The organism is Nautilia abyssi (assembly GCF_055388085.1).
Map to the genome: position 1 here is coordinate 1,672,501 of NZ_AP042376.1, position 57,671 is coordinate 1,730,171.

A 57,671-nucleotide genomic window follows, 5' to 3' on the forward strand; every position below is an offset into this window, starting at 1 on the left:
CGCAGCGCTCTTGCCGACTGTTTACCAAAAACACAGCACTCTGCTAACTCGCAAGAGGAAGTATAGGGTGTGACGCCTGCCCGGTGCCGGAAGGTTAAGGGGATCCGTTAGCCGTAAGGCGAAGCGGTGAACCGAAGCCCCGGTAAACGGCGGCCGTAACTATAACGGTCCTAAGGTAGCGAAATTCCTTGTCGGTTAAATACCGACCTGCATGAATGGCGTAACGAGTGAGGGGCTGTCTCAGGGAGGGATCCAGTGAAATTGTAGTGGAGGTGAAAATTCCTCCTACCCGCGGCAAGACGGAAAGACCCCGTGGACCTTTACTACAGCTTGGCATTGTAGGTGGGATATCCATGTGCAGGATAGGTGGGAGGCTATGAAGCCCGGGCGCCAGCTCGGGTGGAGCCGCCCTTGAGATACCACCCTTGGATATCCTGCCTACTAACCCGCAGCAGTAATCCTGCTGGGGGACAGTGCCTGGCGGGTAGTTTGACTGGGGCGGTCGCCTCCTAAAGAGTAACGGAGGCTCACAAAGGTTGGCTCATGACGGTTGGAAATCGTCAGAAGAGTGTAAAGGCACAAGCCAGCCTGACTGCGAGACAAACAGGTCGAGCAGAGACGAAAGTCGGTCTTAGTGATCCGGTGGTTCTGAGTGGAAGGGCCATCGCTCAAAGGATAAAAGGTACCCCGGGGATAACAGGCTGATCTCCCCCGAGAGCTCACATCGACGGGGAGGTTTGGCACCTCGATGTCGGCTCATCGCATCCTGGGGCTGGAGCAGGTCCCAAGGGTATGGCTGTTCGCCATTTAAAGCGGTACGCGAGCTGGGTTCAGAACGTCGTGAGACAGTTCGGTCCCTATCTGCCGTGGGCGTAGGAAGGTTGAGGAGAGCTGACCCTAGTACGAGAGGACCGGGTTGGACGAGCCACTGGTGTACCAGTTGTCCTGCCAAGGGCAGTGCTGGGTAGCCAAGCTCGGAAGGGATAACCGCTGAAAGCATCTAAGCGGGAAGCCCACTCCAAGATGAGCCTTCCCATGAGGGTGCAGGAAGACTACCTGCTTGATAGGCTGGGGGTGTAAGCCCTGCAAGGGGTTGAGCTGACCAGTACTAATAACCCGATTGGCTTTACTTGCGGTGATGGACAAGACTTTTAACAGCTAACTATCAATGGTTAATAGTTGATAGTATATAGTATCAATCCTAGTGGGAAAAGCGTAGGGGAAACACCCAGTTCCATTCCGAACCTGGCAGTTAAGCCCTACAGCGCTGATGATACTGCACCTTTCAGGTGTGGGAAAGTAGGTCCCCGCTAGGATTTATAGTATATACTGTAAGTCCAAAAGCTGCCTATTCATCAACTCTTTTTAATAACCTATATATGGGTCTGGCACCTTACTGATACCATCAAAAATACTTCATCTTTAATCGTTAATGCTTGATAATGAATATTTGAGAGAAAAAGAGTAAAAATAATTGTTAAATAATGTTAAATGTTGATTTTAAATTTTAAATACATAACTGAAAAATATAATATATATACTTAAAACTATTAGATGTCCTATGCTGATCTCTTACTTTTTAAAATCTTAAAACATTTTGTCTCTAATAACTAATACACAAATATTCCAATAACTAGTAATCATTTATGTTATAACATTTACAGTTTTACATTTTTAATATGCTTTTAATATTTCTGGCTGATTTTTCTGACTACATATACATTTAAATATTAACTTTTCAAACTTTTTAACTCAAAAATTAATAATTTTACTAACTTTATAACCTATAACCATTAATCATTAACTATCTCGCTTCTCTTACGTTTTCCTATATTAAATTTTAAGTTTCAATATATTAAATTTAAATTTTTTTTCAAAAAAGTATAAACTATTTTTTATATAAGCCGATTATATCTTTGAAGTAGCAAGGATGCTACTAGAAAAACTAAAAGGAGTTAGTTATGGGATTTAGAATTAACACAAACATTGCTGCATTAAATGCACATGCGGCAGGTGTAGAAAATAACAGAAAACTTAATGATTCATTAGAAAAATTAAGTACAGGTTTAAGAATTAACAAAGCTGCAGATGATGCTTCAGGGCTTCAAATTGCGGACTCATTAAGAGATCAGGCTGATTCATTAGGTCAGGCTATCAGAAACGCTAACGATGCTATTGGTGTTATGCAGATTGCAGATAAAGCAATGGATGAGCAGACAAAAATTCTTAATACAATTAAAGTAAAAGCTACTCAGGCAGCACAGGACGGACAAAGTGCTGATTCTAGAAAAGCTCTTCAAGAAGATATTACAAGACTTATGGAAGAACTTGATAATATTGCTGGTACTACCAGTTATAATGGTAAAAATCTACTAAGTGGTAACTTTACAAATCAAAAATTCCAAATCGGTGCGTATGCTAATGAAACTGTAACTGCATCAATTGGTGCTACAAGTTCAGATAAAATTGGTAATACAAGATTTGAAACAGGTACTGTAATTACAAGTTCAGGTGATGTACAGTTAACATTTAAAGATGTTGACGGTGTACATGATGTTAAACTTGAAAGTGTAAAAGTTTCTACAAGTGCAGGAACAGGTATCGGTGTTTTAGCTGAAACAATCAATAAAAATTCTGATAAAACTGGTATTAAAGCTTCTTGGCAGGTTCTTGAAACTGCATCTGCAGCTGTTGGATCAGGTGATGTTAAAGGTTTAACAATCAACGGTGTGTCAATTGGTGATATTACTGACGTACAGGCAAACGACAGCGACGGTAAATTAGTGGCTGCGATTAATGCAGTAAAAGACCAGACAGGTGTAGAAGCATATATTGACGAAAGAGGAAATCTAAACTTAAGAAGTTTAGACGGTAGAGGAATTAGTGTAGATGTAGTTAGCGGTGCTTCAGTAATGGGATTAGCATCATCACATGTTGAGACATACGGAAGACTAACATTAACAAGACTAGATGCAAGAGATATTATTGTAAGCGGTAGTGGATTAAGTGCATCAGGATTTGAAAGTGACAGCTTAGTAGCACAACAGACAATTAACCTAAGATCAATTAAAGGTAACTTTAGTGCAGATCAGGCAAGTGCGATAGGTGCATTTGCTAATGCTAATGTTGCAAATTACGGTGAAGAAATCGGTGCCGGTGTAACAACACTTAAAGGTGCTATGGCTGTTATGGATATTTCTGACAGTGCAGCTAAAATGTTGGATAGAATTAGAGGTGACATCGGTTCAGTACAGAATCAGTTGACAAGTACAATTAACAACATTTCAGTAACACAGGTAAATGTAAAAGCAGCAGAATCACAAATCAGAGATGTAGACTTTGCATCAGAGACAGCAAAATTCCAAAAATACAATCTTCTTGCACAATCAGGAAGTTATGCATTATCTCAGGCAAATGCAGTTCAGCAGAATGTAATGAGATTGCTTCAATAATCTCTTCTCCCTTTTGGGAGAACATAAAGAAAAAATATTTGCTTATTAGTGACAGACACTATTATTTGATAATTGCTTATAAAACTGCCTTTATATTTTAATTTAGTTTAATTATTTATTAATTTTTGGAACATTAATTGCTATTCTTTAAAAAAATAAAGGAGAATAGCAATGGGATTCAGAATTAACACAAACATTGCTGCATTAAATGCACATGCGGCAGGTGTAGAAAATAACAGAAAACTTAATGATTCATTAGAAAAATTAAGTACAGGTTTAAGAATTAACAAAGCTGCAGATGATGCTTCAGGGCTTCAAATTGCAGACTCATTAAGAGATCAGGCTGATTCATTAGGTCAGGCTATCAGAAACGCTAATGATGCAATTGGACTTTTTCAGATTGCAGATAAAGCAATGGATGAGCAGACAAAAATTCTTGATACAATTAAAGTAAAAGCTACTCAGGCAGCACAGGACGGACAAAGTGCTGATTCTAGAAAAGCTCTTCAACAAGATATTACAAGACTTATGGAAGAACTTGATAATATCGCTGGTACTACCAGTTATAATGGAATGAGTTTGCTGAGCGGACAGTTTACTAATAAAGAATTTCAAATTGGAGCTTATTCAAATGAGACTGTCAAGGCAAGCATCGGTCCAACTTCTTCAGATAAAATAGGACTTACAAGATTTGAAACAGGTACTGTAATTACAAGTTCAGGTGATGTACAGTTAACATTTAAAGATGTTGACGGTGTACATGATGTTAAACTTGAAAGTGTAAAAGTTTCTACAAGTGCAGGAACAGGTATCGGTGTTTTAGCTGAAACAATCAATAAAAACTCTGATAAAACTGGTATTAAAGCTTCTTGGCAGGTTCTTGAAACTGCGTCTGGTACAGTTACTAGTGGGACAATTAAAGGTTTAACAATCAACGGTGTGTCAATTGGTGATATTACCGATGTTAAAGCAAACGACAGCGACGGTAAATTAGTGGCTGCGATTAATGCAGTAAAAGACCAGACAGGTGTAGAAGCATATATTGACGAAAGAGGAAATCTAAACTTAAGAAGTTTAGACGGTAGAGGAATTAGTGTAGATGTAGCTAGCGGTGCTTCAGTAATGGGATTAGCATCATCACATGTTGAGACATACGGAAGACTAACATTAACAAGACTAGATGCAAGAGATATTATTGTAAGCGGTAGTGGATTAAGTGCGACAGGATTTGAAAGTGACAGTTTAGTAGCACAACAGACAATTAACTTAAGATCAATTAAAGGTAACTTTAGTGCAGATCAGGCAAGTGCGATAGGTGCATTTGCTAATGCTAATGTTGCAAATTACGGTGAAGAAATCGGTGCCGGTGTAACAACACTTAAAGGTGCTATGGCTGTTATGGATATAGCAGATGCAGGTGCGCATTATTTAGATAAAATTAGAGCAGACATCGGTTCAGTACAGAATCAGTTGACAAGTACAATTAACAACATTTCAGTAACACAGGTAAATGTAAAAGCAGCAGAATCACAAATCAGAGATGTAGACTTTGCATCAGAGACAGCAAAATTCCAAAAATACAATCTTCTTGCACAATCAGGAAGTTATGCATTATCTCAGGCAAATGCAGTTCAGCAGAATGTTTTAAAACTGTTACAATAACAGTTTGGCCTTTTTGGGCCTTTTATTTACATAAAATGAGTCTGACACTAATTATAGGAAATGTTTTATAAATTAGGAATAAAAAAGAGAAAAAAACTGTTTATTTTATTTTTTCGAAAGGAATGTTTCTTTTTTTCAGTTCTTTTTCTAAATTTTTAGAAGACCTTTTTACTACAATTATCTGAGCATTTATACTGCCTGCTAACATAAAGAGCCATTCTTTATGTTGCATTATCCAATCAATTAATTTTGCTTTTTTTTCTATTTCTGTATTTGAGGGTCTTACCATGATTTTTGCTAGATCTAATTCTTTATTAACTAAATAACTTTGGATAGTTTCTCCAAACATTAAAGAAAATTTTTTACTTTCTAATATGTCTTTTATTTTATCAATTTGAGAAGAAAGTTTTACTAATTTGTTGTAATTTATTTTTTCAAGCTGATTTGTTTCTTTTAATTTTTCTAAGTTTTCACATTCTTTAGCAACTGCTAAAAATACTTTTTCAATTAATTTTTGTGTTTTTTCACCATATTTAATCATTTTGATAAGTTTGGTATGTGAATTTTGTAAATTTTTATTTATTGTTTTTTCACTTAAAAGTCTTAATTTGATTTCTTTTTTTCGTTTAGAAGTATTAACATATTTTTCAATTACTTCGTGAAAAGGCATTTCAATTGAACCGTGAATTCTGGCTCCTCCTTCAGTTGCATTAATAGTTGTAATTCCTTCTGCTTTTGTTTCTTCTATGTCTTTTTCAAAAAAGTTTTTAAACATATTCCATACTCTTGTAGTTCTAATTGTACCGTTCCCTCCATATTTTGTAACAAATACGTCAGTGTCTTTATATTTCACTTCTTTTTCACCTAAAACATGTCCGTTAGCATGAGATTGTCCTTCTTCGCTGTAAGCTAAATCTTGACCGATTAATACTATAGTTTTATATCCCATGTTATATGCAAGTTCATATGCCATGTTAGCAGCACTCATGCCTATTCCTAAATATCCGTATTTATGTAAATTAAAATATCTTGTATATTTGAAAGGTCTCATAGGTAATATTTTTTTACCGTGAGAATATTTTAAAACATCTTTATGCTGTAGTGAAGCGTGGAGCATTATTATGTCTTTTTGAAATTTTTTTGGTGTATTTTTAAAAAATTCGCTTGTTAACTGTACTCTTTCTAATGATGTTACAAAATCAGGTTTTATATTATGTTTTGCTAAAATAGGCAAGGATGCGTCTACACTTATTATAGTTACATAAGGAGCTATTTTTTTTAGTAATGGTATTTGTTTAGCCAAAGAAGGGCCTGTAGATACAATAATCGCTATATCTGAAATTTTTTTATTTTTTAATTGTGCGTAATGAGGTGATGTAAGCATTTGAGGTAAATTATTAATATGATGTTCTATACCTATTAATGTGTCTATAGTATCATTTCCAAAGTTAATTACAGTTTGTTTAATTGCTCTTATTAATGTTTTATTAGTCTCAATTATAGACTTTGAGAAAAATTTCTCGTAATATTCAGAGTAAATATGAAGTTCAAATGTTTTTGCAAAAAGCTGAACATCTTTGTGAGAAAAAATATTTATAGCTTTTCCATAAGTTAAATCCTGAGGCATAATTATTTCAAGTTTTTCATTTTCTATTTCTTCACTGAAATCAACTATGTGCATTGCTATATATATTATTTCTAAATTAGGTTCAAATACATAAATTTTTTTATATGTAGGATTTGCAAATAATAGTTTTATAAAAATACCGTTACCGAGTCCATAAAAAAACAATACAGGGTATCTTACATATTTTTCATTAAATAATTTTTGTTTTTCTTGAATTTCTTCTAAAGGTTGAGTTTTATAAATAGGAAACTTATTTGTTTTATCAATGATGTTTAAATTAATCGGGTCTTTGCCCTGTTGGACTACTTCAAAATTTTTATGAGTCGGAATTGAAAAAAGTTTTGATGCAAGCTGTGGATTTTTTTTAAGTAAAGCCTGTATGTTTTTATCAAAAATTTGGGACATAATATTCCTTTTTGTTTTTATATCGGTTATTTTGTTAAAATTATAACAGTTTGTAAAGGAGAGATGATGTTTAACGGGAAAAATATATTAATTACGGGCGGAACAGGAAGTTTTGGAAAAAAATATACGGAAATTTTACTTCAAAATTATAAACCGAACAAAATTATAATTTATAGCAGAGATGAGCTTAAACAATTTGAAATGGCACAAAAATATAATGATAAGTGTATGCGGTATTTTATCGGGGATGTTAGGGATAAAGAAAGACTTAAAAAAGCCATGGAAGATGTGGATATTGTAATACATGCCGCAGCTCTTAAACATGTTCCCGTAGCAGAATATAATCCTATGGAGTGTATTAAAACCAATATTAACGGGGCGCAAAACGTAATAGACTGCGCTATAGAACATGAAGTGGAAAAAGTAATTGCACTTTCAACGGATAAAGCGGCTGCTCCTATTAATTTATACGGTGCTACGAAATTAGCTAGTGATAAACTGTTTATTGCTGCAAATAACTTAGTAGGAAAAAGAAAAACCAGATTTTCGGTAGTCAGATATGGAAATGTGATTGGTTCTAGGGGAAGCGTAGTGCCTTTTTTTGTGAATTTAATTAAAAAAGGCGAAAAAGAACTTCCTATTACACATAAAGATATGACAAGATTTTTAATTACTTTGGAAGAGGGTGTAAAGTTTGTGCTTAAAAACTTTGAAAGAATGCAGGGAGGGGAAATATTTGTTCCTAAAATTCCTTCAATGAAGATAGTTGATTTGGCAAAGGCGTTATGTCCGGACTGTAAATTAAAAGAAATAGGAATCCGTCCAGGGGAAAAATTACATGAAGTTATGATTACAAAAGATGATAAATGTATTGAGTTTAGTGATCATTATGTAATAAAACCTACTATTAATTTCAGTTTTGAAGCTGATTATACAAAGAATATGATTGGAGAAAAAGGAACTGAGAAAGAAATAGGTTTTGAATATTCTTCAGGTAAAAATGACTGGTGGCTTACATGTGAAGAATTTTTAGAAAAAGCAGTAGAATTTATATAAATGGAGTAGTTATGGGGGATGAAAATTTTAATTTTATTCCATATGGAAAGCAGTATATTGATGAAAATGATAGAAAAGCTGTTTTAGATATATTAGAAAGTGACTTTTTAACGACAGGACCTAAGGTTCAGGAGTTTGAAGAAGCATTGGCTGAAAAGCTCGGATTTAAATATGTAGTTGCAGTATGCAATGGAACTGCGGCTCTTCATCTTGCAAGCAGGGTACTTTTGAATGTGGGTGACAGGGTGGTTACTACTCCAAATTCTTTTTTGTCTACATCAAACTCCATTCTTTACGTAGGTGCGAAACCTGTATTTGTGGATATTAAAAAAAACGGACTGATTAATCTTGATTTAGTAGAAAACGAACTTAAAAAAAGAAAAATAAAAGCTATTTATTTAGTTACGTTTAGCGGACTTCCTTTTGATAATGAAAAGCTTAAATATTTAAAAGAAAAGTATGGGGTTAAAATACTTCTTGACAATGCGCATTATTTTGGAAAAGACAGCGGAATATGCGATATTGCCACATACTCTTTTCACCCGGTTAAACACATTACTACCTTTGAAGGCGGGGCGGTAGCTACCAATGATAAAAAAACATATCAAAAGCTGCTTCGTCTTAGAAATCACGGTATGGTAAAAAATAATTCAATGTATCCTTGGGAATATAAAATGGTGGATTTGGGATATAATTACCGTCTTAGCGACGTAGCGTGTGCAATGGGGCTTAGCCAGCTTGAAAAAATAGATATGTTTTTAGAAAAAAGACGTCAGATTGCAAAATATTACCATGATAATTTGCCTGAGAAAATCAAACCTCTTTATCCTTATAATGAAAACAGTTCGTATCATCTTTTTGTCGTCAGATATCCGTTTAAATCGTTTGATGAAAAAGCGGAGTTTTTTATAAAAATGCGTCAAAAAGATATAGGACTTCAATATCATTATATTCCGATTAATCAGCAGCCTTATTATGTAAAAAAAGGATATTTTAAAAAATTTCCGGAAATGGAAAAATACTATAAAGAAGCATTTTCTCTGCCGATATATTACAGTTTAAGCGAAAAAGAACAGGACTATGTGATTAAATCGTTGGAGGAACTGCTTTGAATTTATGCGTAATACCTGCACGTGGCGGCAGTAAAAGAATACCCGGAAAAAATATAAAACTTTTTCATGGCAAACCTTTAATTGCCCATAGTATTGAAGTTGCTAAAGAATCGAAACTTTTTAATAAAATTATCGTATCCACAGACAGTGAAAAAATAGCTGAAGTGGCTGAAAAATACGGAGCCGAAGTTCAGATGAGGCCTGCTCATTTAGCAGATGACCATACGGGGAGTATAGATGTGTTTGAGTATGTAATATCAAGAAATCCGGGTTTTGAGTATGCGTGTATGATATATGCTACGGCTCCGTTTTTGCAGGTAAAGTATTTAAAAGAAGGATATGAAAAACTTAAAAATAGTGACTCTTGCTATTCTTTTGCGGCAACTACCTATGATTTTCCTATTTGGAGAGGTTTTGAAATAAAAAACGGCAAAGCACAAATGTTATGGCCGGAATATATGGAAAAAAGAAGTCAGGATTTAAAAGAAGCGTATCATGATGCCGGACAGTTTTACTGGAAAAAAGTAAAATGCAAAGAAAAATTTAAATTTGACGGCAATATTCCAATTTTAATTCCAAGGTATCTGGTTCAGGATATTGATACGCTGGAGGATTTTATAAGAGCAGAGCTTATGTATAAGGCCTTAAATGACAGTAATAAGGGTTGATTTTAGTTCCAATATTGGTTTTGGGCATTTAAAGAGAATTGAAAATTACATAAATAAGTATCATATTGATAATGTTTTGATTATATGTAAAGAATGTGATCAAAAATTTACGGATATTCCTATAATAAAAGTAGAAAATGAAAACGAATTTTTTGAAAAAGTAAAAGAGTTAAATCCCGAAACAGTCATAATTGACAATTATAATTTTACATACGAAAACGAAAAAAATTTTAAAAAACTTTTTCCAAATATTAAACTTGTATGTTTTGACGATAATTATGAAAAACATTTCTGTGATGAAATAATAAATATTAATCTTTACGCAAAACCGGAAAAATATAAAAGTAAAATTCCTGAATTTACAAAAATCAATATTATAAAGCCTCTAATAAGAGAAGAATTTAAAAAAGCAAAAAATAAAAAATATAATAAAAAAGGGATTTTTATCAGTTTGGGTGCTACAGATGCAAAGGGTATAGGGCTTAGAATATTAAAAGAGCTTAAAAACAGAGGTGAAATAGTAAATTTTTATACTACAAGCGCTAATAAGAATATAAATAAATTAAAACGTTTTTGCAGACTTAACAAATGGTGTAAACTCCATATTGATGAAGATGTCTCTATAGGAATGGCAAAAGCGGAATTCGGGATTATTACACCTTCTACGATAACTTGGGAGGCGATTTATATGAAAATGCCTTTTGTTGCTGTTAAGGTGGCGGAAAATCAAAATCTGATAACAAAATATTTGAAACAAAAAAGAATAAAGGTTTTAAAAGAAAATGAAATATATAAAGTTTCAAGATTTATCCCTTGAAGAAAAAAAAGAAGTTTTAAAGTGGAGAAACCATCCTGAAATTAGAAAATGGATGTATAATAAAAATGAAATTTCTTTGGAAGAACATTTAAAATTTATAGATACTTTGGAAAACTCCAATAAAATTTATTTAAAAGTTGATGATTTGGGAGTTGTTAATTTTATAATTTTTAAAGATTATGTGGATTTAGGAATACATAAAAACCCGGTGAAAAAAAGTGTAGGAAATATTTTGCTTAAATTTGCAATAGATTATGCGTTTGATTATTTAAATACAAAAAAAATTATACTTTATGTATTTGAAAATAATGAAAAAGCCATTAGTTTATATAAAAAATTTGGTTTTAAAGAAACAGGGAAAAAAGACAATTTAATTAAAATGGAGCTTATCAATGCAGATTGGAAAAATTAATACAAATGAAAAAGTTTTTATAATAGCTGAACTATCCGCAAATCACGATGGTAGTCTGCAAATGGCAAAAGATACGGTTTATGCGGCAAAAGAAGCGGGGGCTGATGCTATAAAGCTTCAGACTTATACTGCCGACTGGATGACAATAGATTGTGAAAAGGAAGATTTTATTATTAAAGGTGGCACTTTATGGGACGGAACAAATCTTTATAAACTTTATAAGCAGGCTGCAATGCCGCTTGAATGGCATGAGGAATTGTTCAATTACGGTAGAAGTTTGGGACTTGAGGTGTTTAGTTCACCTTTTAGTAAAGAGGCTGTGGATTTTCTTGACGAGTTTAATCCACCCGCATATAAAATTGCATCTTTTGAAATTACGGATTATGAATTTGTGGATTATGCGGCAAGCAAGGGCAGGCCGATGATTATCTCAACAGGTGTAGCGACACTTCAAGAAATTCAGGATGTGGTTGATATCTGTAAAAAAAGAGGTGTTGATTTTGCTCTTTTAAAATGTACTTCCGCATATCCGGCACCAAGAAGTGAAGTGAATCTGAAAACGATACCCGCTATTAAAGAGATTTTTAACACAGAAGTTGGTTTTTCGGATCATACTCTTGGAATATCGGCTCCGATTGCTGCAGTTGCAATGGGAGCCAGGATAATTGAAAAACATTTTATTTTAAATAAATCTATTAACTCTCCGGATAAAGATTTCAGCTTAACACCTGATGAATTTAAAGAAATGGTAAAAGCTTTAAGAGAAACGGAAGAGATGATAGGAGAAGTGAATTTTAAGCCTAAAAGCGGGCGTCAGTTCGCAAGAAGTCTGTATATTGTAAAAGATATTAAAAAGGGTGAAAAATTTACGGAAGAAAATATAAAATCAATACGTCCTGGATACGGACTTCATCCTAAATATCTGCCTGAGATATTAGGTAAAAAAGCCTGCAGGGATTTACAAAAAGGCGACAGGCTCAGATGGGAAGATATTTATTAATATAAAATTTACAATAAAAGTATAAAATATATACGAATTGCTTTATAAAAATATGATAATATTCCAAAAAATCTAAAAAGGATGAAATTTGTTTGATTTTTTTGTAAAAGGAAGGAAACTTAAACTGGGGGAAGAAAAAAGAGAGCCCAGAGCGGATGCTTTTCCTACTTACGAACTGTTAGAGGAAATAATAATTTTAGATATAAGAGATGAGGATGAGGTTGAACAATATGGTAAAATGCCTAATTCTATAAATATACCTTTTCATCCCGGATTTACCGAATCTGCAATGAAGCTTGATAGAAATAAAAAATACGGTGTTATGGATTTAAGAGGTGTTTATATAAATGAGGCTTTGGAAATTCTTAAACAAATAGGTGTTGATGCCGTAGAACTTAGGGGAGGTTTTTTTTATTTGACGGAAGTAATGAATATTAAACCTGTTAAGGAGACTGAATGAAAGTATACGGAATAAAAACATGCGGGAGTGTAAAAAAGGCGCTTAAATTTTTTAAAGATCACGGAATTGAATATGAATTTCACGATTTTAAAAAAGAGCCTGTAGGGTGTGAAAAAATTGATGAATGGATCAATAAAGCCGGAATTGACGTTTTGTTTAACAGCAGAGGGACAAAATACAGAACATTAAAACTTAAAGAATTAAATCTTGACGATAACGGTAAAAGAGAGTGGCTTTGCAAGGAAAACCTGCTTATCAAAAGACCGGTAATTGAGCAAGATAGCGGAGATGTTGTTGTAGGGTTTGATGAAGATAAATATAAGGAAATATTCGCATGAATGCGGGATTGCTTGCAAGTAGCGTTACTATAGGAGCGATAATAGGGTATGTAACAAATTATGTTGCTATAAAGCTTCTGTTCAGACCTTATAAACCGTTAAAATTTGGCAGTATTACCGTTTTCCCTCAAGGGGTTATTCCAAGGGAAAAAAAAGCTTTGGCTAAAAAAGTCGGAAGTATGGTAAAAGAATATATTTTAAGTGAGGAAGAAATTAAAAAAATTCTTCAAAACGAAGAAGTTCAAAGTGAAATAAAACATTTTATAGATGAAAAACTTGATTTGATTTTTGCAAAAAATATAACCGAATTTATGGCAAAAGAAGAAATAATAGAAAAGCTTTCGTCTTTTATAGAAAAGTTTGTTGCTGAAAAATTTCCAATGTTTGCAAGTTTTGTAAGCGGAAATATGATTAAATCAGTTTTTGAAAGTGTTAACTTTCATGTTCAAATAGACTCTATTATAGATACTAAAAAAGCAAAAAATATAATTAGAGATGAAATTTTTGAATTTTTGGAAAAAGAAGTTCCTAAAATATTTATTAAAGCCAATATAGATAAAATTGTAGAGGAAAGAGTTGCTTCTTTTGATGAAAAAACGCTTGAAGATATGCTTTTTTCATTAATGAAAAAACATTTTAGTTTTATTAATTTTGCAGGAGCCGCATTAGGTGCCATAATAGGTTTCATTCAATATTTTGTTGTTACTAATATGTAATAATTATTAGTCATAATTCCCTTAAAAAGGGAGTTTATGAAAATAATTAAAGAATATTTTGAAATAATTTCGGCTTTTATTGTATTTGGATTTATTTTTGTATTTAAACTGGATTTTTATGATGTGCTGGCTTTAATACTTGAACTTATGGTTATTATAGAAGTTATGCAGATGCTTTTTGTGTTTTTTAAAAAACAGAGGATTAAAATACGCTTTATGGTGGATGCTTCAATTATATTTTTTATCAGAGAACTTCTTATCGCTACTACAACTCACAAGACGTTAAAAATTATATTGATATATGTAGGACTTATTGGTTTGTTTTTCTTTTTCAGGTATTTGGCGCTAAATGTTACATATTGCAATAATGAGATTAAAAATTAGTAAGAAATACACAATTCAATAAAGTTTGAAACAATTTATTTAGTGTCTGGCACTATAATGGCTTATGTGTTAAATTATATTTTATATCTGTATTGCATACATAAATAAAAAAAGGAAGAGAAATTACTGAAGCGTTAAGCTTAGCATTTTTCTTACGTAATCTTCCGGCATTTGATGGAAGTATAGGTATTTGTAAACTTTATCTTCTTTACCTGCAAGTTTTTTCTCTACGATTTCAAGGTATTCTTCTTTAGTTGGTATTCTTCCAAGCATTGCTGTTACTGCTGCAAGCTCTGCACTTCCAAGGTAAACTTTTGCACCTTTACCAAGTCTGTTGTCGAAGTTTCTTGTTGATGTTGAGAATACGTTTGCGTTGTCTGCAACTCTTGCCTGGTTACCCATACAAAGTGAACATCCAGGGATTTCGATTCTTGCGCCCGCCTGACCGAATATTGCGTAATATCCTTCTTCAGTAAGCTGTTCTTTATCCATTTTTGTCGGAGGTGCTATCCAAAGTCTTGTAGGCACCTGACCTTCACCCTGAAGTATTTCACCCGCAGCTCTGTAGTGACCGATGTTTGTCATACAGCTTCCGATAAACACTTCGTCGATTTTGTGTGGTCTGTTGCTGTCTGCAAGTACTTCAGAAATTGTCGCAACGTCATCAGGGTCGTTCGGACATGCAACGATCGGTTCTTTAATTTCATTAAGGTCGATTTCGATAACAGCCGCATATTCTGCGTCTTTATCCGCTCTTAGAAGGCTTGGGTTTTCGAGCCATTCTTTCATTTTGTCAATTCTTCTTTGGATAGTTCTTTTATCTTCATATCCTGCTTCAATCATAGCTTCAAGAAGTTTGATGTTTGATTTTAGATATTCGGCAACCTGATCTTCACTTACGTCTACAGTACATGCAGCCGCACTTCTTTCTGCACTGGCGTCGGCAAGTTCGAATGCCTGTTCGATTGTAAGGTTTCTGATAATGTCACCTTCGATTTCAAGGATTCTACCGTTAAATACGTTCTTTTTATTTTTCTTTTCAACTGTTAGAAGCCCTTGTTTGATTGCAAAGTATGGGATTGCGTTTACAAGGTCTCTTAGAGTGATTCCAGGCTGAAGCTCACCTTTGAATCTAACTAAAACACTTTCAGGTACGTTTAGAGGCATACTTCCGGTAACAGCTGCGAAAGCTACAAGCCCTGAACCTGCAGGGAATGAAATACCCATAGGGAATCTTGTATGTGAATCCCCGCCTGTTCCGAGTGTATCCGGAAGGATCATTCTGTTAAGCCATGAATGGATAACACCATCACCAGGTCTAAGCGCAACACCGCCTCTGCTTGTAATAAACGCAGGAAGAGTGTGATGCAGTTTGATATCGGCAGGTTTTGGATAAGCTGCTGTGTGACAGAAACTCTGCATTACTAGGTCTGCATTAAATCCAAGTGCCGCAAGTTCTTTGATTTCGTCCCTTGTCATTGCACCTGTAGTATCCTGGCTACCAACTGTTGCACATGTAGGCTCAACATACATACCCGGTCTAACGCCTTCCATTCCGCATGCTTTACCGATGATTTTTTGAGCAAGCGTATAACCTACACCTTTTTTGTCTTCCGGCTGTTCAGGTTTTGTGAAAATATCTGTATCAGGATTTAAGCCAAGTGATTCTCTTGCTTTTTTAGTTAGGTTTTTACCGATGATTAGCGGAACCCTACCACCTGCTTGTACTTCATCCGGAAGTGTGTTTGGTTTAAGTTTAAATTCACTAACAACTTCACCGTTTTTAAGGATTTTACCTTCATACGGTCTGATTTCAATAACATCGCCTGTTTCAAGGTTTTCAACAGGTGCTTCGATTGGAAGTGCTCCTGCGTCTTCACAAGTGTTGAAGAAAATAGGTGCAATAACACCGCCGATTACAATACCACCTCTTTTTTTGTTCGGTACGTAAGGGATTTCTTCACCGATGTGCCAGATTACAGAGTTTGCTGCAGATTTTCTTGAACTTCCGGTACCTACAACGTCACCTACGAATGCTACAGGATGGCCTGTTTTTTTAAGCTCTTCGATAGTTTCAAGAGCGTTAGGCATTTTAGCTTTTAGCATTGATGTTGCGTGAAGAGGAATATCGCTTCTAGTAAACGCTTCGCTGGCAGGTGAAAGGTCGTCTGTGTTTGTTTCGCCAGGTACTTTAAAAACTACCGCTTTAATGCTTTCAGGAAGTTTCGGTTTAGTGGTAAACCATTCAGCGTTTGCCCAGCTTTCAAGTACTTCTTTTGCGTATTTGTTTCCGGCTTTAGCCAAATCTTCAACATCGTGGAATGCGTCGTAAACAAGCAGAGTGTTTTTAAGCTGGTTTGCAGCTTCCTGTGCCACTTCTTCATCTTCGTGGCTCAGTGCATCGATTAGAGGTTTTACGTTATATCCTCCAAGCATTGTACCAAGGATTTCAACAGCTCTTTTTTTAGAAATTGCAGGAGATGAAGTTTTACCCTGAACGATATCGTTTAAAAACGCAGCTTTTACGTATGCCGCGTCGTCAACACCCGGGTTGATGTGATTTAAGAAAAGGTCCATTAAATATTCTTCTTCAACAATAGGAACCTGTTTTAAAAGTTCAACGAGTTCCGCAGTCTGCTCCGCAGTTAAAGGCAGTGGAGGAATTCCAAGTTTTGCTCTTTCTTCAGTATGTTTTTTGTATTCTTCAATGAAACTCATGAGAATCCTTTTTTGTTTGAATTATAACGCTTATTTTTACAAATAGTTACAGTTTAAAATATTTTATTTAAACATATGTGTGAAAAAGTAACACCGTTTTTTTGATATAATTTTAATTAAAAAGGAAACAGGTGGATTTTAAAAAAATAGCAAGAGAAGTGCTCGAAATAGAAGCAAACGAACTTTTAAACGCAAGTGTTGAGGGAATAGAAAAAGCCGTAGAAATCGCATACAATACCAAAGGCAAACTAATTGTAACGGGAGTTGGGAAATCCGGGCTTATAGGTTCTAAAATCGCTGCCACACTGGCAAGCACGGGGACTCCTAGTTTCTTTTTACATCCGACTGAAGCTCTGCACGGCGATCTTGGTATGATTACCAAAGACGATTCGGTACTTGCTATCAGCTATTCGGGTGAAAGCGAAGAGCTTATAAAAATTTTGCCTCATATTAAAAGATTCGAAGTGCCTTTAATAGCCATGACTGGAAGAGAGGATTCTACGCTTGCAAGGTATGCCGATGTTGTTTTAAATATTCATGTAAATAAAGAAGCCTGTCCTTTAAATATAGCTCCTACGAGCTCTACAACACTTACTCTTGCTATGGGTGACGCGCTTGCCGTATGCCTTATGAAAAAAAGAAACTTTACAAAAGAAGATTTCGCTTCGTTTCATCCGGGGGGAAGTCTTGGTAAAAAACTTTTTGTAAAAGTTAAGGATTTGATGAAAAAAGAATTCCCTGTTGCTGATGAAAATGATACGCTCCAGGAAGCTATTATTAAAATGACCGAAGGAAAACTCGGACATGTTTTGTTTGTAGACAATTATAAAGTAAAAGCTATTTTAAGCGACGGGGACTTAAGAAGAGCTATGATGAGCGAAAAGTTTGATTTAAAAGAAAAAGCTATAAATTTTGCGACCCACAATCCAAAAACAATCAATAAAGAAGTTTTGGCCGCTGATGCGTTAAAATACATGGAAGACAATAAAATACAGTTTTTACCGGTTACTGATGAAGATGGGGAAATAGCCGGGGTTATACACATCCACGATTTGGTGGAAGCGGGAATTAAGTAATAAGCGGATAAGTGGTGAAGTGGATAAGTGGTGAAGTGGAAGAGAGAAGGAAAAGAGGATAAAGGGATGGAAAAAGATTTATGAATAGAAATAAAGGAAAAAAGTGAGATTAAATAAATTTATAAGTCATCATACGACTTACAGCAGAAGAGAAGCGGATAAGCTGATTTTTGACGGACGTGTCAAAGTTAACGGGGCTATAGTTAAAGAACCTGGCTTTGAAGTTGAAGAAGGCGACAAAGTTGCCGTTAACGGCAGACCCGTTAAAAAAAGCACCAAATATACGTGTATTGTTTACAATAAACCAAGAGGCGAACTAGTAACAAAAAAAGACGACAGGGGCAGAAAAACTATTTATGATACTCTGCCGAAAAAATACAGACATTTTATACCTGTGGGAAGGCTGGACTTTAACAGTGAAGGGCTTTTAATATTAACGGATTCACCGAAAGTCGCGCATGCGCTTATGAATTCGGATCTGCCTAGGGTGTATAAACTGAAAATCAAAGGCGAAGTTACCGAAGATATGATAAAAGCCATGCAAGAAGGCGTTGAGGTCGGCGATGCCGGAGCTCATGAAGAGAGTGATATTAAAAAGATGCTTCTTAAGCCTTTTTTAAGTGCACAGATTATTAAAAACTCACCTAAATACTCTACGCTAAAAGTAGCAATTGGAGAGGGGAAAAACAGAGAACTTAGGAGATTTTTTGCCAATTTCGGAAGCGAAGTGGTAGATCTTAAGAGGCTTTCTTACGGATGGGTGAGTCTTAATGCGCTTCCGACCGGGAAAACCAGATATTTTGATAAAAAAGAATATAAACTTTTAAAAGAGTTTTTACATAAAACGGATGAAAAAAAACATTTCAAATAAAAAGGAGAAAGAATGCAGAAATTAACGTTTAAAACGAATTATAAATCCGAAGTAATCGATATTACCGAAGATATTAAAGAAGCAGTTATCAAAAGCGGGGTAAAAAACGGAATAGTAACTGTTTTTTGCCCTCATTCAACGGCAAGCGTAATTATTTTTGAAAAAAGCGACGCCACTTTAAGAAGGGATCTGCTTGGAATGCTTAAAGATGTCGTTCCATACAGAGACTATTCTCATTCAAATGCAAGAGCACATTTAAAAGCCGCTTTTTTAAGAAGTAATTTAACTCTTATAGTTGATAATGCAAAAGTGGTTTTAGGAGACTGGCAGGGGATATTTTTGGTTGAATTTGACGGGCCGAGGGAGAGAAAAGTATTAATTAAGGCGGTTAATGGTTAGTCCTGTATTGATTGTAATTGTTTTACTTTTTATTGCTTTAAGTTTTAATATTCCGTTTGCAAAATATAAAATACCTCCTATTATAGGATACATATTTACCGGAATAATTGTCAGCAATATTTTTGATATAGACAAACATACGATTGAAATAGTTGCTGAAATGGGAATTGTTTTTTTGATGTTTATGATAGGGCTCGAGTTTTCACCTGATAAACTGAAATCAATGAAAAAAGAGGTTTTTGGTTTCGGATTGGCCGAAATGACACTTGTTAGCGGGTTTTTCGGACTGTTTTTCTGGCTTGCATTAGGGCTTGATGTAAGGATAGCATTTATAGTCGGAAGCGCGATAGCGTTAAGTTCTACCGCAATAGTTTTAAAACTTTTAAATGAAAACAGGGAAATTTCAAAACCTTATGGACGTATTTCCCTTGGAATTCTTCTTTTTCAGGATATTGCGGTTATTCCAATACTTATAGCGATATCTATTATCGTAAACAAAGATGCCGATTTAACTCAGCTTATTTTAAAAACGCTTGGTGGATTTGCGGCGCTAGGGGCTTTTATATGGGTATACGGGAAATATATCGCTCCGTTTGTAATTTCGCACGCTACAAAAACGAAATCGGATGAAATATTTATAGCAACCGTTCTTTTGGTAGTATTAACGGCTGCCGAAATTGCACATTTTTTCGGGCTTAGTTATTCTTTAGGGGCGTTTTTGGCGGGTATGATTTTGAGTGAAACAAAATATAAATATCAGATTGAAGCCGATCTTGTGCCTTTTAGAGATATTCTGCTCGGGGTGTTTTTTATATCTGTAGGTTTAATGGTAAATATACATTTCGTTATAAATAACATATTTACAATTTTAATAATGACGGTAGCGTTTATGTTTGCAAAAGCCGGAGTTATTTATATAATGCTTAAATATTTTGTAAAACATAACCGTATAGCTATCAAAACCGCTTTTACGCTTTCCCAGATAGGTGAGTTTGCTTTTGTAATTTTTGCTTTAATGAGTAAACATAATCTTGTTGAAAACGATCTATTACAAAAACTTGTTGTTGCTACGGTTATTTCTATGGTGCTTACTCCGTTTATTGTCAGGTATATTTATAAAATAGCGGATATTTTTGACAAAGATCTGCAGGATTTTGAAGAGTTTGAAATAGCCCCAGCAGAAGTTAAAGGGCATATTATCTTAATCGGATATGACAAAATTGGTCAAAGAGTTGCCAAAAAACTTACAAATGCCGGAATACCTTATGTGGCTATAGACAAGCAGATTGAAGAAGTAAAAAAAGGTCTTAAAAACGGGGATAATGTTATATTCGGAAACGCCGCGAATAAAAAAGTTCTTGAAAGTTTAAATATTGAAGACGCAAGCGCGGTAATTATAACAACACAGAACGAAGATCATACGCATATGATAGTCGAAAACATACTGGATATTAACCCTAATTTGAATATAATTGTATTAACGGATTCTGATGTTGAAAAGGAATTTTATTCGAATCATAACGTTTATGTTATCGATAAAAGCAAAGAGTTGGCTCAAAAACTAATAGAGTTATCGTTAAAATGTGATTTAAAGGAGAATTGATGATAAAAAAAGCTTTATTTCCGGCTGCAGGATATGGAACGAGATTTTTACCTGCTACCAAATCCGTACCAAAAGAGATGCTGCCTGTTGTAAACAAACCTCTGATTCATTACGGAATAATGGAGTGTATGAATGCAGGTATAAATGAAATAGGATTTGTTACCGGAAGAAACAAAAGAGCAATTGAAGATTATTTGGACTTTTCTCCGGAACTGGAAGAAAAAGTAAAAGACTCAAGCAAAGCCAAGCTTTTACATGAAACAAATGAGATGATACATAAATGTACATTTACATACGTTAGACAAAAAGAGATGCTCGGACTCGGACATGCGGTGCTTACGGGAGAACCGTTAATCGGAAATAATCCGTTTGCCGTGGTGCTAGCCGATGATTTATGCGAGGGGGATGTACTTGCGCAAATGGTAAAACTTTATACTAAATTTAAATGTACTATTGTGGCTATTGAAGAAGTGCCGAAAGATGAAGTTAACAAATACGGCGTGATAGCCGGAAAAGAAATTGAAGACGGTGTTTATATGGTCGACGATATGGTAGAAAAGCCTGAAATTGACAAGGCCCCAAGTAATCTGGCGATAATAGGAAGATACATACTTACAGCTGATATTTTTGATCTTTTAAGAATTACCAAACCTGGCAGAGGAGGAGAAATACAGCTGACGGACGCTTTGCTTAAACAGGCAAAAGAAGGTATGGTTATAGCATATAAATTTAAAGGAAAAAGATTTGACTGCGGAAGCGTAAAAGGGTTTATAGAGGCCACTAATTATTTTTATAACAAGGAATTTAAATAATGTGTGGGATTGTTGGGTGTACGGGAGTCAAAAATCCTCAAAAGTATCTTATTGAAGGACTTAAAGAGCTTGAATACAGGGGATATGACAGTTCCGGGATAGCAGTTATAGACGGAAACGAGCTAAAAATTATAAAAGCCGTAGGCAAACTGAAAAACCTTGAAAGAAAACTTGATCAGATAAAATTTAAAAACCCTAAAGTAGGAATAGGCCATACCAGATGGGCGACACACGGAAAACCGACAGAAATTAACGCACATCCTCAGACAGGAGCTTTCAGTGCCGTTGTACACAACGGAATTATTGAAAACTATCAGGAAATCAAAAAATATCTGGAAAATAAAAATATCAATTTCGTTTCACAAACCGATACCGAGGTTATCGTAAAACTTTTTGAATATTACTGCAACGGAGATCCTTTTGAAGCGTTTAAAAAAATGCTTCATAAAATTGAAGGAGCTTATGCAATTCTTCTTATTACCAAAAAAGAACCCGAAAAAATATTTTTTGCAAAAAAAGGCTCTCCTTTAATAGTGGCAAAAGACGGAGAAGGTATCTATTTTGCCTCTTCGGACGCCCCCCTTATAGGGCATGCTTCCCAGGCGCATTATCTGGATGACGGTGAATACGGTTATGTAAATAAAAATGAAATACATATTTTTAATAATGATATGATTGTTTCTCCGGCATTTAAAGATTTGCCGAGCGATAAAGAGTCTGCTAAAAAGCAGGGCTTCAGATTTTATATGGAAAAAGAGATATATGAACAGCATGAGGTGTTAAAAGAGACAGTTTTAGGAAGAAATACTGATGAAGGTATAAAATTTGACGAGCTAGAAAAAGAATTTTTTAGCGGTATAAACAATATTATTATTTCTGCATGCGGCACCAGTTATCATGCCGGACTGGTGGGAAAATATCTAATAGAAAGAAACGCAAAAATTAAAGTGGATGTAGAAGTTGCAAGCGAGCTTAGATATCGTGAACCTCTTTTGACTAAAGATACTCTTTTTATAGTTATTTCACAATCGGGAGAAACAGCCGATACCCTTGAAACTCTTAAAATGGCAAAAGAGGCGGGACTTAAAACACTTGCGCTTTGCAATGTGGACAATTCTTCTATCGTAAGGGTTGCTGATAAAACAGTTCTGTTAAGGGCCGGAATAGAAAAGGGAGTTGCTTCCACCAAAGCATTTGCCACACAGGTAATGACTCTATGGATGCTTAGCAACTATTTAGGCGGAAAAAATGAGTTTGATGCCATAAACAGGGCAATTGAGGCCACAAAAGTTGACAGCGCTTTACATGAAAAAATCAAAAGACTTTCAAAAAGATACCTGCATGGGCACGGGTTTTTCTTTATAGGCAGGGATATATTTTTCCCTTTAGCGCTTGAAGGGGCTCTAAAACTTAAAGAAATAAGTTATATTCATGCAGAAGGATATCCGGCAGGAGAGATGAAACACGGTCCAATTGCACTTGCGGATCCAGAGCTTTTTGTGGTAGCATTATTAAGTAAAAACATTCTTTATGAAAAAACAAAAGCTAATATTGAAGAACTCGTTGCAAGAGATGCGACGGTTCTGACGATAGCAAGCGATTTTATTGAAATGACAGATGATTTTGTTAAAATAAACGATACGGATCATCCTATGATAGAGTTTTTTGAAATGATGGTTATTACTCAGCTTTTGGCTTTAGAAGTTGCCGTAAGGATGGGAAATGACGTGGATATGCCTAGGAATCTCGCCAAGTCCGTTACTGTTGAATGATGATTAAAGGGCGTTTTTGAAAAAAATTAGAAATGAAATGATAAAATCATTTATTTTATCAGGGGTAGGGTTATTAACTCTTCTTTTTATTTTATATAAATCTATATCGTCTTTTATTATTGAACAGGAAATACAAAAAGCAAGACTTCTTGCCCATACTTTATTATATACAAGAGAATATCTGGCAAAAGTTGCTCCGTTTGTAGAAGTTAAAAACAAAAAATTTCATCCTTTTTCTTTAACACCGGCTTACGCCGTCAGTCAAATAGCCAAAACAATACAAATGAAAGAGCATCTGTATGTCAAACAGACTTCAGATAAATATAGAGATCCTCAAAACAAACCGAACGAACATGAACTGACTGCCATTTATTATTTTAAATCTCATCCGAATGCAAAAGAATTTTTTCAAATTCACAGGGGTCACGAAAATATAAAGTCTGAACATCTGTTTTATGCATATCCTCTTAAAATCGACAGAAGCTGTTTAAAATGTCACGGGCCTAAAAAAGACATACCTAAACCGCTTCTTAATAAAATAGAAAAAATATACGGCGACAGGGCTTTTGGATATAAATTAGGACAGATAAGAGGAATTATTTCGATAAAAATACCTTTTAGTGAAATTAAGCATAAAGTAGATATACTGTTTTTAAAACTTTCACTGTTTTTGCTGTTTTTATATTTATTGGGAATTGTACTGTTTACCAGAATTAATAAACTTATATTTAAAGATATTGATAATATTAACGAATATTTACAAACAAAACTTGCAAAAAATATATACAGGCCTTTTAAGGCTAAGATGAATTTTTTTGAATTCGATATTATTAAAAAGGGTATAAATAGCGTAGTAAAATCATTAAAAAATTATCAAAAAACATTATATAAAAGTCTTTATTATAATGAGCTTACGGGTCTTCCTAACAGAAAAAAACTTATTGAAATTATAAAAAGGAAAAATTATCCTTTAATTCTTCTCGATATAGATTCATTTAAAGAAATAAATTATTTTTACGGTGAAGAGATAGCCAATAAACTTATTAAACAGGTTGCTGAAAGGTTAAGAGATTACCGTACTTTTCATATTAAAATAGATGAATTTGTAATACTGCAAAGGGAAAATATCGGTAAAGACGAAATTTACGAATTGACTAAAAACCTTATTAAAAAACTTGAAGAACCTTATGATATAGATGATTATTCAATAATAGTTAAATTTAGGGCCGGAATTGCATATACTAAGCGTAATTTTATGAGAGCGCTTTCAGCACTGGATGCAACTAGAATATTAAATAAAGACATAGCTTTTTGCAGTGAAGCTGATCAAATCAGAGATTCTTATCAAGAACATTTGATTTGGCTTAAAAAACTTAAAATTGCAATTGAACATAATAAAATAGTACCTTTTTATCAGCCTATATATGATCAAAACAGAAAAATCTGTAAATATGAGGCGTTGGTCAGACTTATTGATGAAGACGGAAATGTTATAAGCCCTTATTTCTTTTTAAATGTTGCTAAAAAATCAAGACTGTATTTTGAAATAACAAAGCAGGTTATTGATAAATCCTTCAAAAAATTCGAAAAAAACGGTACAGAGTTTTCTGTGAATTTGAGCACACTTGATATGGAAAACGATAATATAAAAAATTTTATTATTCAAAAACTTAAAGCATTTAAAAATCCTAAAAAAATAAGTTTTGAGATCGTTGAAAGCGAAGATATTAAAAATTCTAAAAACGCTTATGAATTTATTCAGCAGTTAAAAAGTTTCGGATGTAAAATTTTAATAGACGATTTCGGAAGCGGATATGCAAATTTTGATTATCTTCTTTCTTTAGGTGCCGACGGAATGAAAATTGACGGCAGTCTTATTAAAAATATTTTAGAAGATAAAAATTCTCAAATTGTCGTAAATACCATAGTTAATTTCGCAAAAGAGGTTAATATGCAGGTGATTGCCGAGTTTGTTGAAAACGAAGAAATATTTGAATATTTAAAAAATCTCGGAATAGACTGTTTTCAGGGATATTATTTCTCTGAGCCTAAGGAAGATATAGAAATTTGATATAATTCAAATAAAAAAGGATAATTTATGTTTGAAAATCTTGTAGAAAACATACAAGGATATAAAAAGCCGTTTGCATTCGGTATTGCAAGGGTTGATTTCGGTCAGGTAAACCGTGAGAAGGTTCTGCAGGCAACATATCCTGTAATAAACTGGAATGAAAATTTCGGCAGTGCAGCCGTGTTTATAAGAAGTCTTTTTGAAAACGGCGTGGAAGTGGATTTTAATTCAAGCGAATTCGTAGCGGATGTTACAAAAGAATTTGTTGATACCGCACTTGAGCTGTTTGGAAAAGACTTAGTCGAAGAAGCAGAGGGAGACAAACATAAAAATATCCAGGTATTAAAAGTTTTAAAAGAAATATTTGATGATGAGGTTATGGATAATTACAGAATCTGCTTTTTATTTGAAGACGAAGCTCCTAAAAGCGTAGAAGCCGTATATTTAAAATTATATGCTCTTTCAACAAGAAAAGCGGCGCTGAGAAGCGTTAACTTAAACGGAGCTTTCGGTATACTTACTAACTGTGCATGGGTAGGAAACGTTCCTATCGAACTTGATTATTTAAGAGAAAACGAAATAGAATTAAAACTTAAAGACGCATATCCTGAAGTTGAATATGTAGATAAATTCCCAAGATTCCTTTCACATATCATACCTGACGATAATACAAGAATTTTAGATACTTCAAAAGTTAGAATGGGTGCCCAGCTTGCCGCGGGAACTACTGTTATGCCTGGGGCGAGTTATATCAACTTTAATGCAGGGACAGAAGGCCCTGTTATGGTTGAGGGTAGAATTTCTTCATCTGCCGTCGTAAAAGAAGGTGCCGATGTCGGTGGGGGAGCTTCTATTCTTGGAGTACTCAGCGGAACAAACGGCAACCCTATTACAATCGGAAGAAACACTCTTCTCGGAGCTAACAGCGTTACAGGTATACCTGTAGGGGACGGATGTATCGTAGATGCCGGTATTGCAGTACTTGAAGGAACTAAAATATGGATAAGCGAAGATGAGTTTAATAAAATAAAAGAAGTTAATCCAGAATGGAAAGTAGGGTATAAAGAATACTTTAAAGGCTTGGAACTTGCCGGATTAAACGGGATTCATTACAGATTCGACACTACAAAAGGCAAAATGGTAGCATTCAGAAGCAGAAGAGAAGTTAAATTAAACGAGGAGCTTCACTAAGCTTTTCCTTTTTTCAAGGATAAAACAAAATTTGTTTTTTATAAAAATTTGATATAATTTCAAACTTAAAAAATAAAGCGCTTAAATTATAATAAAGGAAACACAATGGCAAGAAAATGTGAAATTTGTGGTAAAGGTCCTCAGTTCGGGAACAGAGTGAGCCACTCAAACAAAAAAACAAGACATAAATTCAATCCTAACATTCAAAGCGTTAGAATCGAAATTAACGGAGTTAGCAGAAAAGTTAAAATTTGTACAAGCTGTCTTAGAAGCTTGAAAAAATCAGTATAAAGCTCCCCTCTCGGGGTCATTATGAATAAAGACTCTTTTTTAGAGGATTTTCTCAAAAAACTAGCTACTACACTTCACTGGCAAAGAAGTCCTAAACCTGAAGTTGATCTTTCTTCTGAATTATGGGGTGAATTAAAACCTTTCAGAATACCTGTTATTTTAACTATTTTAATAATGCTGTTCGGAACTTTGGGATATATCTGGATAGATAATTTTTCACTTTTAGATGCTATTTATCAAACGGGTATTACTTTTACAACGGTTGGATTTGGTGAAATTGCTCCTATATCTCCTTTTGGAAGATTGTTTACGATATTTTTGATAGTTGCGGGATTTGCTGTATTTTCATATGCTGTAGGTATACTTGTTGACGTAATAAATAAAGGACGCTTAATCGCACTGTTTAAGGAGAATAGAATGCTTTATAAAATTGCAAGGCTTAAAAAACATATGGTTATATGCTATCACAATGACTATACGATAGAGTTAACCAGAGAACTCAGAAAAGCACATATACCTTTCGTTGTTATAGATAATAACGACAACCTGGAAGAAATTGCAAAAAAATATAAATATCCTTATTTTATTAATGCGGATCCCCATACAACACTTGCAATAAAAAAAGCTCACTTAAGCAGTGCGAGAGGAGTAATTACACTTTCTAAAAGTGTTACGGATAATATAGCGGTAGTCAGCAGCGTAAGACTTTATGAAAAAGATTTGAAAAGAAATCCGTATTATATTCTGTCAGTGGCGAATTCCGATGAAGAAATAGAAAAACTTATGAGATTAGGAGCTGACGAGGTTCTTTCTCCAACCAAGTTAATAGCTAAAAGAATGACGGCAGTCACTGTTGATCCCGATGTTAAAAATATTCTCGAAGAGTTTGTATATTCTGTAGATACGCCTTTGGATCTTGAAGAAATTACTGTCAGCAAGAAATCATGGGTTGCATATAAAAAATTAAAAGAAGTTCATTTAAGAGAGCTTTTTAATGTAACGGTTGTAGGTATTAAAGAAGAAAACGGTAAATTTATACCGATACCTAAAGGCGACGTAGTTTTAAAACCTAATGATGTGCTGCTTGTAATAGGTACGGGAAAAGATATGCGTAAAGTCAGAAAAGTAATCAGAAGTTCAGTTAAACCTAAAGAAATAGATTTTATATAAGATAAGTAGGTAAGTAGATAAGTTGTGAAGGGAGAAAAAATGGAGAAAAAATTTAGAATTACACCAATCAGCGGAGGTGTCTGTGCCGTTGAGGGGATATTTGCAAGCGGAGTAAACGCGGGATTTAAAAAAGACGGGTTTGATGTGGGTTTTATAAGAAGCGAAAAAGAAATGAAAATGTCATATCTTTTTACAACTAACAGATTTCAGGCGGCGCCTTTGAAATATGTATTAAGAAAAGGTATTAAAACCACAAACTTTTTACTTGCAAACTCAAAAAACGCTAACGCAATGACCGGAGAAGACGGAATTAAAGATATTGAAGAAATTTTGGAATATCTAGGTACAAAAATTGATGTTACAAATCCTATAATGAGTTCAACAGGAGTTATAGGCGTAAGAATAGACAAGGACAAAATAAAAAAAGCAATTGATCAATTTGATTTTAACGAAAAAGATTCTAACAAATTCGCAAAAGCAATAATGACAACAGACAGTTTTGAAAAAGAAATTGCTTTTGAAGTTGAGGGTGAATTCGGTAAGTTTAAAATAGGAGGAGTTGCCAAGGGAGCCGGGATGATAAACCCTCAAATGGCAACAATGCTCTGTTTTATAACAACTGATGCGGATATACCTGATGAAGATATGAAAAATATTCTTTTGGAAATAAACGAACAAAGTTTTAACGCTATAAGTGTGGACGGAGACACATCTACAAACGACAGTGTATTTTTAATGACGACGTCACAGGGTGATTATGATCAAGAAGCGTTTAAAGAAGCATTAAAGCAGGTTATGTTGAAACTTGCAACCGATATCGTAAGAGACGGAGAAGGGGCTACGAAACTGGTGGCATTTGAAGTTAAAGGCGCTAAAGATAAAAAAGAAGCCAAAACAGCCGCAAAAGCGCTTACTAATTCCCTGCTTATGAAAACGGCAATATTCGGAGAAGATCCGAACTGGGGAAGAATTGCGTCGACTATAGGAGCCAGCGGAGTGGAATGCAGTGAAGATACATTAAGTATAAAAATAGGCGATATTTTGGTATATGACAGAGGAAATATACTTTTTACGCCTGAAACTGAAGAAAAAGCCCATAAAGTAATGAAAAAAGATTCTTTTAAAATAAGTGTCGATTTGGGTATCGGAGAGGGTGAATTTATGGCTTACGGGTGCGATTTAAGCTATGAATACGTAAAAATAAACGCCGAATATAGAACTTAATAGGGAGTTTTATAAAAAATTCTCTATTTTTTGTATTCCTAACTTGCAATCTTAAATTTTTTTGGTATAATTCTATTCACATTCCGGCGTAGCTCAGTCGGTAGAGCAGACGGCTGTTAACCGTCGGGTCAGAGGTTCGAGTCCTCTCGCCGGAGCCATTTAAATCTATTATTAATAGTGTCTGGCACTAATTGACTGCTTACTGCTTCTCTTATAATTTATTAAAATAATTTTTTGTTTTGTTATACTTATGTCTATGAAACGGTTGATATACGGGGTAATAGTTTTTATGTTTTTTGGTTGTTCGGTCAGTGATTATCAGACGGTGGTTGAAGCTGCGGTTTCAAAAAATCCTTCAGCGTTTTTAAAATCCTATGCAAACCGTAAAAAAAATTACTATTTAACGCATCCTCAGGTATTAGCAAGAGATATAAAAAGTTTTATTTATCATTTCAATCTTGAAATCAAAAAGTTTACTAAAGCTATAAGCATATGGGAAAATCCTCAAAAACCTAAAACCACGACACTTGTAAAATATTCTGAAAATTACAAAGCAAGAGCTATAATTAATTTTGATAAAGGTTACGTAAAGGTAGAAACAATAGCCAAAAACTATAAACAGGCGCTTCAGATTGCACTTGTTAATACGATGCTTATGCCTGAAGATCCCAGAAGCGTTGATCTTTTCAGTGATAAAATAAAATTAAACGGCAAACCTTTTCTGGCTGGACAGATATACGATTTTGAGCATAAAGTCGTGCTTTACAGGTGGAGGGCCCAGAGGTATGCCAAATGGCTGATATCCCATAAATTAAAAAGCTACATATATAAAAAACAAAAAGTATATTATGTTACGTTCAGTCTGGCTAAAAATTCTCAAAACATAAGAGCGAAAAAATATCTTCCGTATGTAAAAGAGTACGGAAACAAGTTTAATATTTCAAGAACACTTATACTTGCCATTATAAAAACCGAGAGCGATTTTAATCCTTATGCGGTAAGTTACGTGCCGGCTTTCGGGCTAATGCAGATAGTGCCTACCACTGCAGGTGTCGAAGGGTATGAAAGGGCATACGGATATAAACATATTCCAAGTAAAGAGTTTTTATTCGTTCCGAAAAACAACATACATGTGGGTTCAGCTTATTTGAATATTCTTTTTTACAGATATCTGAAAAATATTAAAAATCCGGTATCAAGAGAATATTGTGCGATTTCAGCTTATAACAGCGGTATCGGTAACGTATTAAGGGTTTTCAGTACAAGAAGAGACAGGGCTTATTATATCATCAATTCACTCTCTCCCAAAGAAGTATATATGCGTTTAACCATGAGGCTGCCTAGTGATGAGGGAAGAAGATATCTTCCGAAGGTTTTGAATAATAAAAGACTTTTTATAGGATACTGATATATTTTTCAATACCGTCAGGCGCAATCGTAACAACATTTCCGCTAAGCGTTTTTGCCGCCAGTATATTGGCGGCTGTCGAAATTCCTCCGGTAATACCAAGTTTTGGAAGCTGTTTTGTGAATTCAACCGCTTCGTCGTCATGTATTAAAATGACATCGTCTATTAAATCCAAGTTTGTTATTTTAGTAATAAATCCGGCTCCTATTCCCTGGATTTTATGTGTTTTTACAGGAAGATGTTTGTTTTTCAGCTTATTGTAAATCACAGGTGAATTTATACTCTCAACCGCTATTATTTTTACTCCCAGAGGTTTTAAAATTCTTCCGATTCCTGTAATTGTACCTCCGCTTCCGACTCCCGCTACGAAATAGTCTATATTTTTAACCTGGTTCAGTATTTCAAAGGCTGTAATTTCCTGTGATTTCGCATTTAAGGGATTTGAAAACTGGTCTGTATAAAAAGCGTTTTTTTCTTTTGCATAATTAAGCGCTTCGTTTAAAGAATCTGAAATCGTGCCTTTTGTAAGTATAAGATTGGCACCGTAAAGTTTTAAAAGCTTTTGTCTTTCGACAGAAAAGCTCTCAGGCATAAAGATAGTGGCTTTAATACCGAATTTTTGTGCATAAAAAGCAAGGGCTATGCCTGTATTTCCACTTGTTACTTCAACTATTTCCCTATAGCCTTTTTTGAAAGCGTCTTCAAGCATAAACAGTGCCGGTCTGTCTTTTATGCTTCCGGCAGGATTTTTATATTCAAGCTTAACGGAAATATTATCTAATTGAAACACCGGTGTATTAAACATTTGAACTCCTTTAAAATTTAGAAAGCTTTATTCTCCAAGCCACATTTTAACGCTGAAATTTTGTATTAGCTTCAGTTTGTGAGCTTTAACGACAAAACCTCTTATAAACGTTTTATTTAGAGTTTCGAGTTTTTTCATAAGGGAAAATTCTTTAAAAAATCTTTTATTCCATTCATTTGGATAGTTTTTGTTTTTTAAAATACAATTAGCCAAAAGATCGGCGGATTTTATAGCGTAATAGATACCTTCAAAACTAAGAGGCATAACCTGTCCGGCTGCGTCACCGACAAAATATATATTTTCTTTTTGTATTATTATGTCTCTTTCCCAGGTAGGTATTTTATAACCTTTGGGTTTTAGCGACAGATTAAGATATTGGCATAAGCTATCGAAATTTTTTCTGCTGACTGTTCCGAGATGGGTTAAATTTTCGTGAGGGAATGCCCAGGCGTAGTATTCTCCGCCTATATTAAAATCAAAAAAAAATTCGCATGTTTTTACTTTGTAACCGTCTGTTCTTGCGTAATGTGTTATTGTTGACGGGATTTGAGGAATATTTACAGCTTTTCTGACTGTTGAATTCACTCCGTCTGCGGCAATCAAAATGTCATATTTCAAGAGAATATCTTTTTCTCTTGTTTTTATTACCGCTTTTTTATTTTGAAAAGTTTTAAATCTTCCGTATATTATTTTTGCTCCGGCTTGAACTGCCAGGTTTCTTAATTCTTCGTCAAATTCCTCTCTTTTGACAATCGACAGATTTTCTCCGTTTAAATCTATTTTTATTTTATCGTTTTTGTAAATCATATATACATGGTCTAAGGAATGTTTAATCAAACTTTTCGGAATGCTAAATTCATCAAATATTTTTGTTTTTACGCCTCCTCCGCACGGTTTGTCGAAGTCCGGTCTGTTTTGTACAATTGTGACGTCATGATATGGAGCCAGAGCCCTTGCGGCTGTAGAGCCTGCAGGTCCGCCTCCTATTATCACTATTTTCACAGACCTCTGTCCTTTCTGTAGTTAAAAGGAAGCTCTTTTTTAGTTTCCGGAAGGATTTTGATTGCCGCCCAGTTTGCTTTTTTGTAGTAAATTTTGAAATTAGGATATTTTTTTAAATCCGTAATTTTAACCAGCTGGGCATTTAAGTGATGTTCTTTTATATAGTTTTGAACATTAATTTTTGCCAATATAAAATAATCTGCAAGTACATAAGCAATATAAGCGGTTACGAATATTATTTGAGCTATACGTATAAACTGAAATTTTTTGTTCAGTCCGATAAAGAAAAAAACAACCACTACCGCAAAATAGATTAAATTAAACTTTCCTAGTGTATATATTGCAAATATTTTAACGCTTTCATTCGGAGAGGCGATTAAAAATTTTAAAACATAAGGGAAGAAAAATCCTATTATAGAAACGATATAAAATAAAAGTATGCTTTTTTTCATAACTGTTTCCTTAAATCGGGAATACCCTGATTTTATCCGTATCCAAATTTCTTCTTAATGTCTCTTCAATTGCAAAAAGAGTCGCTCCTCCTGCACTGCTGCATGCCGCGCATGCTCCTCCATATCTGATAAATACGTGAGTTTCACCGTTGCTTTCTCTTACATCCAAAACTTCAGCCATACCTCCGTCAAACGCAAGCATAGGAAGGATGTCTTTTTGTATTACTTTTTCTATAGCTTCAATTTTGTCTTTAAGGCTCATTTCTTCGAATTTCATTAATTTCCTTTTTTTGTTAAAATATATCGTAATTTAAAAATTATATCAAGAAAGCGGGGGCAAATTGGAAAAAATAGAAAAAATAAAACCGTTGATTTATTCTATAGAATTAAGGGATCCTTATACCAAAGGGCACAGTGAAAGAGTTGCCATTTACGCCAGTGAATTTTTAAAATATTTAGATTTTGGAAATAAACAGGTAGAAGATGTTTATTATGCCGGTCTTCTTCATGATATAGGGAAAATTGCCATTCCGGATTCCGTTTTGCTTAAACCTTCGATTTTAAATCCCGAAGAATATAATATTATTAAATATCATCCTATATTAAGCGCCAATCTTGTAGATAGAATGTATGAGTTTTCTTATCTCAGTGATATTGTAAAACATCATCATGAAAATTATGACGGAAGCGGTTATCCTGACAGGCTAAAAGGTGAAAACATACCTTTTTTAAGCAGGGTTTTAACGCTTGCAGATGTTTTTGACGCTTTAACGACAGACAGGATTTACCGTGAGGCGTTTGATTTCGATGAAGCAATCAAAATTCTTGAACATATGAAATATAAATTCGACCCTAGGCTTTTTGAAAAATTTTTAAGTTTTATAGATAAGTTTAGAATAATTAACGATAAACTGTTTCATATAGAAGAAAAAGAAGAAAAATTTCTTGAAAATTTAAGGTATAAAATATTTTTTGAGGATACGTTTACCGGACTTTTGAACAGAAATGCATTAATGCTTATTTTGAGAAGAGCTATTGAGAACAGTTTAAAAATAACGATGGTTGAGCTTAATATAAAAAATTATCAGTTGCTGCACAAAAAACACGGTATAGAAAATGTAGAAAACGTTATAAAAACTATTTCTATAAAAATAAAAAAAGAATTTAAAGACCTCACAGTAAATGATCCGTTAAATGAAAATAATATATACGTGTTTAAAGAAAGTGTGGCCAGGTTTGTTTTTTTAGGTTTTGGTGACAGTAAAACGTTTTTAAAGAAAATGGAGCCTTTTTTAGATTTGAAAATAGATCATGCGGAAATTGATTTAAACGTTATATTTAAAGAAAAAGAACTTGATTATAATTTTGAAAAACTGATAAATTACGTTATATAAAACAGATGCCGAATTTCATCGGACCGTGAGCACCGAATACCAGGAAACTTTCAACATCAGCCGTTTTGGAAGACCCTGAGATGAAAACTCCCGGGTTTTCAATCATTTCAACAGCTTCATGCATTGTAGGCACTACTTTTTTTGGCATTTTAACGGCTACTTTTTCACTTAAAAATAAGTCTTTTTGATAATCTTCCACCCAAACAGCTCCGTTTTCAGCAATACCGAACTTTGCTTCGGTTACATACCAGCCTTCAGGTATTTCGTCCAGCACTTCCCCTCCGGCTAATTTCAGGTTTTTTATAAATTCATTAGTTAATTCTCCATTCTTCATTCTCAATTCTCCATTATTTTATAAATCTTTCTTTAGGTATTGCCGGAAGAGCCTTGTATCTGCTCCATTCTTTTGCCACGCTCTCAAGCAGAGGCTTTGGAGTAAGACGTAAAATCGTGCTGAAAAGTTTAAACATTTTAGGAGAATGCATCGCTTTTTCAGCCAATTTCATACCTTCACTTTTAACTTTTAACTTTTCACTTTTAATTACATAATGTCTCATATTTACAAGCTGCTTGGTAAAAGGGATTTTAACCGGACACACCGTCTCACAGCTTCCGCAAAGAGTACATGCAAACGGCAGGTCCGAATATTCTTCTTTATTAGTTAAAGGTGCCAAGAGACTTCCGATAGGTCCCGGGATTACATATCTGTATGAGTGTCCGCCAGAGCGTCTGAATACCGGGCATGTGGTAAGACACGCCGAGCATCTTATGCATTTTAGGGTTTCTTTAAATTGGCTTTTGAGTCTTTTAAACCTTCCGTTATCGACTAAAATTATTACTCTTTTGCCGTTTTCTTTTTTGCCGAAAACGGATGTATATGTTGTGATTTTCTGCCCCGTGGCGTTTCGGGCGAGCATTCTTAAAAACACTCCCAAATCTTTCATATTGGGAACAATTTTCTCAATTCCTACGCTGATTATATGTAGTGGAGGTAAAACGGCTCCGAGGTCCGCGTTTCCTTCATTGGTGCACACCACCGCCCAGCCTTTGTCCGCCACAAGGAAATTCGCACCGCTAAGTCCTGCGTCGGCTGATAGGAACTCTTTTCGTAAAAGCGCTCTCATTTTATGTGTCAGATATGTCGGGTCTGTGTTTGTTTCGTTTAAAATTTCGGCAACGTCCTCTTTTGTAGTATGGATTGCGGGCAGGACTATGTGAGACGGTTTTTCACCCCTTAGCTGTACAATTCTTTCGCCAAGGTCGGTGTCTATTACCTTAATTCCGTTTTCTTGCAGATATTCATTGAGGTTGCACTCTTCTGTAAGCATCGATTTTGATTTGACAACTTTTTTTGCGTTTATATCTTTTAGGTATCTAAGTACCGTTTCATTGTGCTCTTTAGCGTCTTTGGCAAAAACAACCTCAATTCCTGCTTTTTTTGCGTTTTTTATAAACTCATCCACAAGAGAGTGCAGGTTTTCAATTACATAATCTTTAATCCTGGAGGCTTTGTTTCTAAGCTCTTCCCACTCTTTGACTTCCTTTATTGCTTTGTCTCTTTTTTGTCTGATAGCCCAGAGGCTTTTATCGTGGCGGGGACCCTTTTGTTTATAAAACTTTACGGCTAATTCGTAATGTTTCACTGTCTACCTTTAATTAGTTTTCTAAAGTGGATAATTTCACTTTTCACTGTTTTCTACGCTTTCCAGAAGAATCTCGCTTATATGTTTAAACTCGGCATTAATTCCCTCTTTTTCGGCTATGCCTTTTAAGTGCATAAGACAGCTCATATCCACTCCTGTAATTACAGGCGTAAAGTCGTACTTCCAGCTGCTGAGAAGGTCGTTTAGTTTTTCTTTTCCGATAATATAGCTCATCTCTCCTTCTTTTACGCTGTAAACTCCTCCGAATCCACAGCATTCATCCCTCGCAGCTTCTAAAACTTCACATCCGAGCACTTCTTTTACTTTGTTTTTGTAAGGTATGTTAAGTTCACTCGGAGTCGCCACATCCAGGTGCCTCATTGAGTGGCATGAGTTATGAAGTATTACAGATTTACGGTTTTTTGCAAGGTTTAGATGGCCTTTGGAATATAAAAAGTCGGTAACTTCATATGTTTTATCACTAATTTCGATTTTTTGGGACTTTATGGTGCTTACACAGCTGCTTGAAGGTGAAACCACATAGTCAAATTCTCCGAATATTTCGTCGTATATATTGGGAAGTGTGGTTTCAAACCCGCTGTTTATAAAAGGCTGTCCGCAGCACGTCTGGTTTTTGGGAATGGTTACACTGTAGCCGAGATTTCTTAAAAGCAGCGTAGTTGCCTTAGCCACATGCGGGAAGAGTTCGTTTATATAACACGGAACATGGAGGGCTATTTTCATAGCCTTCCTTTAATCCATGTCGTTTGGATCAAGAGGCGGGCGGTTGTCTTTTGGAGTTACAAGCCAGAAGTGTCTAACTTCGCTTCTGAAGTTGTCAAGAATGAATTTCGCTTTTTCGCTTCCTGTTGCGTTATAGTATTCGATCAGTCTTTTTTTGAGGTAAATTTTAGGTTTTTCGTTTTCGTCGATGTCGATTCTTCTGATTTCGATGAGTTCCGCATTTATTTTATCTACGAATTCATGCTCTTTGTCGTAAACAAACGCAACCCCTCCTGTCATACCTGCACCGAAGTTGATACCTGTTTTACCGAGGATTATAACTTCACCGCCTGTCATGTATTCACAAGGATGGTCACCCGTACCTTCTACGATTGCAACAGCGCCTGAGTTTCTAACGGCAAATCTCTCACCCACAGGCCCCGCAATGAACAATTTACCGGCAGTCGCACCGTACAGGCATGTGTTTCCGGCTCCCGCTCCTTTTTTAGGAGTTACAATTATTTTACCTCCGGCCATTCCTTTTCCGACATAATCGTTTGCAACGCCTTGTAATCTTAAAGTAATACCTTTGCTTAAAAACACCCCGAAGCTCTGTCCTGCAGTACCTGTCAGGTTAAATACGATACTGTCGTCTGCAAGTCCGGTATCACCGTAATATTTAGCCACAACACCGCTGATTCTTGCACCGAAACTTCTGTTTAGGTTGCAGATTTCTGCTTTTACGACCGATTTGTGGTTTGGATTTTTGATTGTATCCATTACAAGCTCGAGCATCTCTTTTTCAAATTCGTTTTTGTCAAACGGTTCGTTTTCAACTTGTTTAGTGTTTACTCCCTCTGTTTGTCTAAATATCATAGAAAAGTCGAATTTTTTGGCTAAATCTATATCTTTAACGGTAATTAAGTCGTTTCTTCCGATTACTTCGTCAAGTGAAGCGTAACCGATGCTTGCAAGCCATTCTCTTACGTCTTCGGCAAGTGCAATGATATAGTTTTTAACTTTTTCTACGTTACCTTTGAATTTGGCTCTGTAGTCTTCATCCTGAGTTGTGATTCCCACAGGACATTTGTTTGTCTGACAGCTTCTACAGAAGATACAGTCAACCGCCATTAAAAGGCTTGTACCGAATGCATAGTATTCAGCCCCTAGAAGTGCCGCAAACATTACGTCTCTTCCGACTTTAAGAGCACCGTCCGTTTCAAGGGCTACGTATTTTCTTAAGTGGTTTTCTTTTAGTGCGTTGTGTGCTTCGATAAGTCCGATTTCCCACGGGTTACCCGCATGTCTTATAGACGTAATAGGAGCGGCTCCCGTACCGCCTTCGCTACCGCTGATAACGATCTGATCCGCATACGCTTTTGCAACACCGGCAGCGATTGTTCCGACTCCCGCGGTTGAAACAAGCTTAACGCTGATAGTTGCTTCAGGGTTTATCTGTTTAAGGTCGAATATAAGCTGTGCCAGATCCTCGATTGAATATATATCGTGGTGAGGAGGTGGTGAAATAAGAGTTTTTCCTGGTGTTGTGTGTCTGAGTTTAGCGATGTAAGTCGTAACTTTAAATCCAGGAAGCTGTCCACCTTCGCCCGGTTTTGCACCCTGAGCAACTTTAATCTGGATCTCTTCCGCGTTTACAAGGTATTCAGGAGTCACACCAAATCTACCCGATGCCACCTGTCTGATTTTGCTCTGTTTGATTGTGCCGTTTCTTCTTTTGTCTTCTCCGCCTTCACCGGAGTTTGTTCTGGCACCCAGGCTGTTCATGGCTTCGGCTAATATTTCATGCGCTTCAGGACTGAGCGCACCGATACTCATAGCCGCACCTATGAATCTTTTGATAATATTTTCGCGAGGCTCTACTTTATCTATTGAAATAGGCTTTCTGTCGCTTTTGATATCAAGGAAATCTCTTATGTAAGTAGGACGTCTGTTTTCTACAAGGTTTTTAAATTCTTCATAGTCAGCTTTTTCGCCTGATTTGATAGCTTTAAGGAAAGCTCTTGTAACTTGAGGCGTTATTTCGTGGTATTCTTCGCCTTTTCTCTGTTTAATGATTCCTCCAGGAAGCAGTTTTTCTTCTTCGAACGCTTTTTGATGTCTGATGTTGAGTCTTTCTTCAATATCTTCATACGTTAGACCAGGAAGCAGTGTTTTACTTCCTATAAAGCACTCTTCCTGTACTTCGCTGCTTAGACCTATAATGTCAAAAAGAGCCGAGTTTCTGTAGCTTGCGATTGTAGAAATACCCATTTTTGACATAATTTTCAAAATACCTTTGTTAAGTGCGCTGTGAACGTTAAATAGTGCGTCGTCTCTGTTTAGGCCTTTTTCATCACACAGTTTGCAAACTGTTTTGAATAACAGATACGGATATATGGCAGTTGCACCGTATGCAATCATTACAGCCGCATCATGAGGGTTTGTAACCTCGCTTGTAAGAGCCACTATACTTGTAAGGTGTCTGAGTTTTGCATCAAGAAGTTTTTTGTGCAGTCTTCCTATTACCATTGCCATAGGCATTGTTTTATGTTCTTTATCAATGCCGCTGTCGTCAAGGAATATAATTCTTACACCGTTTTTAACATCTTCTACGATTTTATCTGTCAGCTCTTCAAGTGATTTTTTCAGGTTGTTTTTGAACGTTATAGAATAAGTTGCGTTTTTATAATCGCTTTCAAATCTCGGAGAGTTTTCATCGCCGAAGCTTTTAAGAACGCTCAGTTTTGTCTGTGTAAGAATAGGCGAAGTCGTTTTGATTCTTTTAGCGTGTTCCGGTGCTTCATCTAAAATATTGTGAATTTCACCGAATCCAGTATTTAAAGACATAACTATTTTTTCTCTAAGTGAGTCGATAGGAGGGTTTGTAACCTGAGCGAATTTTTGTCTGAAGAAGTCGTTGAAACTTCTAAAAGGATAATCGCTAAAGCACGCAAGCGGAGTATCATCACCCATACTCCCTGTCGGTTCTTTTCCGTCTTCCATCATAGGCTTAATAACTAAATTAATAACCTCTTTTGATATTCCCGCATATCTTTGTTTGTAGATCAGCTCGTTAAGTTCAATCTGTTCATCTATTGCATACGGATTTTCAATATATTCCTGAAGATATATCATGTTTTCATTCAGCCATTTTGTATAAGGATTGCTTGATTTTAGGTATTCGTCGATATCTTTATTTTTCAGAACTACGCCGAATTTCGTATCAACGCCTATCATCTGGCCTGATTGGAGTTTGCCTCTTTGAACAATGTCTTCTTCAGGGAAGTCAATTACACCGTATTCACTGGCGATAAGGATGGTGTCGTCTTTTGTAATTACGTATTTTGCAGGTCTGAGCCCGTTTCTGTCGAGTACTACTCCTATATATCTTCCATCCGTAATACTTACCGCAGCCGGACCGTCCCATGCTTCAAAACGGGTTGAGAAGTATTCATAAAACGCTTTAAGCTCACTGTCAAGATAAGGGGCGTTTTGCCAAGGCATAGGAATAAGCGCTCTTATGGTTTTAAAGAAGTCCATTCCGTTCATAATTAAAAATTCAACCATACGATCAAGCGAGCTTGAGTCACTTTCATCAAATCTTACGATTGGAAGAAGTCTTTCAAGCTCTTCTTTTGAAAATACTTCAGATTTAATTGATTCGCTTTTGATTAGAGCGTTTATTCTGTTTGCCTGGATAGAGTTAATCTCACCGTTATGGGCGATAAATCTGAAAGGCTGTGCAAGTCTCCATTCAGGAAGAGTGTTTGTAGAGAATCTCTGATGAAAAAGTGCGAAAGAAATTTTAAAATCCTTATCCGCCAAATCAGGATAGAACTCTTTAATATGATTTGGCATCAACAGCCCTTTGTAGGCTATTTTTTTGCTTGAGAAAGTAGGAATATAAAAATCTCTGTCTTCAATGAAGTTTTCTATTTCTTTTCTTGTTAAATATAAAAGTTCTTCAAATCTTTTTATAGCTATAATTGAATTAGGAACGATAAACGCATGATAAATTTTCGGAAGTGTTTTAAGTGCCAGTTCCCCGAGAGCTTCTGTATTTACAGGGACTTCTCTCCATAACGCGACTTTTAAATCGTTTTTTTCACAAAACTCTTCAATAGTGGTTTTTTGATTTTCGTTTTTTAAAAAAATAACGCCTATTCCAAATGTGTCAGGCAGGTCAACTCCCTGTGCGTGAGCTATTTTTCTGAAAAACTCTTTTGGAAGAGAAAACAAAAGACCGCTTCCGTCTCCAGATTTACCGTCAGCCGCAATAGCGCCTCTGTGCATCATTCTCTCAAGCGCTTCAAGCGCCTGATTTACCATTTTGTGTGTTGCTTTTCCTTTAATATGTGCAATAACACCAAAACCGCAGTTATCTTTAAATTCTAACATTTTTGACATATATATTCCTTTAAGAGGTTATTAATCCGATTTTATAATTTGCTAATTATAACATAATTTAGGGGGTGTTAATGATTATATGCCGGCTTTAGAAGCTCTAAAATTTGAAGGAGTCATGTTGTACCATTTTTTAAATGCCCGGAAAAAAGGGCTGTATTCGGAATAGCCTAAAAGATAAGATATTTCTTCATATGATAAATTTTTGTCCTGTAACATATAAAAAGAAAGTTTTTTTCTTATTAGTTCGGTAAGTTTTTTAAAAGTTGTGTTTTCTTTTTTTAAATGTCTTTTTAAAGTGCTTTGGCTTATATTTAAATTTTTGGCTGTAAGTTCAACGCTGTTATTTCCTTCCGGCAGATTGGTGATTATTTCATTTATGATTTTTTGCGTACATGATGATTTGGTAAATAACTCTTTTTTCATTTGTTGAATATGTTTTAGCATAAATTTGTAAGGAGGGTATTTTTCTCTGAAATTAGGTATGTAAAAAATACTTTTGTCCAAAATAATATAATTTGTGTACTGATTAAAAGATACTTTAACATTAGGAAAAGTCCGTTTGTAAAAATCAATATGTTTAGGTTTTTTTCCGTAAAAATTTATCTCTTTAATAGGCAGTACTTCTAAACCGGTATACTGTCTGATCCAGTTATAGCATATTTTCGCATAGCATTCGCATACACTGAGAGGAATAATAAATCTAGGTATTACGTCAAAATAGAATATAACCGTATCGCCGATTTCTACATATTTTGTATTAATATTGTTGATAATTAAGGATAAGTATCTTTTCATAATATCAACGGATTCTCTTAAATTGGATGTATGGATAAAAACTTTACCGATTAATCCCGCTTTTGACAAAGTAAAATAATCAGCAATAACAAGGCCGATGTCACTGCGGCCGGATAATTTTTCAATTCCTTTCCATAGTTTATAAGCTTTAATAATGGATACTCTTTCGTTGTCTGATATAGGTTCTATTTTAAAATTAGTGAATTTTTCAAGTTCTTTTTTATCTATATTAATGGTAGGCAGAAGCTCTATTAAAAAATTATAAAACAGTGCTGATAATGTGAAGTTTTTAAATAAAAAATTGGCATCTTTTTTTGCAAAATAACTAAAATTCATGGCTTTTTCTTATTGATTTAGTTTTATTAAACGAAAATGAACTCAAATGTCATTCCTTTAATTTTTCTTTTGATATACAATAATAACATAAACGTATACAAAAGGTACAGATATGCAAAGTAAAAATAATAACTTGTTGTTAAAATTATTCTTAGTATTAAATATAAGTGTAATTTTTTTATTGGCTTCATCTACTGTCTTTATTCAAAAGATCATATTAAAAGGCGATGTCAGTAAACAGGATTTAATATTGGCAAAACCTCTTTTGTCAAAATATGAAAACCGTAAACTAACATTAAAACAGATAGAAGAATTAAAAGAAAAATTGAACAAACTGTTTAAAAAAAACGGAGAAGTATTTACAAAAGTGCTTCTGCCTCCTCAAAAAATCAAAAACCATGTTTTGGTTATTGAAATAATTAAAGCAAAAATAGGCAGTATTTCAGTATACGGAAATAAATATTATTCTAAAAAATTTATAAAAAGTAATTTAAATATGAAAAAGGGTGATTATTTAGATTATAAAACTTTTATGAAGTCATTATTGCTTCTTAACGAAAATCAGGATCTGCAAGTTAAAGCTTATTTAAAAAAAGGTAAAAAATACGGAGAAACAAAAGTAAATTTGGATGTAAACGATTCAAGGCCGTTTCATGGAAGTATTACATATGACAATCTGGGTTCAAGCAGTACTTCAAAAGACAGGGTTTCAGCGGATATTTTATACGGTAATCTGTTTGCGGACGGCGATTTAGTTAATTTTCATACTACGCTTGGTATAGATAGCTGGAGTACGAAATTATATAAAACCACATATACTACAAAACCTTTTGGCAGATATCATACAAGAATAAATATGACTTATTTATACGCAAATTATGTAGTAACAGGTACTTTTGCCGTTTTAGATATTAAAGGTAATACTAAAATTGCTTCATTAGGTATTACACAGCCTATGCTTTATAATGTCGTTAATAAAATTAATATGATGCTTGATTTAAATAAAAAAGAATCAAAAAGTTATCTTTTAGGCAGTCTTTCATCAAAAGACGATATAAAAATTCTTACATTATCCGCTTCTTTAAAACACAGTAAAATTTTTAGCGAAATAAATGCGGTTTTATCCATATCCAGAGGCTGGGACGGAGATGACGCGGTCGGAAGCAGGTTTGAAGAGGACAGAAATTTCTTCAAATATAATCTTAATTCCTCTTATAACTTTTATCTTAATCTGAAAAACAGTTTTTTGTTTGTTTTGAATATGCAGTATTCTAATTACAGGCTTCCTTTATCGGAAATGTTCTCCATAGGTGGTATGAACAGCGTCAGAGGTTACAATCCGTCCGTTAAACTCGGGGATTACGGATACAGTACCTCCATCGAATGGTTCTATCATCCTGAAATTAAAAACAAATATTTTAAAAACGGTGTGCAGATAGGTTTTTTTATAGATAATGCAGGAGCATATGTAAACGACCCGATTCCTGGAGAAGAGAAATCTCTTGTTTTAACGGGAGGGGGAGGCGAAATTATTATAAGTATAAAGAAAAGATATTCCTGCAGAATCGGAGTAGGTTATCCGATACATTCTTCTTATGATGTTAACAGCGATAATAAAAGCGTTTACATGATTTTCAATGCGAAATTATGGTAAGGAATTAATATGTTACTAAATAAAAAACAGCGTCTATCAATTGTGGTCAGTATTACTTTATTGTTTATGCCTATGCAGGCTATAGCTTTGCCTACAGGTGCAAGTGTTGCTTCCGGAAGCGTTACTATTAATACAACGCAAAATGAAATGGTTATCAATGCTTCCGATAAAGCTATTATTAATTATAACAGCTTTAATATCGGTGCGAACGAACTGGTAAAATTTGTTCAGCCTAATTCAAACGCAGTTGTGTTAAACAGGGTTGTTTTAGCTAACCCTTCTTCAATTCTCGGAACTTTAAGCGCGAACGGAAATGTGTTCTTAGTTAATCCTGCAGGAATCTTTTTCGGAGCTAATTCGGTAGTTAACGCTAACAGTTTTTTGGCAACTACTCTTAATATTAGCGATGAGGATTTCTTAAAAGGAAATTATCATTTTGAACAGATTAAAAATTTGGCTCCTTCATATATAATACAAAGAGGGATGATAAATGTGTCTCCCGAAGGATTTGTGATTTTAGCAGCTCCTTTTGTCAGCAGCGAAGGGGCTATTATAGCCAAATCAGGTAAAGTGGTAATAGGAGCTACTGATAATTTTTACATTCATTTTGATGCAAACGGATTAATAAATTATACTTATGATAAAAGTACAAGCAGTGATTCTCCTATAATACTGCCCGCCGAAACGGCTGATAACATCATTAATAATATTATAAACACCGGAACCGCTTCAAACGCTATAAAAATAGTAAAAAACGGCGATCAGATAGAACTTGTAGGAGCAGATAACACTGCATTGGTAAGTTCAAATATAAATACAGATGCGGTTGACGGAAAAAGTGCGGGAAGTATTATAGTCGACGGACAAAAACAGGCTTTTGTTTTTGACGGGGCAAAACTTTCTTCAAATGCCGCTGATATAGGAAACGGCGGTAATATACTTATTTATTCTAATGATTTGACATATTCCGATCATGGTGCTTCATACAGTGCTAACGGAGGACTTTTAAACGGTGACGGCGGATTTTTGGAAATAAGTGCGGATAAAAGTGTTATTTTTAACGGAAGTAAAATTTCATTAAAAGCATTTGAGGGTAAAAACGGACTGTTTTATATGGATCCCGATGATGTAACAATATCAGAAGATATTTATACAGACGGCGCAAAGTATGAATGTACAGCTGACAGTTTTCTTTTAAAAAGTAATGTAATTATTTCAACAAGAGAATTAGGAAAAGACGGATTGTCATCAGATAAATCCGGGTCTATTACGATTAATGCTCCAATCATTACGCTTGAAAACGGTAGTGAGCTTTTAGCGTATGCAGATAACGGATATGCGTCAGGGGATATTACTCTTAATGCGGAAGCAACTAGCGGAGATGTTGGACTTGAAGCCACTTCTTCCATTAATATAAATGGTGCTACCATTAAAGGCGGAAATATTAATATATCAGCCAGCTCAAGTTCTGCAAATGAATTCACAACAGGAAACGATTTAGTTGATTACGCTCTTGATTTTTTAACTTCATCAGCTGACGATACTCCTCCGCTCGTAAATGTCGGATTGAGTATAGCCCAGTCAAAAGCTACGATAAATGTCGGAAGCGGAAGCAATATAGAGGGAAGTTCTGTAAATATACAAAGCAGCGCAAGTTCTACGGCTTCCGTTTCGGTAGCGGCAAGCGGTGTTAGTGTCGGTTACGGTAAAACAACAGCGGATGCTGAAACTGTTATACAAAACGGTGCAACAATAACAAGCAGCGGAGATATAAACATAAAAAGCAGTTCTGTTTCAGATAACAGTGTGGAAGCATATACAGAAGAAGCTGAAGACAGCGACGGTGCAAAAATCAATGTAAATTTGGCTTATGCAACTTCTTCGACTACTTCTAAAGCAATAATCGAAGACGGAGCCGATATTGATGCGGGAGGTTTACTTAATGTAAACGCATATACAGAAAAATCAATGGATGTTTCCGCCGATGACGGGGCAAATGAGGACAGTTCGTTAGGGGCAAGTGTAGCTATAGGCACTTCTGATTCTACTACTCAGGCCAGTGTAGGAGGAAATATAAATGCAGATAATTTAATTATAAATGCACAGACAGACAATGATGTTTTAAAAACAGCAGCATATGCCGGAGCTGAAAATCCATCTGCTGGAGATGTGGTTTCTAATGTTGAGGACGGACTTTCTGAAAAAATTCAAGACTGGGTGTCTGATAAAATGCCTTCATTTGAATCAGAAATACCGGCAACTGAAGAATCAAGTGACGGCACAACCACTACGTCTTCTCCTTTAGGACTGTCTGCGGCTTTTGCTTATTCTGACCATACCTCAACAACTACGGCGGATATAGCGGCAAATTCCAATGTCAATATTAATCAAGATACTGATATAGAGGCTTTAAATAATTATTTAACATCCGATAACGGTGAAAGCGGAATTAAAACCGTTGCTATGGCGGCCGTTCCAAGCAGTGAGGACAGTACAACAGTGTATTCGGCTGCGGGAGCTGTGGCCGTAACTAATTTGGATAATACGGTGAATGCATACGTAGACGACGGTGCAACTCTTAATTCTAAAGGAAATATAGCAGTTTTGGCAAAAACTGAAATGCCTTATCAGATTTCCTGGGACGATGTGACAGATGTATCAGATATTCCAGATAAAGTTAATTCAGCTTTGGATATTACAAAAACGAGTTTCTTTACTACCTGGGCTCAAAGCAGCGCGGCGGGTGAAATGGCCGGAATAGCAGGATCTGTGAATTATTTTCATATGAAAAACGATACTGAAGCTTATTTGGGGGAAAATACACAAATCAATCAGGGACAAAGCGATTACGGCACATTGTTAGTAAACGCTTTAACAAATATTGAAACTATGAACCTTGCAGGCGTAGTGGGACTAACAGACAGCAGCGGAAACGGGCTTGGAGGTTCGTATCTTGATATTCAGTATGATGATACTACAAAAGCGGAAATAAGAGATAATTCAAATATTTTGACAAAACAGCTGTCAGTCGAAGCTAATACTAATACAAAAAATATTTCAATTGCCGCATCAGGAGGAAATGCAGAACAGTATGGAATAGCTGGAAGCGTTTCATATTTGAAAATTAATAACGTTACTCAGGCTAATATAAATAATGCCAATTTAGTTGTAACAGGAGATTCTTCAACTGACGGTATTGACCTGCTTTCCAGTGATTATTCAAAACTTTTCAATGTAACCGGCGGAGTGATGCTATCTACAAGTGTAGGTATAGGAGCATCGGTTTCTATAAATGAAATTGACAGGGATACCGAGGCTAATTTAAACGGTACAGGATTTGACAATACCGGTGTTACTAATATAGGTTCTCTAAACAGCGGTGAAATAGATGCAGTGTCTTTAGCCGGAGCCGTTACTACTACTTTCGGAACTCAAAAACCTCAGGACAGTATGGCGGGGCAATTCGGTATAGGACTTTCCGGGTCTGTATCTTTAAACAGAATAAATGATACAACAACCGCAGCTATTACAGGTTCAAATAACCTGGCAAATCAGAATAATGCTAATGATATTGATATTGCGGCATCAAACACCAGTAATATAAAAAGTTTTGCAGGTGCCGTAAGCGCCGTTACAGCTATTAAAACATCGGCAGGATTGGCAGGGGCTTATTCTCAAAACGATTTGAATAATAAAACTTCTGCTTCAATTGATTCAAGTACGATATACGCCAAAGCTATTAAAATCGATTCATCTTCTAAAGGGGAAATAGATTCATATACCGCAAGCTGCAGCGGCAGCTTAAGTTTAGGTTTAAGCGTGTCTATTGCCGGGTCTGTATCAATAAATAATATTTCGAATGATATCACGGCTGATATTACAAACGGTTCAGACGTTACAGCAGGTGGAAGTGTCAGTCTCTCAGCAGAAGACAGCTCGACTATTAATACCAAAGCGGGAGGAATTGCCATAAGCGGTGCAGGTATAGGTGCTGCATTTTCAAAAAACAGTATAAGTAACGATATTTATGCTTATGTAAGCAATTCAGGAATTACAGCAGATTCTTTAGATATCTCTTCCGTTGAATCCGCAACAATAAATGCTTTATCTGCGTCTTTAGGTATCGGAGCGGAAGGGCTTGCCGTTTCTGCCGCTATTGTTATTAATGATATTGCGGATGACATTGAGGCATATATTAATAACAATTCAAAAACCGTATCGGCAAACGGGGATATAAACATATTGGCAAATGACGGTTCGTCAATAGATACTCAGGCGGGACAGGCCGCTGGTTCTGACGGTGCAGCAATTGGTCTTTCAACTCTTTATAATACAATAAGCAATGAAATTGATGCTTTTATAAGCAATGCTACAGTTAATAACGGTGGCAATATTATCATATCTTCTGTAAGTGACAAATCTATTAGCGCCAAAGCAGCCGGAGCGGCTGTTTCAGGTTCTGCTTCCGCAGCAGGCGCGGTGGTAATCAATACTATTAAAGATACAATGAATAGCTATATTTCATACAGCTCAGTGGTTGCTGAGAATTCAATCTCTATTCTTTCAGAAGAAAAAAATGTTCTAACAGCAATGTCAGGGATTTTATCAGTAGGCGTTGCTTTAGGGGCTGACGGTTCAATTGTGACTAATATAATTGAAAATACAATTAAATCATATATTTTTAGCAGCAGCGTTAAAGCTGACGGAAATGCAGCGGTAGAAACTTTAAAATCAGATTTAAGCGGTGATACTGAAAATATTAACGGTATAGATATATTGGCATCGGCAAGTGAAAAAATAGAGTCTGATGTAGCCAATCTTTCAGGAAGCGGCAGTACAAGTGTTGCGGCAAGTGTTTCGGTTAATCTGCTCAGAGACAGTATAGACAGCTATATAGACTCATCTAATATTAACAGCGATAATGACAATGCAAATGCTCTTCAGCAAGTCCGAGTCCGTGCGGTAAGTTATAATGATATTAAATCTAATATAGGCGGTTTGGCTATAGGAGGAGACGCCGGAATCGGTGCGTCAAGCGATACAAGTATGCTTCAAAACACTCTAAACGCATATATTCAAAACAGTAATGTATATGCCAAAAAAGCAGTTAATGTTAATGCGCAAAGTTTGGAATATTTAAACTCTGTAGTAGTTAGCGGAGGATTCTCAGGAGGGGCGTCTTTAGCAGGTTCTGCTGCAGTGATAAATGTTGATAATCATGTCAACGCTTATATTTCAAATTCTAATGTTAATTCGGAAGGTGATTTGGGAGTTTCCGCTTCTGATACTACAAAACTCGGAACTTTAGACAATGAAACAAAACAAGGTATCCTTGCCGGGGGTACAGGTATTGGACTTGTAGCAGGTGTCGGAGGTTCAGTTGTAGTTACCAGTGTTACTCAAAACACTAATGCTTATGCCCAGGATTCTATCTTAAACGCAAAAGGAATTATGTCTATATTGGCTGATAATTATGCCGATACCATTACATTTGCGGCAACCGGCAGTGTAGGCGCTTTTGCAGGGGCTGCAGGTTCAGTAACAATTAATACAATAGATTCAACGGCAAAAGCATATACATATGCAAGCGGCGCAAATAAAATGTTAATCAATCAGGACGATAATTACAAAACTTCAGTGCAGGATGTCAAAATCCAAAGTAAAAACCATTCATCAATAGATTCTTCACCGGGTGCCGGAAGTGACGGTGCCGTGGGTGTCAGCGGTTCTATAGACGTAGCGACGATTCATAATACCTCTTCTGCAAAATTAGGTGATTATACTCTGTTAAATGCGGGAAGAGATTTTTTAATAAGTGCTGAAGCTTATAAAAGTGTTACCAGTGAAGTGAGTACGCTTTCTGGAAGTTTGGCTGAGGGCGTGTCAGGTTCGGTTTCAATTGCAAATATTAATACGAATATAAACGGTGACGCTTTAGATGCTTCTAAAGATACTAAAGATAAAACAGATACGTTAATATCAAAAAGTGATGTAGGTGATCAGATTGGAGATTCCGATACCGCAACAAGCGCAAAAAGTGAAATTGACGCTGAAACTACAAGCTTAAATGTTGATGATGCATTTGATCCGGATTATGTTCCAAACGAAACAACTCAGGCGGCAATTGGAGATAACAGTGTTTTAAATGTCGGAGGGGCAACATCTGTTGAAACATCTGATACCACTTCTTTAGATTTAATCTCAGGTGGTATATCAGTTTCCGGTGTATTAGGTATAGGAGGAGCTGTCAGTATAGCTAATGTCGGAGCCGATACCAAAGCATATATAGGTAAAAATGTAAATATAAATACAGGGTCATTAAATATTAACAGTAATCTGATTTTGAATAAAAACAGTATTAAAAGTTATGCCGGAGCTGCCGGTTCAGTTGGTCTGGGTGCGGCTGTTTCAGAGTTTAATGTAAATTATACAAATGAAGCTTATACAGACAGCGGTTCTGTTTTGACAATTAGCAAAGGTGATTTTAATATTGCGGCTTCCAGTGATTTGTCATCTAATAGTGTAACTGCTTACGGAGCGGCAATAGGAGCGGCTGCAGCCGGTATAGTAAAAGCTGAATTTATTCAAAAAGGCAGTACAACCTCTATTGTTAAAAGCTCAAAAGTCGATACAACCGGGAATATAAATATAAGCGCGTCAGATAATGAGTACAACTCCAGTTCTCTTGCCCAGGCGGCTGCAGGCGGTATAATAAGCGGGACAGGTTCATTTAGCGATATAGAATTAACTCCTACTCTTATTGCCGGATTTGGTGACGGAGTTATTTCAACAAGCAGCGGAGATACTTCAATTTTATCATCATCAATAGCAACTCTTTCAAGTGAAGCCGACGGTGTTGATGTGTCTTTAGGCGGATTAACTGTAGGACTTTCTAAAGCTGTTGCGACATGGACTCCGACTTTAACAAGTACGGTAGGTTCTGATAATAATATAAAAGCAAATAATTTTTATATGAAAGCTTTTGAAAATACGGATGACAACGGTAATTATTTTACCGACAATACAATTGACGCGAAAGCTTTTTCAGCTGTAGGGGAAAGTTTAATCGGAGGTACCGGGTCATTGTCTGAAGCAACAAGAAACGCCAATATAATAAGTGTTACCGGAGAGAATACGCAAATTTCTACAAATGGAGATATATATATAAATTCAAAAGCTTTCGGTAAAACACAGGCTACAAGTAACGGATTTATGTACAGCGCTTTAGCTGCTGGTGCAACAGAAGCCGTTTCTACAAGCAATGCAAATGTAGGTTCGGTAATTGGAGATGACAATGTATTAAATGCCGGAAGGGATATAAGTATTAATGCATATGCCGGAAATGAAGCATTAAGTAATACTCTCGGAGGTACGGGAGGACTGTTGACTACTACAGGTACGATAGCCACTACTAATATTAATGCTAATATTTATACGAATATTGAAGCCGGAGCAAGTCTTCTTGCAGGTGAAAATATAGGATTAAATGCTTTGAGTTATGTAAACGCTCATGCAGTCGCCAGTATTGTTACAGGATCGGCTGTTACTTATAATCAAACTGAAACAAATGTCAACGTTAATCAAAATGTTGAGGTAAATGTAAAAGAAAATGCAGAATTAAAAGCAAAAACAATCAACATATTAGCAGAAGTCACAAGCTTTGAAGCTAATTCCCATGCTACATCAGAAACAGTGGCGGCTGATTCTAATTCGGAAGCGTATGCGAATGTCAATGCAGTATCTAATACTAATATAAATATTAACAGCGGAGCTACATTAAATGCAGCTTACAAAATAAGTGTAATCAGCAAACAGGATAAAGACAATATCTTTTTATCCAAAACCGATTCCAATGCTACAATTGATGCAGGAGTTACCGGTAGTTTAAGAGCTTACACCGATAATGAAATGCATGTGAATTCCAATGTTAATTTCGAAAGCGGAAGCAAATTAATCACTACCGATCTTTATGTTCAGACTTATGCTCCAGAAAAAGATGCAGATACTTATGTAAATGTTGCTGATACAGAGAGTCATACAGTTGTAACATGGGTATTAACACAAACCAAAAAACTTGTAGATGTAGTGTCAAATATTCCTATTATAGGATGGATTGTAAAAAAAGTATGGAAAGTTGTCGATGAATGGGTTCCTCAATTTACAAACAGTACGCAAGTTTCAAAAATGAGCGGTGATTATTACGGCAGTTCTGTTATAAGTATGAATTCGGAAATTTATCAGGAATCTTCAGTTTCACAAGCTCTTAATATTGCTGCCGACGGCACTATTACCGCTCAGGGTGGAGATATTTCAGCACAAACTGACGGAGACAATATAGTTGTTAATGATTTAATTAATCATGATAAAGGACTGATAGAACTTAATTCCAACGGTCAAATAACAGGTACAAGCGATATTTACATTCAAAATGTATATCCTGATGTAACCATTAACAACTATTCAAATAAAAATTTAGAATTAAATAATATTAATGTTGAAAGCGATAATGCAAACGAACCTAATTTACAAATGTCTTATGTGCCGAGTGAAGATGTTGTTCCGTTTATTCCGGTATATCATTCAATGAGTGTGGACCATAGCGTAAACATTAACAATTACGGTTCAGGAGATGTTGTGTTTAACGGAGTCGTGTCTAATTACGGAGGAGAAACTTCAGTATATAATTCATATGGGAATATTTATTCTAACAGCGGAGCGTTATTACTGTCAAAAAATATTAATATAAACGCAGTAAAAGGTTCAATCGGAAGCAGTGAAAATCCTGTAGAAATTGAACTTCAAAAAAGCGACAGCGATAATCCTTCTATAACTACAAACAGTTTTTATGACACTTATCTTGGATTGAAACTGAGTGAACTTACAGATGTTCCGTTAAATGAAGATTATGTCATTGACGGATTGGATTTAAGCAATATCAAAACCGAAGGAAATCTTTTCTTAACACTTAATCCGGGAGCTACATATTATAAATATTACACATATTCTACCGACCCTGATACAGGAGAACAAATTTCAACTGAGAATATATTACAAACCGCGGCGGAATCAAAATATTATATTGATAATATTACAGCTAACGGCAATATAAATATTAATGCTGAAAAAGGCGTTTCTTTAGTTTTAGACGGTACAATGCAAAGCGGTGTTACAGATCAGACAGTAAATATTTATTCCGATATTGACCCTTACAGTGAGGATGCACGTTATATTGCTTCTTCTGATGACAGTACAGTATATCTTAAAGATATCGTTCAGCCTGGAGGAGCTGTCAATATTAACTTAAACGACGCAACATTTGAAGGCAGCGGAAAAGTCAGTTATGTCAACGGTAATACTCATATTACGGTAAATAACTTTACAAGTAAAAATGTAAATTTACAAGAAATCAATACGAACAGCAATCCGGATAACGGACTATATATCAACGGAGTTAAACAGCAAAGCTACAGTAATATAGAACTTAACGGTATGGGGTATGACAGCGGAAGTGTTGTTGTAAACAGCAATAACGGAGGAGAAGTTCAGTTAAACGGAAATATTAACAATCAAAGCGGAACTACTGAAATAAACGGTAATAACGGTGTTTATAATTTAGGAACGAATTTAATAGATTCTAAAAATATAATTTTAACTATGTTGAACGATACTCCTATAGGAACGCAGGAAAATCCTATTTATACAAACGGTGTTGTAAAAGCTACTACCAGTAACAATATTTATCTGTTTGCTCCGACTCTTTTATCAATAGACTCATTGACAGGTAAAGATTTGTATCTGGTCAGCAACGGTGATATTCAAGGTGATGACGCATCAAGTATGAATATAGCGGGAGACAATGTAATGCTTCAGGCAGCCGGAAGCATTCAGTCAGTATTAAACGAAGCTATAAAAATTTCAGCGGATGTAGTTGCGGCAGTAAGCAGCAACGGCAATATAAATTTACATAACAGCAAAGATACAGTTGTAGGAGCGGTAGGAACATTAAGCGGACTTCAGGCGTCAGGGGATATTACATTCTCAACAGACGGAACGTTTACGCAGGCAAAAGGTTCTAATATAGTTTCTGATAACGGAAACGTAGCATTGAATTCCGCAGGAAATATGAATATCGATTATGTTCAGTCACCAAAAGAGATATCTCTTGAATCACAAAACGGCGCAATAACTCAAGACGGAGATGAAGATGTTGATATCGTAAGCGACAGTTTATTAGCAAAAGCTGCAAACGGTATTGGAGATGACGGGGTAAATGAGAAATATCTGGATACAGATGTTAATAATATAGACGCATATAACAGTGCGGCTAACAATATCGACATCAGAAACGACAAATCAATTACAGCTTCGGATATAGACGGAGACGGTTTTGCTCTTTACAATAAAAATGGAGATATTAACATTTTAACCGATGGTGCGTTTACTCAGCAAAGTGCTACAAAAATATCAGGTCAGGATGTGACTATAAATGCCAAAGACGATATCTTATTGTCTGACCTGCAAAGTAAAAACGCATATATTACTACGTTAAACGGCGCAATATCAGGTGATGACGCATCAAGTATGAATATAGCGGGAGACAATGTAATGCTTCAAGCAGCCGGAAGCATTCAGTCAGTATTAAACGAAGCTATAAAAATTTCAGCGGATGTAGTTGCGGCAGTAAGCAGCAACGGCAATATAAATTTACATAACAGCAAAGACACAGTTGTGGGAGCGGTAGGAACATTAAGCGGACTTCAGGCGTCAGGAGATATTACATTCTCAACAGACGGAACGTTTACGCAGGCAAAAGGTTCTAATATAGTTTCTGATAACGGAAACGTGGCATTGAATTCCGCAGGAAATATGAACATCGATTATGTTCAGTCACCAAAAGAGATATCTCTTGAATCACAAAACGGCGCAATAACTCAAGACGGAGATGAAGATATTGATATCGTAAGCGATAGTTTATTAGCAAAAGCTGCAAACGGTATTGGAGATGACGGGGTAAATGAGAAATATCTGGATACAGATGTTAATAATATAGACGCATATAACAGTGCGGCTAACAATATCGACATCAGAAACGACAAATCAATTACAGCTTCGGATATAGACGGAGACGGTTTTGCTCTTTACAATAAAAATGGAGATATTAACATTTTAACCGATGGTGCGTTTACTCAGCAAAGCGGCAGTGAAATTTTGGGGGCAAATACTTATATAGACGCTAAAGACGATGTTCTTTTATCTTATATAGAAACTAAAAATGCATATATAACTTCCGAAGAAGGAAGTATTTTCCCTAATGAAAAACTGCCTTATAATATTGTAGCTTCAAACGATGTGCTTTTAACTGCATTAAACGGTATTATTGGTGCTCCTGATACACCTTTAAATGTGCTGTCAGGAGGAGAAGTTAATGTTGCCGCGTTAGAATCAAAAAATTTATTGTCAGCTTATTTGATTAGTAATTTGTTGCCGTCCGATTCATTTATAAATTTGGATTTAATTGTATTTAACAATAGAGTTATAAGCGGTACTCTTATAGATATGTATAACAGTACTCTGTTCTCTGTTTATCATAAATTGCAAAACACAACTAATCCTAATGCTGACGTAAAACAGAAAAAAGAGGATATTATTAACACAGAAGGAAAAATTTAATTATATTAATTTTTCTTTCACTCTTTTTTTTACTTCAAAAAGTTACTGCAAATAAAAAATAAACTAATTCAATTTTGAGCTGAAATGTCATGGTATCAATTCATTTATTTTATTAAAATAGAATTAAAACTTTATAAAAAAAAGGTTAATTATGAACTTTGGAAGAAAAATCTTTTTATTAAGTATAGTTGCATGTATTGCTTTGGCGGATCAGACTATAAGCACTGCAGAAACATCTACCATAACAAGTGATGGAAGTGAAAATATTTTAATTGACACTGGTGGAAGCATTACTACGGATAGTGACAATGATATAAATGTAACTGGAACTTTGGGATCGGATTATAATATCACCAATAAAGGTACTATATCAAATACTAATGCAATCGGAAGCAATTATAATAGAATGAATATTTACTTGGAAAACGGAAATGACGGAACCGTACTAAACGATACGACAGGAACTATGTCGGCTGCAGGAATGTATAATATATACACATCAGACAATAACGGCTATATCACAAACAAAGGTTTGATTGAAAATACAGAAGAAAATACGAGTTTTGCCACAGGTATAGCAGTAGATAACAATTATCAAACCATACTCAACGATACGGACGGAAATATCACTACCAATTATATCTCAATATCAGTAGCCAACAATAACTATGGTAGTATTCATAGTATTATACAAAATAATGGTTCTATTACGAGTAACTATAGAGGCATCTATGTCTCATACAACAATGGAATTATAAACAACAATGGAAATATTACCTCACAAGATAGTGCTATTTTTGTATACAAAAACGACAGTGAAGGCACTATAACAAATGATACCAACGGTTATATCGATTCGGTGGGAAACTCTATTGATATAAATAGCAATTATGGAGATGTTTATAATTCAGGGAGTCTGATAAGCCAAAGTAAAGGTATAGCAATTGAAACAAATTATGGTGACATATACAATCTCAGCTACAACAACGGCATTACATCAAACGACAGCTCCATTTATGTAACAACTAACGAGTCTGATGGAAGCATTTTTAACCGTGGGAAGATTACTAGCTTGTATGATTACGGTATAAAAGTGATGCAAAATAAAGGATACATAGAAAGCAGTGAAAATATTTATGGTGTCGGTGGCATTTTTATTCAAAACAATAGCAGTGGAGCAACCGTAAACAATAGTGGAAATATATATTCAAATGGTATAGGTATGTATGTAGAAGAAAACAATGGCACTTTCGTGAACTCCAATTATATAGAATCAAATACTACTGGTATAGCAGCGAGTACAAACTATGGAGATATTGCTAATTATAAGGATATCGTCTCCGTTACGGGAATCTATGTAGAAACCAATAACAAAAATACAATAAATGGGGGAACTATAAAGGCGGATATAGGTATCAATGTAAAATATAATAATTCTGACATCACCAATAATGGAACTATAGAAGCAAACAATAATGCGGATAATATAGGTATCAATGTAGAAAACAATAATGTTAACGGATATGTCTTGAATGGTACGGATGGAGTCATAAATGCAAACATAGGCATCAATGTGGAAAACAATATTTTTTATGTTTTTAATAAAGGATCTATTGACGCAAATACGGCAGGTATCAATGTAACTACAAACAAAGGAGTTATCATAAACTTTTCAGGTGGACATATTTCCTCTTCCGAAGATGGCAGCACGGGTATCAATGTGGAGAACAATGAAAACAATATCACAAATATGGGATATATATCTGCAAAGATAGGTATAAATGTAGCCGCAAACAAGCAAATTATCTTAAATGATAGAGATGGAGAGATCTATGCTTATGAAGATGGCAGCATAGGTATCAATGTAGAAAATAATGAATACAGCATCACAAACAACGGATACATACAAGCTACTTCACCTTATACTATAGGCATAAATGTAGAAAACAATGATCAAGATATTATTAATAATGGCGCAATAATTTCAGATAGAAACATAGGTATAAATGTAACTACAAACAATAAAACTATTTTAAATGATAATTTGGGCAGCATTTCAGGATCAAATGCAAATA

Annotated in this window: 39 protein-coding genes, 1 tRNA gene and 2 rRNA genes (2 of these 42 only partly in view); 31 read left to right on the plus strand and 11 right to left on the minus strand. The window is 35.2% G+C overall.

Annotated elements, in window-relative coordinates:
* The 4 genes from ACZ5EP_RS08850 to ACZ5EP_RS08865 all read left to right on the plus strand — a co-directional run.
* A 23S ribosomal RNA gene (locus ACZ5EP_RS08850) occupies positions 1-1,133 on the plus strand (it extends 1,774 nt beyond the left edge of the window).
* Between the two features lie 67 nt (positions 1,134-1,200).
* Positions 1,201-1,316: ribosomal RNA gene (gene rrf / locus ACZ5EP_RS08855) — 5S ribosomal RNA — on the plus strand.
* A 645-nt stretch (positions 1,317-1,961) separates the two neighbouring features.
* Positions 1,962-3,452 (plus strand): flagellin A, encoded by a 1,491-nt coding sequence (locus ACZ5EP_RS08860; protein WP_464508825.1) that lies wholly within the window; start codon positions 1,962-1,964, stop codon positions 3,450-3,452.
* A 171-nt stretch (positions 3,453-3,623) separates the two neighbouring features.
* Positions 3,624-5,114, plus strand: coding sequence for a flagellin A (locus tag ACZ5EP_RS08865; RefSeq protein ID WP_464508826.1), 1,491 nt, complete (start codon positions 3,624-3,626; stop codon positions 5,112-5,114).
* Positions 5,115-5,214: 100 nt separating this feature from the next.
* On the opposite strand, the gene ACZ5EP_RS08870 is transcribed toward ACZ5EP_RS08865, so the two are convergent.
* Positions 5,215-7,146, minus strand: coding sequence for a motility associated factor glycosyltransferase family protein (locus ACZ5EP_RS08870; RefSeq protein WP_464508827.1), 1,932 nt, complete (start codon positions 7,144-7,146; stop codon positions 5,215-5,217).
* A 66-nt stretch (positions 7,147-7,212) separates the two neighbouring features.
* Here ACZ5EP_RS08870 and pseB point away from each other — a divergent pair, with 66 nt between their 5' ends.
* The 10 genes from pseB to ACZ5EP_RS08920 all read left to right on the plus strand — a co-directional run bounded on the left by pseB (position 7,213) and on the right by ACZ5EP_RS08920 (position 14,109).
* Entirely contained in the window at positions 7,213-8,202 is a 990-nt protein-coding gene (pseB, locus tag ACZ5EP_RS08875) for a UDP-N-acetylglucosamine 4,6-dehydratase (inverting) (protein ID WP_464508828.1), read from the plus strand.
* A gap of 11 nt (positions 8,203-8,213) precedes the next feature.
* The gene (locus ACZ5EP_RS08880; RefSeq protein ID WP_464508829.1) at positions 8,214-9,314 is read left to right on the plus strand and encodes a DegT/DnrJ/EryC1/StrS family aminotransferase; all 1,101 of its coding nucleotides are present in this window, start codon (positions 8,214-8,216) and stop codon (positions 9,312-9,314) included.
* Positions 9,311-9,982 (plus strand): pseudaminic acid cytidylyltransferase, encoded by a 672-nt coding sequence (gene pseF / locus ACZ5EP_RS08885; protein ID WP_464508830.1) that lies wholly within the window; start codon positions 9,311-9,313, stop codon positions 9,980-9,982. Before ACZ5EP_RS08880 ends, pseF begins: the two co-directional genes overlap by 4 nt.
* Positions 9,963-10,799: a UDP-2,4-diacetamido-2,4,6-trideoxy-beta-L-altropyranose hydrolase gene (locus tag ACZ5EP_RS08890; RefSeq protein ID WP_464508831.1), complete on the plus strand. Its 837-nt coding sequence runs from the start codon at positions 9,963-9,965 to the stop codon at positions 10,797-10,799. Before pseF ends, ACZ5EP_RS08890 begins: the two co-directional genes overlap by 20 nt.
* Positions 10,765-11,211, plus strand: coding sequence for a UDP-4-amino-4,6-dideoxy-N-acetyl-beta-L-altrosamine N-acetyltransferase (gene pseH / locus ACZ5EP_RS08895; RefSeq protein ID WP_464508832.1), 447 nt, complete (start codon positions 10,765-10,767; stop codon positions 11,209-11,211). Before ACZ5EP_RS08890 ends, pseH begins: the two co-directional genes overlap by 35 nt.
* Entirely contained in the window at positions 11,192-12,211 is a 1,020-nt protein-coding gene (pseI, locus tag ACZ5EP_RS08900; protein ID WP_464508833.1) for a pseudaminic acid synthase, read from the plus strand. The genes pseH and pseI overlap by 20 nt, the downstream gene beginning before the upstream one ends.
* An 88-nt stretch (positions 12,212-12,299) precedes the next feature.
* The gene (locus ACZ5EP_RS08905) at positions 12,300-12,671 is read left to right on the plus strand and encodes a rhodanese-like domain-containing protein (protein ID WP_464508835.1); all 372 of its coding nucleotides are present in this window, start codon (positions 12,300-12,302) and stop codon (positions 12,669-12,671) included.
* The gene (locus ACZ5EP_RS08910) at positions 12,668-13,009 is read left to right on the plus strand and encodes an arsenate reductase family protein (RefSeq protein WP_464508836.1); all 342 of its coding nucleotides are present in this window, start codon (positions 12,668-12,670) and stop codon (positions 13,007-13,009) included. The genes ACZ5EP_RS08905 and ACZ5EP_RS08910 overlap by 4 nt, the downstream gene beginning before the upstream one ends.
* Positions 13,006-13,725, plus strand: coding sequence for a DUF445 domain-containing protein (locus ACZ5EP_RS08915; protein ID WP_464508837.1), 720 nt, complete (start codon positions 13,006-13,008; stop codon positions 13,723-13,725). The genes ACZ5EP_RS08910 and ACZ5EP_RS08915 overlap by 4 nt, the downstream gene beginning before the upstream one ends.
* A 36-nt stretch (positions 13,726-13,761) precedes the next feature.
* Positions 13,762-14,109 (plus strand): phosphate-starvation-inducible PsiE family protein, encoded by a 348-nt coding sequence (locus ACZ5EP_RS08920; protein WP_464508839.1) that lies wholly within the window; start codon positions 13,762-13,764, stop codon positions 14,107-14,109.
* 123 nt (positions 14,110-14,232) lie between these two features.
* Here the strand turns inward: ACZ5EP_RS08920 and acnB are convergent, their stop codons facing one another.
* Positions 14,233-16,827 carry a bifunctional aconitate hydratase 2/2-methylisocitrate dehydratase gene (acnB, locus tag ACZ5EP_RS08925; protein ID WP_464508840.1) on the minus strand — a complete coding sequence of 865 codons (2,595 nt, stop codon included), beginning with the start codon at positions 16,825-16,827 and terminating at the stop codon, positions 14,233-14,235.
* A gap of 131 nt (positions 16,828-16,958) precedes the next feature.
* On the opposite strand from acnB, the gene ACZ5EP_RS08930 reads away from it, so the two are divergent.
* The 13 genes from ACZ5EP_RS08930 (at position 16,959) to ACZ5EP_RS08990 (ending at position 30,715) form a co-directional block, all read left to right on the plus strand.
* On the plus strand, positions 16,959-17,903 hold the full coding sequence (locus ACZ5EP_RS08930) for a KpsF/GutQ family sugar-phosphate isomerase (RefSeq protein WP_464508841.1): 945 nt from the start codon (positions 16,959-16,961) through the stop codon (positions 17,901-17,903).
* A gap of 103 nt (positions 17,904-18,006) precedes the next feature.
* Entirely contained in the window at positions 18,007-18,774 is a 768-nt protein-coding gene (locus ACZ5EP_RS08935) for a pseudouridine synthase (RefSeq protein WP_464508842.1), read from the plus strand.
* A 12-nt stretch (positions 18,775-18,786) separates the two neighbouring features.
* Complete coding sequence (locus ACZ5EP_RS08940) at positions 18,787-19,173, plus strand: secondary thiamine-phosphate synthase enzyme YjbQ (RefSeq protein WP_464508844.1); 387 nt, start codon at positions 18,787-18,789, stop codon at positions 19,171-19,173.
* The gene (locus tag ACZ5EP_RS08945) at positions 19,166-20,776 is read left to right on the plus strand and encodes a cation:proton antiporter (protein WP_464508845.1); all 1,611 of its coding nucleotides are present in this window, start codon (positions 19,166-19,168) and stop codon (positions 20,774-20,776) included. The genes ACZ5EP_RS08940 and ACZ5EP_RS08945 overlap by 8 nt, the downstream gene beginning before the upstream one ends.
* Complete coding sequence (galU, locus tag ACZ5EP_RS08950) at positions 20,776-21,588, plus strand: UTP--glucose-1-phosphate uridylyltransferase GalU (RefSeq protein WP_464508846.1); 813 nt, start codon at positions 20,776-20,778, stop codon at positions 21,586-21,588. The genes ACZ5EP_RS08945 and galU overlap by 1 nt, the downstream gene beginning before the upstream one ends.
* Complete coding sequence (gene glmS, locus ACZ5EP_RS08955) at positions 21,588-23,360, plus strand: glutamine--fructose-6-phosphate transaminase (isomerizing) (RefSeq protein ID WP_127681661.1); 1,773 nt, start codon at positions 21,588-21,590, stop codon at positions 23,358-23,360. Before galU ends, glmS begins: the two co-directional genes overlap by 1 nt.
* Positions 23,361-23,376: 16 nt before the next feature.
* Positions 23,377-25,431: an EAL domain-containing protein gene (locus ACZ5EP_RS08960; RefSeq protein WP_464508847.1), complete on the plus strand. Its 2,055-nt coding sequence runs from the start codon at positions 23,377-23,379 to the stop codon at positions 25,429-25,431.
* 27 nt (positions 25,432-25,458) lie between these two features.
* The gene (locus ACZ5EP_RS08965) at positions 25,459-26,622 is read left to right on the plus strand and encodes a 2,3,4,5-tetrahydropyridine-2,6-carboxylate N-succinyltransferase (RefSeq protein ID WP_127681657.1); all 1,164 of its coding nucleotides are present in this window, start codon (positions 25,459-25,461) and stop codon (positions 26,620-26,622) included.
* A 105-nt stretch (positions 26,623-26,727) separates the two neighbouring features.
* Entirely contained in the window at positions 26,728-26,913 is a 186-nt protein-coding gene (gene rpmB / locus ACZ5EP_RS08970; RefSeq protein ID WP_127681655.1) for a 50S ribosomal protein L28, read from the plus strand.
* 21 nt (positions 26,914-26,934) lie between these two features.
* A complete protein-coding gene (locus tag ACZ5EP_RS08975; protein WP_464508848.1) occupies positions 26,935-28,083 on the plus strand; it encodes a potassium channel family protein in 1,149 nt (382 codons plus the stop codon).
* A 39-nt stretch (positions 28,084-28,122) separates the two neighbouring features.
* Positions 28,123-29,307, plus strand: a complete 1,185-nt coding sequence (gene argJ, locus ACZ5EP_RS08980; RefSeq protein WP_464508849.1) for a bifunctional glutamate N-acetyltransferase/amino-acid acetyltransferase ArgJ — start codon at positions 28,123-28,125, stop codon at positions 29,305-29,307.
* A gap of 82 nt (positions 29,308-29,389) precedes the next feature.
* Positions 29,390-29,465: transfer RNA gene (locus tag ACZ5EP_RS08985), tRNA-Asn, on the plus strand.
* Between the two features lie 98 nt (positions 29,466-29,563).
* Positions 29,564-30,715, plus strand: coding sequence for a murein transglycosylase domain-containing protein (locus tag ACZ5EP_RS08990; RefSeq protein WP_464508850.1), 1,152 nt, complete (start codon positions 29,564-29,566; stop codon positions 30,713-30,715).
* Here ACZ5EP_RS08990 and ACZ5EP_RS08995 read toward each other — a convergent pair.
* The 4 genes from ACZ5EP_RS08995 to ACZ5EP_RS09010 are packed head-to-tail and all read right to left on the minus strand — an operon-like array spanning position 30,702 to position 33,251.
* Entirely contained in the window at positions 30,702-31,520 is an 819-nt protein-coding gene (locus ACZ5EP_RS08995; protein WP_464508851.1) for a PLP-dependent cysteine synthase family protein, read from the minus strand. The two genes, ACZ5EP_RS08990 and ACZ5EP_RS08995, sit on opposite strands and share 14 nt — an antisense overlap.
* A 27-nt stretch (positions 31,521-31,547) precedes the next feature.
* Entirely contained in the window at positions 31,548-32,522 is a 975-nt protein-coding gene (locus ACZ5EP_RS09000) for an FAD-dependent monooxygenase (protein ID WP_464508852.1), read from the minus strand.
* Entirely contained in the window at positions 32,519-32,974 is a 456-nt protein-coding gene (locus ACZ5EP_RS09005; RefSeq protein WP_464508853.1) for a hypothetical protein, read from the minus strand. The genes ACZ5EP_RS09000 and ACZ5EP_RS09005 overlap by 4 nt, the downstream gene beginning before the upstream one ends.
* Before the next feature lie 10 nt (positions 32,975-32,984).
* Positions 32,985-33,251: a NifU family protein gene (locus ACZ5EP_RS09010; protein WP_127681641.1), complete on the minus strand. Its 267-nt coding sequence runs from the start codon at positions 33,249-33,251 to the stop codon at positions 32,985-32,987.
* Between the two features lie 64 nt (positions 33,252-33,315).
* On the opposite strand from ACZ5EP_RS09010, the gene ACZ5EP_RS09015 reads away from it, so the two are divergent.
* Positions 33,316-34,368 (plus strand): HD-GYP domain-containing protein, encoded by a 1,053-nt coding sequence (locus ACZ5EP_RS09015; protein WP_464508854.1) that lies wholly within the window; start codon positions 33,316-33,318, stop codon positions 34,366-34,368.
* On the opposite strand, the gene ACZ5EP_RS09020 is transcribed toward ACZ5EP_RS09015, so the two are convergent.
* The 5 genes from ACZ5EP_RS09020 to ACZ5EP_RS09040 all read right to left on the minus strand — a co-directional run bounded on the left by ACZ5EP_RS09020 (position 34,361) and on the right by ACZ5EP_RS09040 (position 42,272).
* Complete coding sequence (locus ACZ5EP_RS09020; protein ID WP_464508855.1) at positions 34,361-34,702, minus strand: LUD domain-containing protein; 342 nt, start codon at positions 34,700-34,702, stop codon at positions 34,361-34,363. The two genes, ACZ5EP_RS09015 and ACZ5EP_RS09020, sit on opposite strands and share 8 nt — an antisense overlap.
* Before the next feature lie 13 nt (positions 34,703-34,715).
* Positions 34,716-36,011, minus strand: coding sequence for a lactate utilization protein B (locus tag ACZ5EP_RS09025; RefSeq protein ID WP_464508856.1), 1,296 nt, complete (start codon positions 36,009-36,011; stop codon positions 34,716-34,718).
* A 36-nt stretch (positions 36,012-36,047) separates the two neighbouring features.
* Positions 36,048-36,755 carry a (Fe-S)-binding protein gene (locus tag ACZ5EP_RS09030; protein ID WP_464508858.1) on the minus strand — a complete coding sequence of 236 codons (708 nt, stop codon included), beginning with the start codon at positions 36,753-36,755 and terminating at the stop codon, positions 36,048-36,050.
* Between the two features lie 9 nt (positions 36,756-36,764).
* The gene (gltB, locus tag ACZ5EP_RS09035; protein ID WP_464508859.1) at positions 36,765-41,141 is read right to left on the minus strand and encodes a glutamate synthase large subunit; all 4,377 of its coding nucleotides are present in this window, start codon (positions 41,139-41,141) and stop codon (positions 36,765-36,767) included.
* A gap of 75 nt (positions 41,142-41,216) precedes the next feature.
* Positions 41,217-42,272, minus strand: a complete 1,056-nt coding sequence (locus ACZ5EP_RS09040) for a helix-turn-helix domain-containing protein (RefSeq protein ID WP_464508861.1) — start codon at positions 42,270-42,272, stop codon at positions 41,217-41,219.
* Positions 42,273-42,384: 112 nt separating this feature from the next.
* Here ACZ5EP_RS09040 and ACZ5EP_RS09045 point away from each other — a divergent pair, with 112 nt between their 5' ends.
* The 3 genes from ACZ5EP_RS09045 to ACZ5EP_RS09055 all read left to right on the plus strand — a co-directional run.
* Positions 42,385-43,926: a ShlB/FhaC/HecB family hemolysin secretion/activation protein gene (locus ACZ5EP_RS09045; RefSeq protein WP_464508862.1), complete on the plus strand. Its 1,542-nt coding sequence runs from the start codon at positions 42,385-42,387 to the stop codon at positions 43,924-43,926.
* A 9-nt stretch (positions 43,927-43,935) separates the two neighbouring features.
* Positions 43,936-55,596, plus strand: coding sequence for a filamentous hemagglutinin N-terminal domain-containing protein (locus tag ACZ5EP_RS09050; protein WP_464508863.1), 11,661 nt, complete (start codon positions 43,936-43,938; stop codon positions 55,594-55,596).
* A gap of 406 nt (positions 55,597-56,002) precedes the next feature.
* Positions 56,003-57,671, plus strand: the start of a protein-coding gene (locus tag ACZ5EP_RS09055) for an autotransporter domain-containing protein (RefSeq protein ID WP_464508864.1). 3,533 nt of this gene lie beyond the right edge of the window; 1,669 of the gene's 5,202 nt are visible here — the first part of the coding sequence; the start codon lies at positions 56,003-56,005; the stop codon falls past the right edge of the window.

Bases quoted from the DNA above. Each gene is read 5' to 3' on its own strand.
- ACZ5EP_RS08860 (WP_464508825.1), top strand. From the start codon at position 1,962: ATGGGATTTAGAATTAACACAAACATTGCTGCATTAAATGCACATGCG.
- ACZ5EP_RS08865 (WP_464508826.1), top strand. From the start codon at position 3,624: ATGGGATTCAGAATTAACACAAACATTGCTGCATTAAATGCACATGCG.
- ACZ5EP_RS08870 (WP_464508827.1), bottom strand. From the start codon at position 7,146: ATGTCCCAAATTTTTGATAAAAACATACAGGCTTTACTTAAAAAAAAT.
- pseB (WP_464508828.1), top strand. From the start codon at position 7,213: ATGTTTAACGGGAAAAATATATTAATTACGGGCGGAACAGGAAGTTTT.
- ACZ5EP_RS08880 (WP_464508829.1), top strand. From the start codon at position 8,214: ATGGGGGATGAAAATTTTAATTTTATTCCATATGGAAAGCAGTATATT.
- ACZ5EP_RS08890 (WP_464508831.1), top strand. From the start codon at position 9,963: ATGACAGTAATAAGGGTTGATTTTAGTTCCAATATTGGTTTTGGGCAT.
- pseH (WP_464508832.1), top strand. From the start codon at position 10,765: ATGAAATATATAAAGTTTCAAGATTTATCCCTTGAAGAAAAAAAAGAA.
- pseI (WP_464508833.1), top strand. From the start codon at position 11,192: ATGCAGATTGGAAAAATTAATACAAATGAAAAAGTTTTTATAATAGCT.
- ACZ5EP_RS08910 (WP_464508836.1), top strand. From the start codon at position 12,668: ATGAAAGTATACGGAATAAAAACATGCGGGAGTGTAAAAAAGGCGCTT.
- ACZ5EP_RS08915 (WP_464508837.1), top strand. From the start codon at position 13,006: ATGAATGCGGGATTGCTTGCAAGTAGCGTTACTATAGGAGCGATAATA.
- ACZ5EP_RS08920 (WP_464508839.1), top strand. From the start codon at position 13,762: ATGAAAATAATTAAAGAATATTTTGAAATAATTTCGGCTTTTATTGTA.
- acnB (WP_464508840.1), bottom strand. From the start codon at position 16,827: ATGAGTTTCATTGAAGAATACAAAAAACATACTGAAGAAAGAGCAAAA.
- ACZ5EP_RS08940 (WP_464508844.1), top strand. From the start codon at position 18,787: ATGCAGAAATTAACGTTTAAAACGAATTATAAATCCGAAGTAATCGAT.
- ACZ5EP_RS08945 (WP_464508845.1), top strand. From the start codon at position 19,166: ATGGTTAGTCCTGTATTGATTGTAATTGTTTTACTTTTTATTGCTTTA.
- galU (WP_464508846.1), top strand. From the start codon at position 20,776: ATGATAAAAAAAGCTTTATTTCCGGCTGCAGGATATGGAACGAGATTT.
- glmS (WP_127681661.1), top strand. From the start codon at position 21,588: ATGTGTGGGATTGTTGGGTGTACGGGAGTCAAAAATCCTCAAAAGTAT.
- ACZ5EP_RS08965 (WP_127681657.1), top strand. From the start codon at position 25,459: ATGTTTGAAAATCTTGTAGAAAACATACAAGGATATAAAAAGCCGTTT.
- rpmB (WP_127681655.1), top strand. From the start codon at position 26,728: ATGGCAAGAAAATGTGAAATTTGTGGTAAAGGTCCTCAGTTCGGGAAC.
- ACZ5EP_RS08975 (WP_464508848.1), top strand. From the start codon at position 26,935: ATGAATAAAGACTCTTTTTTAGAGGATTTTCTCAAAAAACTAGCTACT.
- argJ (WP_464508849.1), top strand. From the start codon at position 28,123: ATGGAGAAAAAATTTAGAATTACACCAATCAGCGGAGGTGTCTGTGCC.
- ACZ5EP_RS08990 (WP_464508850.1), top strand. From the start codon at position 29,564: ATGAAACGGTTGATATACGGGGTAATAGTTTTTATGTTTTTTGGTTGT.
- ACZ5EP_RS08995 (WP_464508851.1), bottom strand. From the start codon at position 31,520: ATGTTTAATACACCGGTGTTTCAATTAGATAATATTTCCGTTAAGCTT.
- ACZ5EP_RS09005 (WP_464508853.1), bottom strand. From the start codon at position 32,974: ATGAAAAAAAGCATACTTTTATTTTATATCGTTTCTATAATAGGATTT.
- ACZ5EP_RS09010 (WP_127681641.1), bottom strand. From the start codon at position 33,251: ATGAAATTCGAAGAAATGAGCCTTAAAGACAAAATTGAAGCTATAGAA.
- ACZ5EP_RS09020 (WP_464508855.1), bottom strand. From the start codon at position 34,702: ATGAAGAATGGAGAATTAACTAATGAATTTATAAAAAACCTGAAATTA.
- ACZ5EP_RS09030 (WP_464508858.1), bottom strand. From the start codon at position 36,755: ATGAAAATAGCCCTCCATGTTCCGTGTTATATAAACGAACTCTTCCCG.
- gltB (WP_464508859.1), bottom strand. From the start codon at position 41,141: ATGTCAAAAATGTTAGAATTTAAAGATAACTGCGGTTTTGGTGTTATT.
- ACZ5EP_RS09040 (WP_464508861.1), bottom strand. From the start codon at position 42,272: ATGAATTTTAGTTATTTTGCAAAAAAAGATGCCAATTTTTTATTTAAA.
- ACZ5EP_RS09045 (WP_464508862.1), top strand. From the start codon at position 42,385: ATGCAAAGTAAAAATAATAACTTGTTGTTAAAATTATTCTTAGTATTA.
- ACZ5EP_RS09050 (WP_464508863.1), top strand. From the start codon at position 43,936: ATGTTACTAAATAAAAAACAGCGTCTATCAATTGTGGTCAGTATTACT.